A 57671-nucleotide genomic window follows, 5' to 3' on the forward strand; every position below is an offset into this window, starting at 1 on the left:
AAATCACTTATCACAAATCACAAGTGATTAATCACAAATCACTTGTGATTTGTGATTCTTAATGATACAATATTACTATACAAAAAAAGAATGGGGCGTAGTTATGGAGAAGGAAAAACTAAAAATACTTGAAGAATTAAGACGTATTTTTATCTAAATAACGAGCTGTTATAACCCATGTAATTTGTCCGATAGCAATAACTCCTGCTATCGAAAAAAACACAACTTTACTCATATATCCCATAAAGACAAGAGCAAATAATACAAGAACCAATAATGTAAGTGTTACTTTATAAGCATTCGCAAGAGAAGCATTAGTAATTGCGATATTTCTTTCATCATTTTCTAATATTTGCATTTCTTTTGTTGGCTTACTGAATATATCACAACCCATAAAAATCAATATTATTCCAATAAGCGTTGTACCATAGACAACCAAATCTGGACGAGGTACGGGCAATAGTTGGTGTACGCCTAAACCATAAGTTAGTAAACCACCTAAAAAGATTATTACACCGATAAATAATTCAACTTTTTGTATCTTATGTTTCATTTGCTTTCCTCCTCATAAATAAATATTTCTTCAATACTCATTTGAAAGTACCTTGCAATTTTAAAAGCTAAGATAATAGAGGGATTGTAGCGTCCATTTTCTAAAGAGCCTATTGTTTGACGAGATACTTCAAGAGCAGTCGCTAAATCTTCTTGTTTAATACCTCTTTGTTTTCGTAATTCTTCTAAACGATTTTTCACAACATACCCCTTTCTTGAACAAATGGAAAGTTTGCTTTCCTTTTCTAATCTTATGATACTCCTGCAAGTAAAGAATGTCAAGCAAACTTTCCATATTTTATTATCCTACAATCTTCCAGTTGCTATCCTTATGTAGCACAAGTTCATACTGCGATATTTGTGTAGCCTTTGTCTGATTATCAAGGAATTTCACAGCAACTTTGACTTTCACATTGTCCCCGTCCTTTGTAAAGATAGGGTTTACCAGTTCAGCATAAATGTAGTCCCTGCCGATAGGCTCAAGCACATTTCCCGATACATAGTAGGCAAGCTCTTTTTCTGTGGCTGTCGGGTACAGCTTAAAGAATGTTTCAAGAAATGCAGTAGCGTCATTGACGGTATCAGCGTCTACACTTGCATTTGCTTCTGGTGTCTTAGGCTCATAATCTGATTTCTCGATTGCTGGTGCAAGGGTAGGGTTCTGAACGATTACCATATCCCCGTCAGCGTCTACATGGACTTTTACGGTATAGGTTGCTTTCACATTGCTTGTCTGTTCTCCCTCTTTTATCTGCTGATCCACTTCGTAGGTAGCAGAAAAAGTGTCCGTTCCCGACTGTTCAATACTCCATACAATCACATCTGTAACTGTGGAGCTGGTCGGTATATCGGTTCTAATGGTATCCACATTCAAGTCCTGCAATTCCTTTGTCAGATAACCGCTGATTGCCTGCGTCCTTGCTTCAATCGCTTCTTTGCTGTTACTCCATGTGTAGTAGGGCTTTGCAAAGTTCTTCACAAAATTTTCTATCCCGTTGGTGTCCTGCAAGCGAAGCTCTATGATTTCTTTTTCATGGGTCGTGTGCTGGTCGATAGCCGTAAAATTCTTATACGCCCCAAAGCTCACGCTTGCGATAAGCACCACCCACAATGCAATCACGGATTTTTTATGTGTGCCTACCTTGAAAGTACGCACCTTTTTTTCTTTGGGTTCTTTGATAGTTTCTGTCTGTTTCTTATTCTTTCTAAACATGATGAAATCCTCACTTTCTATTGTTTTACTCGTCCTGCACCGATTAAGTGCTGTTGCCAGTAACTACTACTTAGGTCTGCATATCCTATCGGGTCGCCTGCGTGGTACATCTGTGTCGGCGAAACAAGAATACCGACGTGTGTTACATAACTTCCAGCGTTATAGGTAGAATGGAAAAATACCAAGTCCCCAGCCTTTGCCTGCGAAAGTGGAAGATGTTGGGTTGCGTCATACTGTGCTTGTGCGGTTCTCGGTAAGGAGATACCAGCTTTTCCATAGCACCATTGCGTCAGTCCCGAACAGTCAAAAGAAGTGTTGGGATTGCTACCGCCATACACATATTTCCAGCCTTGATATTTTAACGCTTCATTCATGACCTTTTGTGCCAGCTCTCCCGATACCTGCGGAACAGTTAAATACTGATTGACTAATTCGACGTAAAATTGATTGCCATACTGATACCGCCAACCCCCGTTCTTCGCAACGGCTATCGGGTTGGTGTAGGTTACTTTCTTTCCACCCGATTTCTCACGGGCGAAGCTCTCTGCAAGGTTAAAGGTGTGTTTCTTTCCTTTTCCTGCCACATATCCCACATAACCACCGCCATAGTTATAGGACTGTATCGCTACATTCAAATCGTCGATACCTTGATTTTTACAGGAAGAAAGCAGGGACGCAAAATACTTACACCCCTGCTTGATTGAGCTTTCCGTATCTAAAGAGTTGGGCGGTAAACCAAGACTTTCTGAACTCTGCATAACATCTTCTGCCGTACCGCCACTTTCTACTTGAATGATAGCCAGTAGCACGTTGACATACTCGGAGATACCGTTTTCTCTGGCGTATTTTTCCACCATAGGCTGATGTTTCAAGACTTCTGCGGATAAATTCATACCCGTAATGCCAGAAGAAAAGTTGCTGTTCTCGTCGTCGCTGTCCGCACTAATGAGGACACCAAAGAAAAGGACTATGGAAAAGAGGATAGGAAACAGACTGCCAATAAGAGCGATATGTTTCAGTTTCATTTTTTCTTCTGTCCTTTCTTCGTTACAAGGTTACGGTTCTTTTCGGTATGTTCCGTTGTACGCTTTGATTGTTCAAAGGTCTGTTTCTTTGTAGTACGCTCTGCTTTGTAATTCTGGCGTGTTTCCTGCGATACTACTTTTTCTACATTCTGCCTATGTACTGGCTGTGCAGGCTGGGTCGCTTTCTTATCAGAAGCACCAGAAGATAACGGACGCTCTTTCACAACATTTGTCTTGACTGGTTCACTTGCTTTTGAAGTGGTCGCTGTGGCAGGACGTTTCACTTCCTGCATTTTTTCCGCACTCGGCTTTGGAATGGTTGAAGCTGTGGCTGGTCGCTCATGGGGACGGGTAGCTCCCGTTGTCGCTGATCCGTCCGTCTTTCTTTGTCTTGCTTCTTGTGCCTTTTGAAGCTCCATACGTTTGTCAGCGATATTCTGTCTATGCTGTTCCTGCTTTTCCAAGCGTCCCGTCTGTCTGGACTGCTGTTCCTGCACCATGCCACGCTTGAAGTCTGATACGCTGGACTTTGCCTTTTCCTTTGCGGAATACACCGCATAAGCGGTCTGTGTCGGCATATCCTTGATATTCTCTTTGACAGCGTTAGCCTTGTCTTTCACTTTATTTTTCGTATCTAAGACAGCACCCACCTTTGAGCCTGCACGCTGTCCCATGCTGGAAGTGGTATTGCCCCGATTTTCTTTAGAAGCCGTATTTTTTCTTTCGGCTCTCTTGCCAGCAACGGCACTTCCAGCTACCGCACCAGCCACACCACCCGAAATACCGCCAGCACTTACCGCCCTTGCAATACGGTGTTCCATACGCCTAGCCCTATGTCGCATAAACAGATACGGTCTGCGGAAAATTCTTCGTCCCATGTTTTGACTGTCGCCAGCATTAAGTGAGAACATACTCATTAAGTCGCCCAGTTTCATATAGATACCAGCAAAACACACTATCTGCAAGAACGCCACCATAAAGAACGGGTAGTCTGTGGAGATGTTATAAAACATACTGGAAATGCTGAACGCCACCGTTACAATGAGCGTTATTCCTGCCCGTGTCATTATGGTATTAAATACCCTCACGATTGCCTGCTTTGCCATGCTTTCATAGCTCGGTATCATGGAAAGTAGAAAGCTGATAGGTAAAAACATTGCAAAGATAATAAAGAGTATCTGGCTGAACAACATCATACCCGTAAGCAAGAATACAAATATCGTGATACCTAAGTTAAAGAATAGCAGGAAGAACACCATACCTAAACGGTTTACGACCTGCGGTATCGTCAGATTGTTGTTGTCATTGTCCTCGATTTCTGTTTTCACGACTTCCTCTCTGGTCTTGCCGTCCTCGTCCTCTGGACTTACTGATACCAGAGCTTCTACACGGTCTGTCCCGATTTCCTCTGCGTTGCTGTTACCAAATTGAAGCAAGAGCCACGGCTGTTCCACTTGAATGGAAAACAAGCTGTCCCGTATCAAGTCCACGCTGTCCTTGCCCTCGCTGTCAGAGTTGGGGAGCATGATTTTTGTTCCCAAGTCCAAAGAAGCGGTACTGATGTCTGATGAAAATTCATTTATCTTCTTGATGTAATCGGGAGCGTAGGCAATAAAGGAAGCGGACAACACGAACACCACCACAAAGTTAATAACAGCGTGAAGTGCCTTGCTGGTTTCGCGTTTGATAAGTCCCGTATAGGCAACATAAAGTCCCACTATTAAGATAATGAGAAGCAGGAAACCGACATAGAAGCCCGTAGAAGAAAAGCCGTTCTCGGTAACGCCTGCAAGGGTCTGTATGCTTTGTCCGATACTGTCTGCCATATCGTTAATAAAATCAAGTTTGTATGCTTCCTGCACCACATAGCCCGTAGCATTGCTTAAATAAAGGCTTATCGTCCAGACAAAATTGGTAATGCAGTAAAGTCCGTACTGCACCGATTTTCCGATACCGTCCAGCCAGTTCCATGGCAACCACGACCAGCTATTATCCACATAAAAATCAAGCTGGTAATTCGACAGCGGATATTTTGAGTAAAGATTTTCTGCGTTTATGGTATCGTCCACAAGCCCCGTCGCATGAGCCACCGTCCCCAGAAGTGAGAGCAGGATAAGGGAGAGTGCCACGACAAACAGAGCCATTTTGAGAAAGTGAAGTATCTTCCTTTTTGTGAACGCACCTTTTATCCTTTCTTTCATCACTCCACCTCATTTCTCTGTACGGGCGGTCTGGTATCAAAGGCGTGTAGCAGTTCTTCAAAGACTGGGTGTATCTGCACCACACCGACACGCCCGTATAAGTCCTGCAATAAGCATTGTCCGTTCTCCAAATCACGCAAGCGTTTCTGGTTGTTCTCGTCGTCCTTGTCGATACCGAAAAATTCTAAGGTCTGCTTTATCTCGTTGATGTCAGTAGAACGAAAGGCAAACTTCAAGCCGATATTGTTTTTCAGACTTTCCTTTGACACGTCGCCAGAAGATTGTGTAACAAAATAGACGCCTGCCTGCATAGCTCGTCCAGCACGCACCAGCTTATTTGATAAAGTTTCGCCTTGTGCCACATTTAAGAACGCCCACGCTTCGTCAAGGTCTACAATCTTAAAAATGCTTCTGTCTGAATGGATAAAATCAAGGGCAAAGGTACTAATCACAATCAGCATAGACACCGACAATAATTCAATGGTCGTGTATTCCTCAAATGTTGTATCCTTATCTGGTAATACTAAGTCCGCTACTTGAATGATATTGAGTTGGTTATCCAGACTGATTGCATTTTCCACCGTACCGTCTGAAAACAGCAGGTGTGCAAAGTCGTAGTCCGTGAAGCTGTCGATATGTTCTGCGATATTTCTTGATATGGGTGTATCTTCACGGCGTAGCTCGTCTATCACATGGAGCAAGCCCCGACTGTCGCTCTGGGTAACGGAGCGTACCGCCTTACGAAGTACAGGGAATTTTTCGCCGTCCCTAGAGGAAATACCCGTAAGGAATGTTAAGATGTCGATTGCCAGACTTTCAGCGTCTTTTACATTCTTCATAATCACGAACGGGTCAAGAAGTCCTGCATTGTCCTTGTCGCTGGTAAGGTTTACGATATTGATTTCATGGGCGATTTCTGGGAGCGTTTCTTTCCAGTTGCCCCTCTCAGCTTTGGGGTCTAAAATGACTGCTTGACCGCCAAACAGCACCGCATAATATACCAGAAGATTGTTGCAGAATGACTTTCCACCGCCAAGCGAACCGACAAAAGCAGAAGCAAGAGCGTTTGTTACTGTACCTTTTACACCCTGCGAAGCTAACGACGGTTGCAGGTACACATTTCTTCCCGTATCAACGGAATAGCCCATATAGATACCCGTAGTTTCCCCTAACTGCTGGGTCGCACCAAAACCAAGACCTGCCAAGAAATCTGATTTTACATACTGCACGTAGTCATTGATATATCGCTTGCTGGCAGGAAGAAATTCAGAATGAAGCCCCAGCATATCCCCAGCAGGACGCACCAGCTTTACATTGAGGTCGTCGTAAAAATCTTTGACTTCATCACAACGGCGTTTTAATTCGTCCAAATCATCAGCCGATACACGCACTACATAAGAGAGCTTATACATACTTTCTTTTGTCTGGTCTAAGTCCGTTTCCAGCTCATCCACGCTGTCTAATGCGTCCACCACATTTGAGCTTGTTTCACTTCCTGCTTGATAAGCGTGATTGTCAAGGTCTTTCAATTCCTTTTTCTTGTTGCGGACGGTTGTTAATGCTTTACGGTTCTCCACGATTTCTACATTCATAGAAGTATCAACGGGGAATGTGAATTGCTGTTGCTGGAAATAGAAGATTTCAGACGACGGAAAATCAAGCTCGCCAACAATCGCATTGACGGTAAAGTAGGACACATAGCTTTCCCTGTCCTCATGTTCCAATCGCAAATACCGCTGGCTTTCCTCAATCACACACCTTGTCGGACGGATAAGGTCGTAGTATTTTATCAGCGTTTCTTTCTGTAATTTCTTCTTTGGTAGCTGGTACTCATAATCTTCATAGGCGATACCGTCCCTGCCGTAAAGATGTTCCATGAGATACCCAAAATCATGGATTTCCAAGCGACGCACCTTAAAGCGACGGGAGATTTTATTTTCCAGCAACTTTTCCATTTTCATATAACGGTTGATTTCATCATTCGGCATGGAAACAAAGTCATTCATCAGCGTGTGGTTCACTTCATGGAGAAATTCCTTGAATGTCAGCCACGCCGATTTTTTGATGTTCTTCAGATTGAGCTGTTCTTCCGTAACCATGAGCTTAAAGCCAAGAAAAAAGCGGTAGTCCACTTGATTGTCCCCAATCATTGATACTAACGCTTCGGTCTGTTCGTCTATCTTCTGGCAGGCAACTTCCTTTAATTTCCCCGTAACCAGCTTCTTTGACTGCTCCTGCATACTTCGTATTGAGCTTTCCGTTGCAATCTGCAACGCATGAATTTTTCCCTCACGGGACTGTGCGATAAGCTGTCGGAAACTGTCATGCACGATAAATTTCTGCTCTGCGGATAGGAAAGAATAGTTGTATGGTATCAGCTCATAATAAGCAAACACCTCATTGTCCTTATTCCAGACAAGGTTATTGTCAATATATTTTATCGGGAACATAGTTCACACTCCTTACTGCCGTGATTGTTTCATTGAGTATCTGCTTATGCAGTTTTACGGCTTTTCCTGCATAAGTGATTTTCGGTCGCAGGGCATAGGTTATCTGTGATTTCAAAAAGCTGTACGGCTTCTTTCCGTCAAAGGTTTTCTGCGACATAAACCATGTGAGAGCAACGGGAATACCAAAGTATTTGAGAAATGCTCCCTCAATCATGGAAAGTGGGGGAATATCCCCAAACAGAATAATGAGAAATTCCGTAATCACAAACCATGTAATCTGTGTAAAGGTAACGGGAAAGGGTAAGTTAAAGTCATTGATTGCATACAAGACTTTTTCCACGTTCCAGATACCCGTATAAGATTTAATCTTTTTCAAGTTCTTTCAGCTCCTTTCGTAAGTTTCTAAATAGAAAAGGACAGCCATTTTCAGACTGTCCCTTAAAGAGAAATACGCTGTCAGTAACAACAATGCTTGTCGCTGATCTTCCAGCGTTAATATGGTATCTCGCACATACCTCGGCTTGTTTCAATAAAGCAACCGCCCATATCCAAATCTCGCCCGTAGGCTTCATAGTCAATGTAATTCTGTAAGCTGGGTGGAATGTCCCCAAGTGCCTGCAATTCGTCTATGTAGTAATAGGCAACGTCTGTCATAGTTTCACAGTCGGGATAATAATAAATATCGTCCTTGTGTTCCACGACTTCTTCCAGCGTCCCGTAGTGGCTGATAAATTCGTCCAGACACTCTACAATATAGTCGGGAAGTTCCTCTATCATTTCATACATCTCATTGAGTTCTTCAATGGAAACATACTCGCCAATCGCAATGGGGAAGTTGTCGGTATCATGGATAGCGTATTCCTCATACTGTTCATTCAAGCCGATTTTTTCTTTCACATCTTCCTCGTCAATGGGGAACGTGAACCAAGCACCGACTAAATAGCCCTCATTGTATTTGCCAAGATTAGCAATGTAAACCGCCATATCATCAATCATAAGCACCACCTCATTTCCTACTCTGGCAGTTCAAAGATACCGTGTTCTGTTACTAAAAATTTCCCGTGTTCCTGCAAGTGAGAAGCGTAGGCTTCAAAGTCAAAGTAATATTCTTGACAGTCCTCGGATAAATGCTTAAATGTCGGGTCGTTCATCAGCTTTTGCCTTGCAACATCTATCATGCTTTTGCAGTCGGGATAAACCGTAATCACGTTCCTGCAAATATAAAGTGCTTCTAAATTTTCATACACGGTAAGAAGTGATACATATTCTTCCTGCATATCGCTTGAAAGCTGGCGGTACATAAAATCTAATTCGTTGAGCTGGTACACGCTTGTATGTTCGTGGACTTCATCAGCAAAGGGCAGTACCTTTTCGATAATGCGGTAATCCCCACTTTCTGCACCGACACCTAACTTTTCTTCAAACTCTGCAACATCTATCGGCAGGTCAAACCAGTATGATGTTGTTTCTTCGCCAGTTGTTCCTTTCGTTTCCACCAGCACCCTTGTTTCCTGCATTGTTCCTCACGTCCTTTCTGTTGTTTCATCACATCTTGTAAGGTCTGGTACGACATACCAAACACATATTTAGAAAAATCTTCTAACTGTCTTTCTTCATAATCGGCAGGGTTCAGTCGTTTCATTTCCTGCCACACCTTACGCTTGTAAGAGGGCAGGTCGGAAATATAATCACAGCCGACTTTCGTCTGCATATCCTTAAAAATATCGCTCATTTCATCACTCCAATCTAAAATTTAGGTAAGAAAAAAGCAGTCAATCCTAAGACTAACTGCTTTGTGTGTATGGATATGAAATTGTCAAACTGGGATTTATCAATATAAACTACCATGGAAAAATATAATAAAATACCAAAGTACTTAATACAATTCCGACAATATACATTTTTCTATAGTTTACTTTTTTGAAAAATATTATGGTAAACACAACAGCTCCTATAATATCCATTAACAACTGAAATAGGAATGTTTGATGTTCCAAAAAATAAATAAAAACTGCTATTGTTTCAGCAAATAATGCTCCTACTGGTAAAGAATATAATACTGAACTAAAAATATGTTCCCTATTCCAATAGTACAGAATAAATGCTGCTATTGCACAAGCGATTGACCAAACAGTAAACAATATGAATAGCCCAAAGCGGAATCCGCCGGAAAACATAGGTATAAACATTCCTAATATTGCTTGTAAAGCATAAAAACTTAATGTCATTCCAAACATATACAAGAACGAACTAATTCCTGCACAAATATTTGAGGTGCTTAACATAACGATGATAGTATTGGTAATAATCCAAAAACCAAACAATGTTTGAGGTGATGAAAAACTCCATAGTGTATCTGCGGGAAAATAATCTAACAGTCTACATATACACCCTACTAATATACCAATTACAAATATCGCTGTATAAGACTTATATGTATTTCTTAGTTTTATATTTGACACAATAGTTTTCCTCCTAAGTTCAAATTCATATTTGTCGTTTTCTTCATATCCATATTATATCACTCACATATTAGCACTACAATAAAATTTTATGCACCGATAATCTTGTTGAACAGCTCTAACAGTACATCTTTCACACCGCCGGCATTGAATACCAAGCCGACAGCAATCAAGGCAACTACCAAGAAGCCAATGAGCTTTGAAAACTCACGCTTGAACCCTAAGTAGATACCGATAACCACAATCGCCATAAGCACTAAGCTCTGTGCGTTTGATAAAAACCATTGATATATGGATAGGTAAGTTCCTGATATTATAAATATCTCAAACTTTTCCCCCCATTCACACGGAGCGTGCGACTTTCACCGCACTCCGCGTTCCATCGTGTTTATATTGAAAAGTATTTATGTAGTAGACCTATATCAAGTTTAATTCTTGATTGCCAGCTAATACTCTATATTTATTTAGTCTTATGAGCTGGACTTTATTTAGCTTCAATAGAGCTATATATTTTTGTATTGTTTCTTCTGTTTTAGCGTGTATTAGACGGTGTACCGCCTCTTTTACCAAAATAAGATTTTTATAATCGTCATTTCCACCAGCTCCAGTTGGTACAATATGATGACAGTGTATTTCATTAGCTTGTTGAAATTCTTCCAGAGTTATAGCACATTTTCCATGTTGAGCAGAAAATAGCGAAATTCGATTGTCTGCGTATTCTATTGTGCGATTTTCCAAAGATAATTTCATTAACTGGTACATCAGTAATTTATCAACACTTAGATTGGTGTGGATAAATTTTCTTCCCTCTAGAGTGTAGCAATTCGCTAAATACACCTTTGCCATTGGTTTTCTGTGTTGGATATATCCAACAGGGAAAATAGGTTCGCCCTCGCCAGCAACATACCGGAGCATTTTAGATTTACCATATCTTGTTGCCTCCTTTGTCGTAAGTTGTCTGCCTGTTTTTCTCAATCTGCCCCTTTTGTTTGTACCTAATCTGTTAGTGAAGATAGCCATTACAGCTCTATTCAGTTTCATACAATCCAGATTTACATTCGTTGCAATCTGATAATAATTTTGCATACCTAATACCATTGAATTATAAAGTCTTGTTTCTTCTAATTCCGTTTTCCCTTTTGAGGGAGAAGCAATTTTCTTTGCCTGTGATACCAGCTTGTCTTTTTGGTTTTTGAATTGTTTATCACTTATATGTGATTTAACAACTAACTTCTTTCTTCTCGGTATCATTTTAATCTTGAAACCAAGAAAGTCGGAGTATCTTTTTCTAACATTTACAATTCTTGTTTTTTCTTGTGATACTTCCAATTTTAATCGTTGTTCAATCCATTGAGTGATTGCTATTTTGGCTTTTTCAGCACTTTCCTTGTAGCGGCAGAAAACTCTAAAATCATCTGCATAACGAACCATATACATTTCCTTTAACTTTGTTTTCTTCATTTCTTTGTAAGCGTTGCTTTTACATGGGCTACCGCTTTTATTGATATGAACCACATAGTTTTTTGTAACAGGATTTTCCTGCCATTGGCTTTCTACCCAATGGTCTAACTCATTAAGAACAATGTTTGCTAGTAGTGGGGATATTATTCCCCCTTGCGGAGTTCCTTTCTCTGGATATGTTATTGTACCGTTAGTCATTTTGATTGGAGCTTTTAATATCCTTTTTAAAATGAATATCAAGTGCTTGTCCCGTATTCCCATAGCCCATATCTGTTTTATCAGCTTGGAATGGTTCACGTTGTCAAAGAAACCCTTAATATCAAATTCAATCACATAATGTAGCTGGCTGATTTGTAGGCGGTTATAGGTTGCTTTTATTGCATTTTCAACTGACCTATTAGGTCTGAAACCATAGCTGTTTTCACTAAATTTAGCTTCGCAGATTGGTTCTAATACTTGTTTTATACATTGTTGTATAAGCCTGTCCCACATACAAGGAATACCTAGAGGTCTGGTTTTCCCATTTGGTTTTGGTATTTCTTTTCGCCTCACTGGCTTAGGTCGATACCCATGTGGACTGCCTGCAACAATGTATCTTACTTTTTTGACAACTGTTTCTGCTGGCAATTTGCCAATATCTTTAATTATTGTACCGTCTGTTCCTGCTGTTTTACTGCCTGCATTTGCTTTGATATTTCGATATGCCAGTAATATATTTTCTCTCGATAGGATAATATCCATAAGATGAGTGAAAATATCTCCATTCTTACTTTTGGCATATAAATCATCAAAGGTGTTTTGCATTTCGTAATATTCAGCGTGTCTTAAATCTTCTACACACAATGTTTCATTTTTATTTTTAGGCATAAGGCTTCACTCCTTTGCTTGAAATTGAGTGAGCTTTTTTATCTTACTCGTAATCCTTATTGAAACAACATAATACTTTTCTAATATATACACGACTTGAGGGCATTCCTCCATTCTCATTACAAGAATTTCTTAGGTTCGCCCTCTGCTTTTCAGCATTAGTTCAACTGCTTATTGTTCTTCGTCAGTTTATTCTCTTGATGAGAACCCAATACCTTTCCTCGTTCCGATAATCTTATCTATACATATATATCCTTAGGTCACTAGCTATAAGCCTGCTGGCTTGATACCGCCTGTAACGTTATATGGCATTTCATAACCTATATTCTTACTTTGCCACACCAGCTACGATTTCTCGTACCTTTGCATTTCTACAAAGTTCAAATTTAGACCCGTACATTCGCTGTTTCGTCAGTTCCTTATAGAACATTCTAACCATAGATATTTTATAGACCCCCGACCTGTTGGATACGCTACCCGCCTCTGGATAGTTTTCGATAGAAGATATATGTTCATCAACTATTACGGTATCTTTCAGCCGTCTTTACCGAGCTTCAAACATTCTGAGTTTCCTCATACAATGCTTGTCGGAGGCTCAGGGCAGGCGTTTCAGAGCGTTACTTCATCATTCCACCTGTCAGATTATCAGTTCTCCTAATAATCAAACTTTTTCGTTCTTTTATTAGTGCCTTAGCTTTTCACTAAGGAACGAGTCGCACATAAATTTTGTCCGAAATTCATTTAATTGTCCTCGCTTTCTTTTAATTGTTCCATTTCATAGTCAGCTTCTTTGCCGACATTCAAAATACACATCAAGACTACGCCGATACCCATTCCCATAGATACCAGCAGGAAGTCTTTTAATAATACCCACATTTTTTATCACTCCTAACTTTCTACTAAATCTTTTGCAGGGGTCGTCTGCTGTTTGATTATCATTTCATGCTTTTCTGTGAGCTTTGCCTGCTGTTCGATTGTTTCCATGTAGTCTGTACCGTTTCCCTTATCAATCTTTTTCAGCATTTTTAAGGTCGGTGCTACCTGCCGTTGTACCCACCGCAATGTGCGGTCTAAGGTGTAAGGCTCTGGTTTTGTCGTCAGCTTCAAGCTCTGTCTGTTATCGCCGATAAACCAAGCCCAGCGGTCATTGAGCTTCCAGTCATTTTTTCGCTTGTCGGGTTCTTCATCAACAAACCGCACATACTGATTGATGATAGAAAAAGCGGTCTGTTCTGCGTCATAATAGGTCAGTAAATCTCGTACCGCATAATAGGCTCGTTCATTGCGAAGCCGTATTTCAAAACGGTTGATAATGTCGGCTTCTTCCAGAGGTGTCCCTAACTTGACGTACTGCTCATAGTCCTTTTCATAGATACAGAAATACACATCTGATTTCAGCGACCCAAGATAAAGGGTACGCCCCATATATTCTCTGTCGTCCTCTCTGTGCTTGATAAGCTCGCCCGACTGGTAAAACTTATAGCTTCTGGACTTTCCGATATATTCCCGTTTCCTGCATTTTTCCGCAAGCTCTGGAATATCCAAAATGCCCGTATGGTCGTTGATAGCAAGGTCGATACGCTTCATCACGCCACCGTCTATAAGTGCGTCCATAAGAAAGTCATACCAGCTTCTTTGCTGTGCCAGCAGGTAACTTTCAAACTGCCTGCAACCACGCCCCTTTAACTCTAAAAGGACACCTTTTTCTTCGTCAGCCGACGTATAGATAAAGATGTCCCCTAAAGAGTAATGCTCCGTATAACTGTAACGCCCGTAATTTTCATGGAGCATATAGTTGATATTCAGTTTTAATATATCTTTGATGATGTGCTGTATATCCAGCGTGGGAAAACGAATTTTCACATAATCAAACAGCATGGTAAGCGGTGCTTCTGGATTGAACTTTGCCAGTTCTTTATGCAGAGTATTCAGAAGTTCCTTTGACGGCTTCATTTTTCCGCTTTCTATCTTGTTGAGATATTCTCTTGTGATACCAGACGCCACCGCCAGCCTGCCTTGTGAGATACCGTAAGCAATCCGTTTTTCCCGTAATTCTTTTATCCATTGTTCTTCATTCAGAACCATACCCCCAATCTGTCAAGTGTGAAGTTTTTTAAGGCGACTTCACAGCCGATTTTTGCTAGGAAACCATGCGATAAGCCTTATGTTTCCTGTGTTTTTCGTCTATTGTCTATTTGCAAACGTACCCCTCTGTTAGATACCGAGGGGTTTTACCTGCTGGCGTGGCTGACGCCACACCAGCAACGGCTAGTCCGTGCCGTCGCCTTTCGCTTCGCACGTCGCCGTCCCGTCCTGCCTTGCCTGTGAAAGAGAGCCGATAGTCTGCAAAAAATCATGTCCTTTCGGCACTAACGGCGTGTAAAATTCACTTATGACGCTTGTTCCTACATCACAATAGCCACGCCCCTTGATACGCTTCTGGAAAAACTGTTTTTTCACATCTGAACCAAACAGCATACCGTAACCCAATTCGCTGATACGCCCCAATCCCACACGGAAATTGAAGTTATCTCTGATACCGTCCGAGAAATACTTTGCGTCTGGACGCTGGCAGGCAACGATAAGGAAATAACCTGCTTGTCGTCCTAACATAACGATTTTCTTTAACTGGCTAAGTAGGCTCACGCTTTCTTTCGTCCCCAGCATTTCAAAAAATGCTACATATTCATCAAAGATAAGAAAGCAGGGTGGCAGTCCAAGATAGGCGTAGTTTTCGCCCGTCTTATAGTTCGGATGTTGCTTCATTTCCTCACTTCGCTGTAGCATACCCTCATAAAAGGCATTGACGCAATCTATCATTTCTTCTTTGGTGTGATATACATTTCCCATAACTGTCCCTAAGTCTGCAAGGTCAGCGTTCTTCGGGTCTAAGATGTAAAGGACAGCGTTAGTATGCAGTAAGGCTTCAATGAGCGTCAGCAGAAAATAGGTTTTACCGCCACCAGTCCCACCAGCGATAAGAGCGTGAGGGAGTGCGTCATATTCCCAGACAAGATTTTTCATCAGCCTAAGACAACCGTTTTCTGCCCGTACTTCATCAATGGTAATGCGGTTCGCTATCATATCATAAAGCAAGGTGTATTCTATATAGCCGTCATGCAGGGTCTTGTCGGTCAGTTCACAATATAAGCCACTTTCCAATTTATCCTCTAACCGTAAAAGCTGGTCTTGATATTTTCCTAATGTGATTTCACAGCGGATATGAAGCAGTCCCTTTTCCATTTGATAATAAATCTTTGGAAACCAGACGATTTTTTCCCTTGATCTGCTTTGCAGGTCAGTAAAAAAACCGCTGTCTTGTACGGTATCAGCTTCATACCATTTATTTTCCAGTACCATTCTTGCCAGCTTTTGACGGTGCAGGAGCTTCTTGAAACTGTCGTAACAGAAGCGGTAGTACAGAAAAGCGACCAATGCACAAACACCAGTCGCTATCAGTATGGTTATGAAGTTGTAAGGGGAAAGTGTCAAGCCATTCTCTAACAAGCTGAAATGCTCCCAGTCGGTACGCATGAGCTGTTTGATATTCAGTAGTAGGAGAACCGCCACGAATACAAACAGAAGCGTCCCTATGGAAAAATGGTAGACAAGGTGCTTGTCGCTGGCTCTGATACGGTGTCCTTTGTTCCAAATCATACACATAAATCAATCACTCCTTTCTGGGTACGAAAAAAGCAGTCAATCCTAAGACTAACTGCTTATATCATTATTCGTACTTCTTTCCAACAATATAGGTTACTACTAACAGTCCTATCACTAGAATAATGATAGTTGGATATTTTACACTATTCCACGCTGAAATACCACCAACTAAAAAACTGATATAACAGATAATAGGGTATAGAATAGCAGTCCCTAATGTAAATACTCTAAATACTGTTAATACATATCCCCAGTTTGCATTATTAAAAGATAGTCCTGCCATGTGTATTCTAAAAATTCCTTGTGATACAAAATTAACTTTATTTGTATCATAATATGTCGGTAATAATTCTTTTGCAAAAACACAAAACCAACTTGCAAACAAAAGCATTAGCAAAGATATATACAAACTATCGCCCATTTGTTTTATGGAAATTCCAGAAACAGTTAATAATATTGCTTCTACAATCACCACACCGATTGAGATAAGAAATGCAAATATCCAATTCTTTTTTCGTTGGCGTATTGTGTCACGTAATGACAAGTCTAACGAGTTTACTACAAGAGTTTCTACCACATCACTATTTAGTGTCTTGTTCTCTTTTAATTTTTCTCCTTGTAAAAGTTCTGTTACTGTAATACCGAGTACATCAGCAATAGGGATAAGTAATGTAACATTTGGCATACTGTTTCCACGTTCCCATTTACTAACTGTTTTATCCGACACAAACAACTTATCTGCTAAGTCCTTTTGTGTCATTTGTTTTTCTTTTCGCACTTCGGCTAAAAATTGTCCGAATTTTTCATTGTTGATTTGATACATTTGTGCCACCTCCTATCGTTATTTTAACCATTTACGATAAGGTAGGCAATCTACTAACGGGAGAGTAGCGCTATTTTTCTAGCCTATGAGGAGAATTTTTATTTTTTTGGCTGTCCTTGCGGTGTATGGTTCTGTGGATTGCCTGTGTTCTGGCTCGGCTTATTCTTCAATACAATATCCTCTGCCTTAACATACCAATCCACCTCTGCACCGCCAAAAATCTTTCTTGATACTGTATTTGCTTCTGGATTGACAAGCTCCACAACTGCATTGTACGGAAATTCTCTTAACGGTATTTCTGGCGGTACGGACACGGGGATAATTCCACCATGCAAACTGCACTTTAAATCATAGATACGCTTTTTAAGCTGGGTACTCGGTGTCCCGTCCTCATTCTGCAAGAACACATCACGCACCGCTGTAAATTTTAATTCTCCAAATGTTTTCTCTTTGTCAATGACAAACCCGTTTGATAATCTCATAAATTCTTCACTCCTTTACTTTTCTTCAACTGCTACAATATCATCAGCAAGCAACACATAATCGGTATGTCCCATATCCCCGATTGCATAACCTCTGCCATATAACTTCGGATTGACAAGTTTTACGTTCTGCTCATACTTGAAATGCTTTTCGCCAGCCTGCACGGGAATTTCCACCACAACATTTTCGCCTTTCTGTACGTCAGAATAAAGGTTATAGCTTCGTCTGGCTAAAAATTTGCGATTATTTTTATCCTTTTCAAAGATAGGCTCGCTTTCGCCTGCAAATTCAAGAGTTCCAAAAGACTGTGCCATATCTGGCACGACATATTTCATTTCCATATTGTTTTACCTCGTTTCTTTCTATTTTTGATAAATTGATTGTGATTTCTTATTCTGGCAATTCGGGAAGTACCAGCAATCCCACCGATAGTAAAGGGTAAAATAAATGCTTACGCACCCTTGACTATCCGTGTTCTTGCAGGTGGTTGGCAGACAAGCCAGAATAAGAGGAAGTCTGCCGTTTGACAGCTTCGGCGGAGAGCGTGATTTTTCTTTTCTCATACCGTTACCGCCTTATGATTTCTTCATTTTACGACGTTTGCAGAAGAAGATACCTGCCAGTCCAGCACCAGAAGTTAGTAATAATGCAAGCAGTCCGTAAAGGTTCGTGTTATCGCCAGTTTTTGGACTGTCTGTTTTATGCGGTGTATCTGGTGTCTGCGGTGTTTCGGGTTTCTCTGGTTCTTCTGGGACTTTGGGTTTTTCCTTAAAGGTAATCGTCTGTCCCTCGTCGTCAATGTCTTTATGCTCGGTAACTTTCTTCGGCTCGTCTGGATTGCTCAAATCGTACAATTCTTCAAAAGTTACTAGCTGTTTTCCGTCAAGAGAAGTAGCGTCAAAAGTAAAGGCAACTTCCACTTTCATAGTTTCGCTGTCTGCGGTAAAGGTGTAATCACTTTCCACACGTTTTCCATTGATAAGAAGCTCTGCATTTTCTTCTTTCAACATCTGCCAGCCTACAAGTTTGTACTGTGTGCCGACTTCTAAGCCCTCTAAGGTTACGGTATCAATGATTGTAACGTCTTTTCCAGCTTCAATTTCTTTGTTGCCGTCCTTATCGGTAGCAGTCGTATGTATTTTGATGATACGCTCTGTGATAAGTACCGTCTGTCCGTCGTCCTCAATGTCTTTATGTTCCGCAACTTTTACGGGTTCTTCTGGATTGCTTAAATCATACAATTCTTCAAAGGTAACAAGATTTTTGCCACCTAAAGCAGACGCATTGAATGTATAGGAAATTTCCACTTTCATTTCTTCATCATCAGCGACAAAGGTATAGTCATTTTCTACACGCTTTCCGTCAATTATAAGTTCGGCGTTTTCTTCTTTCAGCATTTGCCAGCCTTTCAACTGATACTTTGTGCCTTTCTTCAAACCGTCCAATTTTACAGTATCTACAATCGTGATTTCTTTTCCTGCAAGGATAGTTTTTTCGCCGTCCTTGCTGGTCGCTGTGGTATGGATAGAGATTTCTTTTTCGTATTCATCAGTCAGCGTTCCTAAATCAATCACAAGGTTATTTCTTGATACCACGATTTCAAAAGGTGGGATAAGTTCAAAGCCTTTGTTGCTGTCAGAGCGTAATTCCTCAATGATATAAGTATCATAAGGCAACGCCCCTTTGCTGTCGTCTGGTTCAGAAGTTCCAAACCATACACCGTCCTCGCTGGTCTTTCCTGCGTTGGTATTGTGCTTATGAGAAGCCCAGTCAGCAGAAGTAGAGAACTGCCCGTTATCATCAGTTACCACGACATGACTTTCTCCCGTTGTCTTGCTTGTGATCCTAAAGGGAACATCAGCAAGACGCTTGTGTGTGACTGCACCGATTTTCACGCCCTCAATATCTCCACGCTTAATCTGATTGTAGATAGAGTGGGCTTTGTCGGTTAAGTCCACGATTTTTCCATTCTCTGTGATTGTAAAATCAATCGGTTTTGCACCGTCTGTCAAATATCCGTTTGGAGCTTCACTCTCAACGATACGGAATTTTCCATAAGGTAAAAGGTCGGCAGAAGTAGAAGCGACACCCTCAATGTCTGTATGGATTGTCTTTACCACTTCATTTTTCTTGTATAATTTGCCCTCAACCAAAACAGAATTGTCATTTAAGGAAATGATGTCAAAGGCAGTATCTTTCAAGGTAGCACTTCCTTGTGGCTTTGTATCGCCCGTTTCTAAATCTCGTTTCTGAATTTTCACACCGCCACGGATAACCTTGTCTGATACGGAAAACTGGTTACTTCCAAATAATACGGCAAGGTCGCCGTCCTCTGTAATCTGTGTAAGGTATAAGCCCTTAATCTGTTCCGACTTATCGCCAGCCTGCATATATGCACCGTCTAACAAATAACCGTTTGGAGCTTTTGTTTCCTCAACGGTTAGTGTTCCTAAAGGAAGAACGGCTTTTCCGTCCTGCATATAGAAACTGTCGCCAGACACCTTGTATGCGTCCGCTAATTTTGTGATGTAATGGGTTGTCCCGTCGCTGTCAGTTTCAGCGATTGTCTTTGTAACCCATGTACGAGTAGCTTCTGCAGGGAGATTGTCTTTCGTATAGAAGCCTGCATAATATTTCCATGTAAATTCCGCACCTGCTAGAGAAGCGTTCCCCTGCGGATTGTCTTTCTGTGTTTCCATATCAATCTTAAAAAGCTCAATCAAAGTGTCTGTTACCTTTGGTGTATCAGATACGTTCAAGGTCGCTGTCTTTCCAGCTTCAACCTTTAAGGAATATACAGTTTTATCTACTTTATATCCTGCTGGTGCGGATAATTCCTTGATATAGACTGTGCCAGCCGTTACCTCTACAACATCTGTATTTCCGTTTTTATCAGTCGTAAGGGTGGCAAGCTGTTTCGTGCAGTCCTTATCAGCAAAGACACCGTATGTTGCACCAGCGATAGAGTAATTTTCGTTACCGTCTGTGATGCTGGTATTACTGGAAGTCTTTTGCAATTTCGCATTTCCGACATTTAATTTCGCCCAGAATTGTCCCAACTCCTGCCCCTCGCCAGAGTAGATATAACCGCCACATTCATAGCGTCCTTTATTCTCTTTGACAAAGGCTTTTGCACCAGCGAAAACTTCGTCCTGCGTAGCTTTTGGAATTTCATTATAAGAAGCTCGCACGTTATCACATTGCCAGCCAAGATGTACGCTTAATCTCTGCCAGACAACAAGCTGTCTTAAAAGGTAAGCGTGATTTTTGCTTATTCCGCTGTGGCTGTCTGTGTACTGTTTTACATATTCGATAGATAAGGCAACGTCGCTTATCTGGTCGGCACTCATACGGGTGCTAGCGTCAGCTCTGGTCTTGTAACCATTCTTAAAATCTGTGTTAATGTCGATACAGTAAGCGTCCTCGCCCTCAACGGTCAAATGTCCCTCATTAAAGGTAGAACCAATCGAACCGTCATTCATTACTTTTTCAACGATACCGACACGTTCTTTTGACTCCGTCCAGTATTGCTTACTTTCTGCATGAACGGGTGTAGTCGGTAAAGCAGTAACGACAGTTGCAAGAGCTAAGAAGCCCGTACACAATCGTTTTAACATCTTTTTCATAAATCTAATGCTCCTTTCATTTTGGGTAATAAAATAGCCGTCCATAATGAACGGCTGGAAATAGAAAAGGAACGTCATGTTAGGCGTTCCATAGTCTATGAGTTATTCAATTTTTTCTTGTTTCAATACTGATGTGCTGTACCATATCTTTGCATATCTAGGAAAACTTGCGTATCAAGGCTCATTCAATGGTAGTAAATAAGTAGTAAATTGATGTATTTGTTTCCTTGAAAATGCTGATAGATACTGTGTTTTAGCGGATAATCAGATTTTTATTGTGTTTTTATAATAAAAAAGAAAGCAAATTGGCAGAAGAAGAGAAGCGAGAGCCGGAGTTGATGCCTCCTATTTCATCGCATACCCTTCGTCATACGGGATGTACCAGATTGGGTGAGAACAATGTCAATCCCAAAGTTATGCAGTATGTGATGGGCCATTCAGATGCACAGATCACAATGAATGTCTATAATCATATTTCAGATAAGTCTCATGTGGAGAATGAGATGTCTAAAATGAACCTGCCAGAAACCGTACCTGCTGTGGTATAAACCATAAGTTGTTGTCGTAAAATGTGGTAAGAAAATCAGACGAATATATTTTTCCAAGAATTTGTGGTAAAAATGTGGTCAAATCAAGAAAATCGAGTGCGAAAGTAAGTGAAAAATCCCTGTGAAGTAGTGGCATACGCCATGCACAGCTCGGGAAAGACTTCCCTCGCTGTAGGGCTGTCGCCCTATACATTTCCATGAAAGAGCCATCTTTATCAAGCAAGCTTGAAAGATGGCTCTTTCACGTAAATGTGCATGGCTCGTAGCGTTCACAAATTCTTCACAAAAAAATTAGCACTCGCCTCTTGACAGTGCTAATAAGAAGTGCTATAACATAGCCAGAACGAAGGAAGAGGAAGAAAAGAAAAGTTCCCAGACCGTCCCGGTTCCGAAAATGTTGGTAAATAAACATAATGAAATGAAGTTAGAAAAGGAGAGATGACTTATGTTAATGCCGAGTATTTTTGGAGAAAATTTGTTTGATGATTTCTTTAATGATTTTCCGTTTTATGATGATAACGCCGGACAGAAGATAGAGAAAAAGCTGTATGGACGCCATGGACAGAACCTGATGAAGACCGATATCAAGGAAATGGAAGATGGCTATGAGCTGGAGATGGATCTGCCGGGATTTAAGAAAGAAGAGATTTCGATTTCCCTGGAAGATGGTAATCTGACGATTCAGGCTGCGAAGGGACTGGATGAGGACGAGAAGGAGAAAAAGTCCGGTCGTTACATCCGCAGAGAGCGTTACGCAGGTTCCAGTGCGAGAAGCTTCTATGTCGGTGATGATATAACAGAGGAAGATATCAAGGCGGAATTTAAGCATGGTATTTTGAAGATTTTTGTTCCGAAGAAAGAAGCAAAACCGGAAGTCGAGCAGAAAAAATATATTGCGATTGAAGGATAATGTAGAAGAAGCAGTCAGCCGGATTGATGGATGCAGTTGTCTGGCTGTAACGTAGAAAAGAGCGCTGCGGCACTCATGGAGCGGTTTTACCAGAAATGGAAAGCCGGTTTGTGAGTGTTGCGGCGCTCTTTTTCACTATTTTATATCTGATTAGTAGTTAATACCTGTGATACCGATAGATCCCTCTTTGTCCAGACCAAAGGTAACTGCCGGTTTACCGGATGGATCGCCTACGATGAAACCTGCCTTGGTCAGTTCGGTGGAAGAAACATCGGCTGTCTTGACTGCCTCAATCAGCGCGTCGGTAAATACCTTGTCTGCGTCGAGAGCCATAAATTCAGTTCTGTTATTTACGACAATCCCGTCATCGATGCCGATGTAGGACGGATAGACAAGCAGCTCGGCTAAATCGTTCATATTTTTATTGGCGATGATGCTTTGAAGGGATCTGGCAAAACCACGGTAAAGTTCTGTGATTTCTTTTTCGCTCAGAGTCTCGTCTTCTGCATAATCTGCATCCGTTGTCTGGGCGGTTTCTTTTTCTCCGGCAGTAGTTGTTTCGCTGGCATCGCTGCTTTCTGCTGATGTATCGTTTTCCTGTGTGGATTCAGCGGCAGTTGTTTCAGCCGTGGTTGTTTCAGACGGCTGGCTGGAGCAGGCGGTCATGCTGGCGGCTGCGATGAGAGTGGAAACCATCAAGGTATAAATTGATTTTCTCATAATTTCCTCCATTTGCAATCAATGGACTCCCGGAAGCTTTCTGTGCTTAATGTTGTGAGATGATTTGCAGGAAAGACTCCGAGAGTACCTATCAATAAGGTATGGACAGTAGGTGTCCTCTGTCTGTATGTTTGGCTGATATGATTATCATATCATAAGGCGATGGGAATGTATATGAGGTTTAATGTAATGCGTTTAAATCCGCCTTTTTTAGCCTTTTATTTTTTATAGAAACAATTCCCACCAACCACCTGATAGCTGGAGTAGCTGTCGTAGTTTGCTGATTTGGTCGAGGTAAAATAAAGGTAGTCGCCTATCTGATTTTCCCCGGCGAGCGCTGCCTTTGCCGCCTTGGTGGCAGTAGAGGACGGTCCTCTATCGAGATATTTGTCAAGCAGGCCGGAGGTCGCGCCTGGGAACTGTCCGTCCGCGTAGATGACGCTGGAGATGGATTTGCCCCATTTGCCAGATTTGACGCGGTTGACGATCAGACTTCCGACTGCCAGATAGCTTTCATAGGATCCGCCGTTGGCTTCCATCGTGAGGCAGGCGGAGAGCAGATAAACGTCGCTCTCGGAGGCGGAGATCACGTAGGATGATTTAGCGGCTGGTGCAGCCGTGCTCTTTTTCGAAGAGCTTCCAGAATTTCCAGATTTTCCCGAAGTCTGGGAGGAACCTTTAGCCGCGTTTGCTTCTGCCTGCGATTTTGCGGCTGCAATCTGGGCCTCCTCGGCGGCTCTGGATGCCTGCTCAGCTTCTTCAGCAGCCTGCCGTGCCGCCTCCAGCGCTGCCATCTCAGCCTCAATGCTGATTGCGCGTCCTGGCTTGACGCTGATTGTGACATAATCAGAAGAAACGTAACCGGAGGTGTCAACGGAAAGCTGGATTTTGACCCATCCAGTTTCCTGACTCAGTACAGGATAGTAGTCTTCCGCGGCAGCCAGACCGACGATGGCAGAATCCGTGCTGGCTTCCTCACGTACATGGAGTGTCTGTGTGCTGACGGTAGCGATATAGAGACCGAGCTCTTTGGCGAGCGGCTTGATATCATCGCCAAATACAAGATAATCGTCCTTGAGCCATCCCTCCAGCCCACCGGAGCGGATTTTTGTCCAGCCATTTTTGCGTTTTAAAATGGTACCGCCGCCTCCGCGGAAGCAGGTGCCGAGTACCTTGGCATCTGTATCTGGTTTTTCTCTCAGGTTCAGCGCATCATCCACATTGGCGACCGCGAGATTTTCATACGGATCGACCGGCTTTTCTTCTTTGATTTTGGCTTTCGCTGTACTTTTAGCATCGGTGCCGGTCTGATGACTGTTTTTTAAGGTGCTGGAAGAAGCGATGGAAGGATCAGAGCCTGCTTTGTTCTTCTTATCAGAAGGTTTAGAGAGGCATAGAAATACCAGCAGAGCCGCCCCGGCCACAATAAAAAGGATCAGGAAATAGATCGCCATCATTGTTTTATCCATTTTTTTGCGCCTGGAAGAAGCCGGTTTCAAAGGGGAATCGTTCATATCGTATATCCTTTCTGATATAAAAACATCTTGGAAATATTACAAAGATATTACAAAATTCTTCATTTACTATAGCAAATGGGGAAATCCTTGTCAACAAAGGCGGATTTTACGATTAGAAGAGGAGATGAAGCTGAGTAAAAATGATGTTTTTGGAAACACTATTCCATCAGTGACAGCAATCGTTTCGCCGGAATTCACACGAAACAATCAATCAAAAACAATCATAAAAAATCAAAATTGTGCAATATAACCCAAAAAGAGGCAGCATGTTTGTGAATAAGTTTGATTGATTTTGAATGAAAATGATTTTATAATACAGTCAGAATCAATCAAGATAAGAAAGGAATGAAGGCTTATGATTTATACGGTAACCTTTAATCCATCGTTAGATTATATTGTGTCAGTGAGCGATTTTAAGCTCGGACTGACCAACCGGACGGATTCGGAGCTTTTGCTTCCGGGCGGAAAGGGAATCAATGTTTCGACGGTCCTTCAAAACCTTGGAATTGCCAATACGGCGTTTGGCTTTACTGCCGGGTTTGTCGGCGAGGAGGTTCGGAAGGAAGTGGAGCAGCTGGGCGTGAAAGCCGAGTTTATTTCCCTGGATGAGGGAGTCTCCCGCATCAACCTGAAGCTGAAATCCATCGACGGGACTGAGATCAACGGTCGGGGACCGAAGATTCCGCGGGAAGCGGTGGATGCGCTGATGACCCAGCTTGACCGACTGGGGGCGGATGATACGTTGGTGCTGGCTGGAAGTATTCCAGCGTCGATGCCGGATGATATTTATCAGAAGATTATGGAGCGCCTGGATGGCAGAGACGTCCGGATTGTTGTGGACGCGACCAAGGATCTGCTGCTCAATGTGCTGGGACACCATCCATTTTTAATCAAACCGAACAATCATGAACTGGGAGACATTTTCGGCGTGAAGCTCTCGGAGCGGGAGGAAGTTGTTCCGTATGCGAAGAAGCTGCAGGAAAAAGGTGCGGTCAACGTGCTGGTTTCGATGGCAGGCAAGGGCGCGGTTCTTCTGGCGGAGGATGGAAGCGTCTATGCGGCGGAAGCACCGAAGGGAACCTTGAAAAATGGTGTCGGAGCCGGAGATTCGATGGTAGCCGGTTTCCTGGCCGGATACGGGGAGAGCGGAGATTATGAACACGCCTTCCGCTTGGGACTGGCAGCTGGAAGCGCGAGCGCCTTTTCGGAGCAGCTGGCGACGAAGGATGAGATAAAGAAAGTGTATGAGAACTGTAAAATCACAAAAATCGGATGAGGTTGTATGCAGACATTTTTGAAGCTGGCAAAATGTACTGCCGGATATGCAATGCATACCTGACATTCGGGCATAAATAGGGAGGCAACAGATATGAAGATTACTGATTTACTGGATCCGAGAAGTATATCGCTGGATGCGGCACCCACCAGCAAATCGGAGACACTGGACAAGGCGGTAGAGCTGATGGCGGCGAGCGGAAAGCTGTCGGATGTCGAGGCATTCCGCAAGCAGGTTTATGCGAGAGAAGAAGAGAGCACGACCGGTATCGGCGAGGGGATTGCAATTCCTCATGGAAAATGTGATGCGGTCAAAAAGCCGGGGCTGGCGGCGATGGTCATCAAAAATGGCGTGGATTTCGACTCCCTGGACGGCGAACCTGTCACTCTGCTGTTTCTGATTGCAGCGCCAAATACAAAAGATAACGTACATCTGGATGTGTTGAGCAAGCTTTCCGTTCTCATGATGGACGAGCATTTCTCAGATTCCCTGCGAAATGCCTCTTCGGTGGAAGACTTTCTTTCCATTATTGATAAGGCAGATGCAGAACAGGCAGGCATCGATGAGAGACTGGCGGCTGATTCCGGCGAAGAAGCGGCAGATACAAATGGAGAGAATGCCGCACAAGCAGGTGGTCAGGAGATTCAGGCGCAAAAAGCGGGTGCAGAGACGGAACAGACAGCCGGACCGAAGATCTTAGCGGTTACTTCCTGTCCGACCGGTATCGCGCACACCTACATGGCTGCCGAAGGCCTGGAAAAAGCGGCACGCGCGAAGGGATGGAAGATCAAAGTTGAGACGCGCGGTTCAGCCGGAGCAAAAAATGTGCTGACGGCACAGGAGATCGAGGCGGCGGACTGCATCATCGTGGCAGCGGACGCACAGGTGCCGATGGATCGGTTTGACGGAAAACGAGTGATCGAATGTCAGGTTTCGGACGGTATCAGCAAGGCACCGGAGCTTTTGAAGCGCGCGGCGTCCGGGGAGGTACCGGTTTACCACGCAGCATCATCTGGAAACAGCAGCCCGGCAAAGGCAGCCTCTGGCGGCAAATCGGGCAGTGTCGGACACCAGATTTACACACAGCTGATGAATGGTGTCTCCCACATGCTTCCGTTTGTAGTCGGCGGCGGCATCCTGATTGCGATTGCGTTTCTGATTGATGGTTTCAGTGTGGATATGAATGCACTTCCGCTCGACCAGCGTGTAAACTTTGGTACGATTACCCCGCTGGCGGCATGGTTTAAAAATGTCGGCGGTGTGGCATTTGGCTTTATGCTCCCGATTCTGGCTGGTTTCATCGCGATGGCGATCGGAGACCGCCCGGCGCTGGCAGTCGGTTTTGTCGGCGGCATGATTGCTTCTCAGGGAAAATCAGGTTTCCTTGGCGCCCTGGCGGCAGGTTTTATTGCCGGATATCTGATTCTGGCGCTTCGGAAAGCGTGCGAGAATCTTCCAGAGGCACTGGAAAAGATTGCTCCGGTCCTGATTTACCCGGTTGTGGGCGTCCTGCTCATCGGACTGGTTATGAGCTTCGTCGTAGAGCCGGTCATGGGCGCGATCAATATGGCGTTAAACAATGGTCTGAGCAGCATGGGTGGTTCGAGTAAGTTGATTCTTGGTTTTGTGCTGGCGGCGATGATGGCGATCGACATGGGCGGTCCATTCAACAAGGCGGCATATGTATTTGGTACGGCGGCAATCGCCTCCGGCAACTACGATGTGATGGCAGCTGTTATGATTGGCGGTATGACACCGCCGTGTGCGATTGCGCTGGCAACAATGCTGTTTAAGAAGAAATTTACAAAGGAAGAGCGCGAGGCAGGACCGACCAACTTCATCATGGGTCTGGCATTCATCACGGAGGGCGCGATTCCATTTGCAGCGTCCGATCCGGTACACGTGCTTCCAGCCTGCATCGTCGGTTCGGGTGTTGCGGGAGCGATGAGCATGTTATTTAACTGTACGCTGATGGCGCCGCATGGCGGAATCTTCGTATTCCCAGTCATGGGAAATCCGCTGTTCTATCTGCTGGCACTGGTGGTTGGCATGGCGATCTCGACGGTACTCTTAGGAGTTCTCAAGAAGAATGTAGAAGAATAGATAAATAATTTTTTTTGACGGAATGTGAATCTTTATTAGAAATTTTTTGGTCAAATCAATCAAAATAGGTTATAATGAGAAGGAGAACATCATCATGAAAGAGTTTAAATATACCATTACAGACCCGGAAGGAATCCACGCACGCCCGGCAGGTGAACTGGTAAAGGCGGCAAAACAGTTTACGAGTACGATCAAGCTGGCGAAAGATGGAAAGAGCGGCGACTGCAAAAAGATTTTCGGTATCATGGGACTGGCGGTAAAGAACGGACAGGAAGTAACCCTGACCTTTGAGGGCGAGGACGAAGAAGCAGCTTATGAGGCAGTCAGCCAGTTTATGAAGGAAAATATGTAGTTTAACAAAGATGCCGCGATGTAAGGGATTATTACATGGCGGCATTTTTCGATAATGGATCAATGGAAAGGGGAATGGTCATGCAGACGTATCGTGGAAAAAGTGTATTTGGCGGTGTCGCAGTTGGAAAAATATGTGTGTATCAGAAAGGCGAGCAGACCGTAAAACGGACGAAAATAGAGAATGCAGAGCAGGAAAAAGCGCGGTTTAATGCGGCAGTTCAGGAGTCCATCCGCCAGCTCGGCGAGTTGTATGAAAAGGCGGTAAAAGAAGTTGGCGAGGCGAATGCGGCGATTTTTGAGATTCACCAGATCATGCTGGAGGACGAGGACTATCTGGACGCGGTTCAGAATATCATCGATACGCAGAAGGTCAATGCCGAGTATGCGGTTGCGGTGACCGGTGACAATTTCGCCCAGATGTTTGCGGCGATGGAGGACGAATATATGCGCGGGCGCGCGGCGGATGTCAAAGATATTTCGGAGCGGATTGTGCGCGTTCTGTCCGGAGGCGCAGGTCAGGGCATCCATACGGACGAGCCGGTGATTATTCTGGCAGATGATTTAGCACCGTCAGAGACGGTACAGCTTGAAAAGGACAAGGTGCTATCCTTTGTGACGGTACACGGTTCCGTCAATTCCCACACGGCGATCCTGGCGCGTACGATGAGCATTCCGGCGCTGATCGGAACGGACGTGGCGCTCGATGAGACGGTAGATGGGAAATTTGCGGTTGTGGATGGTACGAACGGAGTCCTGTATGTGGAACCGGATGAGGAAACATTGGAAACAATGCGCCGCCGGCAGCGGGAGGAACAGGAGAAGAAAGAACTGCTGCAAACACTGAAAGGGCGCGAAACAGTCACTCTGGATGGCAAGGAGATCCGCCTGTATGCGAACATTGGCAATAGCAAGGATCTGGCATCGGTCATTCAGAACGATGCGGCGGGCATCGGACTGTTCCGCAGCGAATTTTTGTATCTGGAAAAAGAAACATTTCCGACGGAGGAGGAGCAGTTCCAGGTATATAAACAGGTAGCGGAAACGATGGCGGGCAAACCGGTCATTATCCGCACGCTGGACATCGGCGCGGACAAGCAGTGCGATTATTTTGAACTGAAAAAAGAGGAAAATCCGTCGATGGGCTGCCGGGCGATCCGTATCTGCCTGACAAGACCGGAGATTTTCAAGACACAGCTTCGCGCGCTGTTTCGGGCAAGTGCCTATGGCAATCTCCAGATCATGTATCCGATGATCACAAGTGTCTGGGAGGTCGAGGCGATCGCGAAGATTGTCGAGGAGGTCAAGACGGAGCTGACCGCACAGAATCTCCAGTTTGGCGACCCGAAGCAGGGCATTATGATTGAAACCCCGGCGGCAGTCATGGTAAGCCGGGATCTGGCGAAAAAAGTGGACTTTTTCAGCATCGGAACGAACGACCTGACCCAGTATACGCTGGCAGTTGACCGTCAGAACCCGGAGCTGGATGCATTTTACGATCCGCACCATCCGGCGGTGCTGGCGATGATCCGCATGGTTGTCGAAAATGCGCACGCCGAGGGCATCTGGGCAGGTATTTGCGGCGAATTGGGCGCGGATCTGAGTTTGACAAAAGAATTCCTGAAAATGGGTGTGGATGAGCTTTCCGTATCGCCGGGGCGTGTGCTGCCGATTCGGAAGGTCATTGTCGAAAGCAGCTGCAGTTGATAAGAATATTAAGACAGAGAGAAGTGAAAAATTGAGCTAAAAAAAGTTCAACCACAGCAGAAGATGAAAGGAAAAGAGTCATGCTGACAGAAAAAAGATACGAACTGATTTTGGAACTTCTGGATAAAAAGAGGAGTGTGACAGTTCCTGAGATTAAAGAGGTGCTGGGAGTTTCGGAATCGACGATCCGGCGGGATCTGAATGCGCTTGACAAGGCGGGGCGCCTGACCAAGGTGTTTGGCGGCGCGGTGTCCTCGGACGGGACATTTACGGGAACCGAGCCGTCAGTGGCACAGAAGATGGAATTGCAGCAGGAGGAGAAAAGGAGAATCGCCCAGTTTGCGGCGGGACTTATCCAGCCGGATGATTTTGTCTATCTGGACGCGGGCACGACGACCGGGTATATCTTAGACTATCTTCCGGCGCGCAGCGCCACGTTTGTGACGAATGCGGTATCACATGCCAAACGGCTGGCAGCCGCCGGAAACCGCGTAATTCTGATTGGCGGTGAGTTAAAGGGCACGACGGAGGCGGTCATCGGAAGTCAGGCGATCCTGACGATCCAGAGCTATCATTTTACAAAGGGATTTTTTGGAACCAACGGCGTCAGCAAGCGCCACGGTTTCACGACGCCGGATCCGAATGAGGCATTAGTCAAGCAAGAGGCGATGCGCCAGACAGAGCGCTGCTATGTGCTGGCGGACAGCCAGAAATTCGGCATGGTAAGTTCGGTGACGTTCGGGGGGTTTGAAGAAGCGACGATCCTCACGGAGACAGAGCCGCCGGAAGGATTTAGCGGCAGCAAGAATATCCGGGTGGCAAAGTAGAATAGTGAGCAGTAACAATCGTGTTTTTCTAATGAAAGCCTAACATATATACGATTTGACAAACTATTAGAATATTGCTATATTATGATGATACCAGGGTCAAAAGGTCAGAAGTTCGACGCAAGCTTGCTTGCAGAAGAATTTTTGACCTTGGGACCCGCCAAAAACATGAGTAAGTAGCCATTTTTCAAAGAAAAATGAGCGAATTACGAATGGTTTTGAAGATTGCGGGAGCATATAGTGCGGAGCAATCTGGTATCGCAAATCAATAGGGTGGCAAACGGGCAGGATTATGTATGACGATCGGGAGGAACGATGGATCCGAACCGATCGCAGTCAGCATGGATCCTGAATCGTTATGCTGCCCTTGTTAGTGTTTACAGTTATGTAAAAGGAGAACTTTCTAAAAGGAGAATTTACCATGCAGCAATTTCACGGCAGTGACGAATACATCGCTTCGGATGAACTGATCCGCAGCGTTAACATTGCGGCGGCGCTCAAAAAGCCGCTCTTAATCAAGGGAGAACCGGGCACTGGAAAGACGATGCTCGCGGAGGCGATTGCCAGATCCCTCGATATGGAACTTTTGATCTGGAATATTAAATCGACGACCCGCGCACAAGACGGTCTTTACGTGTACGATACGGTACAGCGTCTTTACGACAGCCAGTTTGGTGCGGATGGCGTTGATGATATTGCCAGATATATCCGCCTCGGAAAGATGGGAGAGGCATTTGAGAAGGAAAAGCAGACGGTTCTTTTGATCGATGAGATCGATAAAGCGGATCTGGAATTCCCGAACGACCTGCTCTGGGAACTTGACAAGATGGAATTTTACATTCCGGAGACGGGAAAGACTGTCAAAGCGAAGCATCGTCCGATTGTGATTATTACCTCCAATGCGGAGAAGGAGCTGCCGGATGCGTTTCTGCGTCGCTGTATCTTCCATTATATTGCATTCCCGGAGCAGCCGATGATGGAGAAGATCATCAAGGCACATTACCTGGATCTCGACCAGAAGCTGATCGACGGCGTGCTGGACGCCTTCTACCGGGTGCGCGATCTGCGCGGCCTGCAGAAGAAGCCGAGTACCTCCGAGGTGTTGGACTGGATTCAGGCGCTTGTGATCGGCGGCGTGCCGGTGGAGAAGCTGGAAAAGGAGATCCCGTTTGCGGGGGTACTCTTAAAAAAGACAGAGGATTTAAAGCTGGTGGAGAATAACCGATATGTTTACTGATTTTCTGTATCTACTCCGTTCTTACGGGATGAAGACGAGCCTCAATGAGTGGAACAGCCTGATGGATGCGCTGGAAATGAACCTGAACGACGCGAGCCTGACGGAGTTTTACTATATGGCGAGGGCGGTTTTGGTCAAAAAAGAGTCCGAATATGACAAATTTGACCAGGCATTTCTGGCATATTTTAAAAATGTGCAGACGTTTGAGGAACTTCCGAAGGAGGTCTTAGACTGGCTTGCCAAGGCGCACGCGCAGACGCCGTATGATAAGGATGAGGTCGATGCGCGGTTTGCGGGACTTGATCTGGACGATATCCGTAAAATGATGGCGGAACGACTAAAAGAGCAGCATGAGCAGCACCACGGCGGCAATAAGTGGATTGGAACCGGCGGTACGTCGGCATTTGGACATTCCGGTTACAGCCCGAAGGGCATCCGCGTGGGCGGACCGGGCAAAAACCGGAGCGCGCTGCAGGTGGCGGAACAGCGGAATTACCGCGATTTCCGCGACGATGCGGTTATCCAGATCCGGCAGTTCCAGGTGGCGCTCAAAAAGCTGCGTCTTTTATCCTGCCGTGAGGATGGACCGAAAACGGAACTCAATGTGGAGAAAACGATCGAGAAGACCTGTGACGAAGGCGGACGTCTGGAGCTCGTCATGGAGCGCCCGAGAAAGAACCAGACGAAGCTTCTGCTTCTGATGGACAGCGGCGGGTCGATGTGGGCATATGCGGATCTGTGCAACCGGCTGTTCCAGGCGGTCAATCAGTCGTCCCATTTTAAGGATTTGAAGATTTATTATTTCCACAACTGTTTCTACGATCAGCTGTTTACGACGCCGTCCTGCTCCTGGAGGGATAAGATCTCGACCGAGTGGGTCTTTCACAACCTAAAACCGGAATACAAGGTAATCCTGGTTGGGGATGCGTCGATGGCGCCGTCGGAACTTCTGTACCGCGGCGGCAGTCTCGACTATTTCCACAGCAACGAGCGGACGGGCATTTACTGGCTGCAGGAGATGCACCGGCGTTTTCCGTCGGCGATCTGGCTGAACCCGATGCGGGAAAATAACTGGGCATATGCCTACGGTGCGTACACGATCAGCCTGATCCGAGATGAGATCCCGATGTTTCCGCTGACGGCGGCAGGGCTTGAGGCTGGGATTAAGGAATTGAAGAAATAAATTATGGAAGAAAGGGCGTTTCCCGATATTGACAACTAAGTAAACTTGTGCTATTATTCATCATAAACTCTTTGCACTGCATATCAAACTACAGTACAAACTGAGCAGACCGTGAATATCATGGGGTCGGGTCGCAGAAGCGACAGTGGAAGTTAGTTTCATCCACGGGACAGTAGTTACTCATACTGGTTCGTGGGTGTTTTTTTATACTTTTTTACGGGTTAAACCGCAGCACCCACCTATCGTTAGTGCCATGAGATATTTTTTGGAGGTAACGAATATGAAACAGAACGATTTTCAGAAGGTGGCAAATCAGGTGTCTTTTGTAACGATAGTAGTGAACATCCTTTTGTCGTTTATGAAGCTGTTAGCGGGTGTGTTCGCACATTCGAATGCGATGATCAGTGACAGTATCCATTCGGCGTCCGATGTGTTCAGCACGATGATCGTGGTGATTGGAATTAGGCTGTCGTCCAAACAGCCGGACAAGGAGCACCCGTATGGACATGAGCGGATGGAGTGTGTGGCTGCGATTGTCCTCTCGATGGTTCTCTTTATGACAGGTCTGGGGATTGGCGTGGAGGCGCTTACGGACGTGCTCAAGGGAGAATACAGTCACCTGCAGGTTCCGGGAATGCTGGCGCTGGCAGCGGCTGTTATATCCATTGTCAGTAAAGAAGCGATGTACTGGTACACCCGATATTATGCGAAAAAGATTGATTCCAGCGCACTGATGGCAGATGCATGGCATCACCGTTCCGATGCGTTTTCCTCGATCGGTGCGCTGGTCGGAATCGTGGGCGCAAGAATGGGATTTCCGGTCATGGATCCGATCGCGAGCCTGGTTATTTTCGTCTTTATCGTGAAAGCGGCGTATGAGATTTTTAAAGATGCGATGGATAAAATGGTCGATCATTCCTGTGATGAGAAGACTGAAGAACAGCTGCGCGCCTGCGTTCTTCAGAATCCAGATGTGGCGCGGATTGACCTGCTTCAGACGCGGATCTTTGGCAATAAAATTTATGCGGACATTGAGATTGAGGTAGATGGTTCCATGCCGCTGCGGGAGGCGCACAAGATTGCCGAGGTGGTGCATAACAGCATTGAAAAGACATTTCCGAAGGTAAAACACATTATGGTGCATGTCAATCCGGAAATTGACCGGAAATAGAAAGAAGGACTGCCGCAGACTGGCATATTTCCTTTTAAGCAGACCAAGATAACAATAAAAATCTTGTTTACTTAGAAGAGGGCATGCCAGATGCGGCGGTCCTTTTGGCGCTTTTGGGAACATGAAAATTTTAAACATTTTTAAGGACGTTCTGAAAGTTATACTTCCCATTTGCAATGAATACCATCATACTGCAAAATGGAAAAACTGCAATCATGAATATGGAAAAAATGAAAGAAAAAGGAAAGAAAAAAGGAACCGTTAAGAAATTCTTACGAATCGGATCTTTTGACGATCTTTTTTAGAATCGGTCTGGACTTTTTTTCCGACTCTGCTATAATAAGGATTCAGAATCCATATATACAGGCCGCAGCCATGTGGCGCGGCAGAGAGGTTTGTGAAAAAATGAAAAATAAAAGTATGAGTATACTTAAAATGACTGGTGCAGCAGCTGCACTGGTGCTGATGTTTGCACAGCCAGTACTGGCAGATGGCAGTTTTGCAAATGGAACAAGTGTAAATGGCGTCGCAGTCGGCGGAATGAGCAATGAGGAAGCGAAGGCAAAGCTGGAGCAGAATTACGGTTCTTATAAATTAACGATTAAAGAACGTGGAGGCAAGACAGAAGAGATCACCGCAGCGGAGATCGGCTATAAAGTAGTGATTACAAATGAGCTGCAGGCAGCGATTGACCAGCAGGCAGCAGGGGCAGCTGGAGCAGGAGCGCTGACGATCGCGATGCCGCTTTCCTGCGATCAGACGATGCTTGCAAACCGCATTGCTTCCTTAAATTGTATGTCAGATAGTGTAGCACCGACGGTAGATGCCCATATATCCGCCTGGGAAGAAGGAAAAAATTTCACGATTGTTCCGGAAGTAAAGGGAGAATCTGTGGATAAGGCAAAGGTACAGACGGCGATCAATGCGGCGATCGCCTCCGGCATGACAGAGATCGATCTGGAAGCATTGGGATGTTACACACCGATCCAGGTGACTTCCGGCGATGCATCCTTAAAAGCACTCTGCGCCCAGATGAACCAGGCTAAAAATGCGACCATCACCTTCCATATCGGTGATGCGACCGAGACACTGTCCGGTACTGAATATGTCAGCTGGTATACAGGCGGCGAGAATGGTGTCATTACTGTAGACCGCGATAAGGCAGCTGCTTACATCAAGGCGCTGGCAGCGAAATACGACACAGCTGGAACTACCCGTACTTTCCATACCACTTCCGGAAAAGAGGTAGCCTTGACAGGCCCTTATGGATGGAAGATTGACCAGACTGCAGAGACAGACAACCTGGTTCTGATGGCGCAGACAGGTATCAATCAGGAACGTGAAGTCCAGTTCTCCCAGCAGGCAGCCAGCCATTCAGACGCAGACTGGGGCAATACCTACGCAGAAGTTGATTTCGGCGCCCAGCATGTATATATGTATGAAAACGGCGCCCTGACTTGGGATGCTCCGTGCGTAACCGGAAACGTATCCAAAAACTACACAACCCCGGAAGGTATTTACAGCCTGACCTACAAGCAGGCCGACCGCGTTCTGCGCGGCGCCAAACGGGCAGACGGCACATATGAATATGAAAGTCACGTAGACTATTGGATGCCATTCAACGGCGGCATCGGTTTCCATGACGCAAGCTGGAGAAGTAAATTCGGCGGAACCATCTACCAGTATTCCGGCAGCCACGGCTGCATCAATCTGCCGGTTGATAAAGCAAAACTTCTCTACGAGAAAGTATACAAGGGAATGCCAGTTCTCTGCCATAACTAAACATTTCTTCTAAGCGCACATTCAGTATTTAGAAGAAAGACATGGGGGACTTTCTTGAATATAGTTAGATAAGAAAGTAGATGGTGGACAAAGTAATTTATCATACGGAACGAAAAAAGATCCTACGCCGTCATCCAGCCGCATTCATGCGCTGGATGACACCAGGATCTTAAATTTTACCAAGTTATCATCCAATAAACAGGAGAAAAAGCCGCCAGAGCAAAAATGGAATTTTCGAGACTGTGGATTTACTTGGCAGATTCGGATTTGATGTTGAAAGAAACCGCAACAAACTTGCTTTGTGAGGATTTCTTTCTGTTTTTAATCAAACCGAAGATGCCTAGAAAATCCCAGTCTTCGAAACCTGATCATTTTTGCCCGGGCGGCTTTTTCTCTGTCCCTCTCACGAAAACCAAACTAATTATCTATTTTCCTTCCCCAATAATCAATTCTTCCCCATACGGCAAAGTCTTGATCCAGTCACAGAATGTATGCCACTCCGCCAGCTTATGATCCTTTCTGGCATAATAAATATTAATCAGTGTCTCATAATTAAACGAACAAGTCCGCATCTGATTATAACTGCTCGGCAGCAGCTGGATCATATCATACCAGTCATCCTTATTCTTTGTCTCCAGATAACGCAGGCGGATTTCCTCCAGCTTGGCGACAACTGTTTCCATAAATGCGCGTGTTCCGGCTGTCATGTGGTCGCAGCTGAAATCGTCCATCGAAAACGGTTTGCTGGCGATTTTGTGCATCGTGCTGGTTGAATTGGCGACGGTCGCTACTTTATAAGTATCATATTCTTTCCACCAGTAGAGAGGTGCGGTCACATCGACTGAGACAAATACCTGGCGCAGAAACTTGCGGTGGTCGCTGCCTGCTTTGCGGAGACGTTTCGCAAGGTCGAGATCGTTCGGTCCCAGTTTATATTCGCCATTCTCATCATAAAAGCTGTCCATCCGTCCCCAGCTGTTCATCGGATTGCGGGCACCGCGCATGGCATTTTCCAGATTCATGACGCTGGTACGTTCTAATTTAAGCATAATCAAACTCCTTTTTTCATATAAGTGAATTATTTTCAGGATAAACTCACTTTTGTGAGTTGTTTCAGGCGGGATCAGTATACCACAAAAACCATGTCCCGTAAACAAAGCATAAAAAAACATACAGAATTACAAGAATCGATAGTTACTGTTCCCGGGTGGGCACTTTTGGAAGCAGAAGTACCGTAAGAAAACGTGGTGGCAGCAGGAATTTACCGTATTTAAATGCGAAGCCACGGCAAATTCCGTTACTGGGCACGTATGCGTGAACAGTAAGATCGATAAAAATTACAATCCAAAACAGAATACAGGAAAAAGCAAAGATATTATGCGATATGCACAGAAAAATATAATGAAAATATGTATTTTTAAATATGAAATAGTATTGACACAAAATGAAAAACGTGCTAATATTTAGCCATAGAAATTCATTGATATGAAAAATAACAAGAAAGAGTTAGATTTCATGAAAATAAAGCGAGAAAAGTTTTTATATCATAATCACAAATGAGACAAAATGTCAAAAAGGAGAGATGAGCAATGAGCAATGGATATTTCAAAGTAGAGATGCCGAAAAATGAGCCGGTAAAAGCATATCTTCCGGGAAGCCCGGAGAGAGCCAGCTTAAAGAAAGAGCTGGAGCGCCAGTCCGCACAGGTTGTTCAGGTTCCGATGATCATCGGTGGTAAGGAAGTTTGGACAGAGAGAAAGACCAAAGCAGTTATGCCGCATGACCATGCTCATGTAATCGCAGAAGCAGCTTCCGGCGGTGAGAAAGAGTTAAAGGATGCAATTGCAGCAGCTCTGGCAGCTAGAAAAGCATGGACCGAGATGCCGATGGAACACCGCGTATCTATCTTCTTAAAAGCAGCTGATTTAATCGCTGGTCCGATGAGAGATAAAGTAAATGCAGCTACCATGTTAGGACAGAGCAAGACCGCATATCAGGCTGAGATTGATACCTGCGAGCTGATTGATTTCCTTCGTTTCAACGTATACTACTTACAGCAGATTTATGACAGACAGCCGAACAACACACCGAATGTTTGGAACCGCATCGAGTACCGTCCGCTGGAAGGTTTCGTAACCGCGATTTCCCCATTCAACTTCACATCCATCGGTGCTAACCTTCCGACCGCTCCGGCGATCGCAGGTAACGTAGTTCTCTGGAAACCGGCTACCACAGCAGTTCTTTCCAACTACTATGTAATGCAGACCCTGATGGCTGCAGGACTTCCGGCAGGTGTTATCAACTTTGTACCGAGCCGTGGTTCTGACATGAGCAAGTACGTATTAAGCGATCCGAACCTGGCAGGATTCCATTTCACAGGTTCTACCGAAGTGTTCAGCGGTGTTTACTCCTTAGTAGGCGAGAACATCAAGAAATACAAAACATATCCGCGTCTGGTTGGCGAGACTGGTGGAAAGGACTTCATCTTTGCTCACAATTCCGCAGACGTACCGGGTCTGGTAGCAGCTCTGACAAGAGCATCCTACGAGTATCAGGGACAGAAGTGCTCCGCAGCTTCCCGTGCATTTGTTCCGGCAAGCATCTGGCCGCAGGTTAAAGAGGGTATGCTGGCAGAGATTGAGAAGATTAAAATTGGCGATATAACCGATTTCAGAAACCTGATGGGTGCTGTTATCGATGCATCCGCATTCAAGACCAACAAAGAGTACATCGACTATGCAAAAGCATCCGAGGATGCAGAAGTTATCTGCGGCGGATACGATGATTCCAAGGGATATTTCATATATCCGACCCTGATTGAGGCTAAGAAGCCAGATTTCAAGACTATGGTAGAGGAAATTTTTGGACCGGTTATGACCGTATATGTATATCCGGATGACAAACTGGATGAGACTCTGGCAAGCTGCGATACCGCAACGTCCTATGGTCTGTCCGGAGCAATCTTTGCAGATGACCGCGAAGCTATCGTTAAGATGGAAGATGCACTTAAAGGAACAGCCGGAAACTTCTACATCAACGACAAGCCGACCGGTGCAGTTATCGGCCAGCAGCCGTTCGGTGGTGCAAGAGCATCCGGAACCAACGACAAAGCCGGCAGCGAGATCAACATGTATCGCTGGTTAAGCCCGAGAACCATCAAAGAACTCAGAGTACCGTGCCTGGATGTAACATATCCGTACATGGTTGAGGCATAAGCAGTGCAAAGCAGGGCAGTAAGACAGGAACGTTGTGCTTGCACATAAGGAACTGTCTTGCTGGACTGATTTATAGGGCGCAGCCCGTCCAGCGAAGAAAAGCGCAGCTTTTTTGAGCTGGGGCACTGAGCACGCTGAAGCCACTGAGCATGCTGGGGTGCAGCTCTTCCCCATAATTTACTAAATTAAAACCAACCACCCAGAGGATCGGCGCTGATCCGGAATCTGTGTAACGAAACACACGATTTCATATCGGTGCCGATCCTTTTTATAATTTAGAAAATCTGTCCGAGTATCCCAGCCACACCCGCTCAGATATTGTTCCGTTTGTTTGGAATGAAATTGCGGCATTCTGTTATTAAAAATCCCATTATGTTACTGCTCACACATGTGTGCCCAGCAACGGGATTTTGCCGATGCTGCGCATTCCAAATCGGCAAAATCTGCTGTGAGAACTGTATCGTACAGAATTTTCAGTTCAGAAAATTCCTATTTGTGAACAGTTACCCTATTATTCCTTACATTCATCTGATTTGAACCAGTCCTTGTATTTTTCATAAAGATCCAGTAAAATCAAATACGAAATATGGATTTGAGGATTTGTTTTTGTTCAAATTTTCTCGGTTCGATTTTAAATTCAAACAAAAAGGATGAGAAAGCAATGACGGTGATCGATGTATCTGGCTGCGGAAGCGGTGCGGTGTTTTTGATAAAGGGAAAAGCCAATCTCCTGTTCGAGGCGGGGATGGCGTATGCTGCCGATCAGATGGTGGAAAATATAAAAAGAGAACTGGGCGATGCAGAGTTAGACGCGGTTCTTTTATCCCATTCCCATTATGATCATGTAGCGGGGCTTCCGGCGGTGCGGAAAGCATGGCCGGGGGTGAAAACATATGCTTCCGAGCGCGCAAAAGAAATTTTAGTGAAACCGGGCGCTTTGAAGACGATCCGGCGTCTAAGCGGCGAGGCGGCAGAAGCGGCGGGGCTTCCATGGGATTCGGAATATGACGATGCAGATTTACAGATTGATGTATCGCTGGAGGACGGCGAGACGATCGAACTGGGCGACCATACGATCTACGCGTTTGCGACGATCGGCCACACGAAATGTTCCATGTCTTACCTGATTGATGATGAGTTGATGCTGTGCAGTGAGACGGTAGGCGTCATGGGGCATGATGGGAGTTATATGCCGTCGTTTCTGGTAGACTATAAGGCGGCAGAAGAATCGATAGAGTATTCATCGGAATTGGATGCAAAAGAGATTATTTTAAACCACTATGGCTTTGTCAGTGAAGCGGATAAGGCGGCGATCTGGGATGTCCTGATGCAGAAGCTTCGTGACAGCCGTGATGTCATGATTGATATTATGAACCGGTTCCCGGAAGAAGAGGCGGCGCTTCGGGAGATGGAGCGCGTGTTCCATTCTCATGTAGATAAGAAAGAACAGCCAGACGAGGCATTCTATATCAATGCGGCGAGCATGATGAAGACACTCAAAAGACAGTTTCCGGAACGGTTTCCGAGACATTTTCAGCTGATTGCGGCAGTGGATCGGAACTGGGGTATCGGCAATAAAGGGCAGATGCTGACGGTGATCCCGTCGGATCAGAAATTGTTCCGGCAGGAAACGATGGGAAAAATCATCGTGATGGGCTATAAAACGTTTCTGACCTTCCCGGCTCAGCGACCGCTGGATGGCAGAATCAACCTGATTTTGACAAAAAAGAAGGCTCTGAGCGTAAAGGGGGCAGAGATCTGCCATAGTGTCGAGGAGGCGCTGGTGCGGATTGACGAGCTGAAACAGGAAAAACATCTGACAGATGTAGATGTCGTCATCATCGGCGGCGAGTCGGTTTACCGGCAGTTCCTTCCGTTCTGCGACACAGCGCAGATCACCTGGATTGATTTTTCCTATGTGGCAGACACACACATGGTTGATCTGGAGAAAGAAGGCTGGGAACTGGTAAGACGAAGCGGCGAGCAGACATTTTTCAATTTATGCTATGAATTCAGGGAATATCGGAAGCTGGAAAAGGAATCGCTCTAAGGTTGTCAAAAATAGGACAAAGTGGTAAAATAATCGAGAATTCTGAAAAGTCAAACAATAAAATGTTCATATAACAGTAAGGAGGAATAGAATGTACCCGATTTTAAAAGCTGAAAAACTGGCAGATAAGATTTATCTGATGGTTGTAGAAGCACCGCGTGTAGCGCGTGCATGTGAGCCGGGCGAATTTGTCATCGTCAAGATGGGCGAAGAGGGCGAGAGAATCCCGCTGACTATCTGTGATTTTGACCGTCAGGCAGGAACGATCACGATCGTATTCCAGACCGTGGGAGCTTCTACCGAGAAGATGAGCACCCTCAAGGCTGGGGATGCATTCCATGATTTCGTAGGACCGCTTGGAAATCCGTCCGAGTTTATCCATGAGGATGTAGAAGAGCTGAAAAAGAAGAAATACCTCTTCGTAGCCGGCGGTGTCGGTGCGGCTCCGGTTTATCCGCAGGTAAAATGGATGCATGAGCACGGCATTGATGTAGATGTTATCGTAGGTTCTAAGACCAAAGATCTGCTGATCCTGACCGAGGAGATGGAGAAGGCAGCCGGAAACCTTTACATCACAACCGATGATGGCAGCTTTGGCATTAAAGGTATGGTTACAGGTGTCATCGAGGATTTAGTTGAAAAACAGGGACGCAAGTACGATGTCTGTGTTGCAATCGGACCGATGATCATGATGAAATTTGTCTGCCTGCTGACGAAAAAACTGGAGATTCCGACGATTGTCAGCCTGAACCCGATCATGGTAGATGGAACCGGTATGTGTGGTGCCTGTCGTGTCACCGTAGGCGACCAGGTCAAATTTGCCTGCGTAGACGGACCGGAGTTTGATGGACATCTTGTTAATTTTGACGAGGCGATGGAACGTCAGAGAATTTATAAGACTCAGGAAGGCAGAGCGATGCTGCGCCTGAAAGAGGGCGATACTCATCACGGCGGATGCGGACAGTGCGGAGGTGACAAATAATGGAAGCAAAGAGAGATATGATGAAAAAGGTGCCGGTCAGAGAGCAGGATCCGAAGGTACGTGCGACTAATTTTAAAGAGGTATGTCTCGGCTATAATATGGAAGAAGCAGTTGCGGAGTCTGAGAGATGTCTGAACTGTAAAAATGCAAAATGTATCGCTGGATGCCCGGTTTCCATCAATATTCCGGCGTTTATCCAGGAAGTAAAAGCGGGAAATATTGAGGAGGCAGCGAAAGTCATCGCACTTTCTTCGGCACTTCCGGCAGTCTGTGGACGTGTCTGCCCACAGGAATCCCAGTGTGAGGGACAGTGTGTGCGCGGTATCAAGGGCGAGGCGGTTTCCATTGGTAAACTTGAGCGCTTCGTGGCAGACTGGTCCCGTGAGCATGGTTTTGTACCGGCAGCGCCGGAGAAGACAAACGGAAAGAAAGTAGCAGTCATCGGTTCCGGTCCTGCAGGTCTGACCTGTGCAGGCGATCTGGCAAAACTGGGCTATGCAGTAACCATTTTCGAGGCACTTCATGAGCCGGGCGGAGTATTGACCTACGGCATTCCGGAGTTCCGTCTTCCGAAGAGCGGCGTTGTACAGCCGGAGATCGAGAATGTCCGCAAGCTGGGCGTTAAGATTGAGACAAACGTAGTTATCGGAAAATCTATCACAATCGACGAACTGATGGATGAAGAAGGTTTCCAGGCAGTCTTCATCGGTTCTGGTGCCGGACTTCCGAAGTTCATGGGTATTCCGGGTGAAAATGCCAACGGCGTATTTTCTGCAAATGAGTACCTGACCAGAAATAACCTGATGAAGGCATTCCGCGATGATTATGACACACCGATCATGGAATCGAAGAAGGTAGTTGTAGTCGGCGGCGGAAACGTAGCGATGGATGCGGCAAGAACGGCTCTGCGTCTCGGTGCAGAAGTTCATATTGTATATAGAAGAAGTGAGAAAGAGCTTCCGGCACGTGTGGAGGAAGTACATCACGCAAAAGAGGAGGGCATCCATTTTGACCTTCTGACCAACCCGGTTGAGATTCTCGAGGATGAGAACGGATGGGTCAAAGGCATCGTATGCCGCCGTATGGAGCTTGGCGAGCCGGATGAATCTGGAAGAAGACGTCCGGTTGAGGTGGTCGGTTCCGATTTCACGATCGATGCAGATACCGTTATCATGGCGCTGGGTACTTCCCCGAACCCGCTGATTTCCAATACGACCAAAGGTCTTGAGATCAACCGCTGGAGATGTATCGTGGCGGATGAGAGCAATGGAAAGACAACGAAAGAGGGCGTTTACGCCGGAGGCGACGCAGTGACTGGCGCGGCTACGGTTATTCTCGCGATGGAAGCCGGACGAGCAGGTGCAAGAGGCATCGACGAGTATCTTTCTGCAAAATAATGAAATCTCATCATGTAGATTTGCTGAATGAAGCAATCGCCCCGGCACTGACCCGGCTGGCGCTTCCGATCATGGCGACCTCTCTGGTTCAGATGCTTTACAATCTGACTGATATGGCGTGGATCGGACGCCTCGGGGCAGGCGCCGTCACGGCGGTGGGATCGGCAGGTATGTATACCTGGTTTTCACAGGGATTTGCGATTTTGGCGAGGACGGGCGGTCAGGTAAAGACCGCCCATTGTCTTGGTGCGGGAGAAAATGACAGTGCGGCGCAGTATGCGAGAGGTGCGCTGCAGTTGGGAATTTTGTTTGCCGTGCTGTATGGGCTGGTTTCGCTCTTTGGAGCCAGTCGGTTAATTGGATTTTTTAAATTAAACAGCCCGGAGGTGATTGCACAGGCAGAATGGTATGTGCGGATCGCCTGTGGGCTTGTGATCTTTTCTTATCTAAATGCGATCTTGACAGGACTTTTGACGGCGGCGGGAAATAGCCGGACACCGTTTATCGTCAATGTGGCGGGGCTTGTCTTCAATGTTGTGCTGGATCCGGTGCTGATCTTTGGAATCGGACCATTTCCGGAACTGGGAGTCAGCGGAGCAGCGGCTGCGACGGTCACGGCACAGGCGCTCGTAAGCCTCCTGTTTTTCAAGGCAGTCCTGCGGGAAAAGGTGCTGTTTCCGCATCTGCGTATCTGGGTGCTGGTTCCAGTGAAGGTTTGGAGGGAGATCGTGCGGATCGGTGTGCCGTCGGCGGTGCAGAACCTGATTTACGCAGGAATTTCGATGATTCTGACCCGCCTTATCACCGGATGGGGTGATCTGGCAGTGGCGGCACAGCGTGTTGGCAGTCAGATTGAATCCGTTTCCTGGATGGTCGGAGATGGCTTTTCGGCGGCAGTCAATGCATTCCTCGGACAGAATTATGGGGCGAAGCGGTATGACCGTGTGCGCCGCGGCTATTTCTGTGCGATCGCGATGACGGCGGCGTGGGGACTCTGCACGACATTTTTGCTGATCGGAATGGCGCGTCCGCTGTTCTCGATCTTTTTGCAGGAAGAAGAGGTCATGGCGCTCGGCGTCAATTACCTGCGGATCGTGGGACTGAGCCAGATGTTTATGATGGTGGAACAGACCTCGATCGGTGCGTTTTCCGGTCTGGGGCGGACGCTGTATCCGTCGATCGTCAGCGTGACCTTTACCTCCGCGCGCATCCCAGTGGCGGTGTTGTTGTCCTCTGTGATGGGACTTAGCGGTATCTGGTGGGCGTTAAGTATTTCCAGCATGGTAAAGGGATGTATTCTGTTCGTTAGTTTTGTCGTGTTTTTGTATGTTTTTTTGGAGAGAAAGAAAGATGAGAAAACCGTCTGAAAAGTTACAAAAAACATATGGACGAATTGAGAATTTCGTGAGATAATAGGGACAGGATTGATGTGATAAAATTAACAAAGTACAAAATCCAATCATTTCGAAAGGAGTCTTACAATGATTTATTCACAAGAAGTAGAAAATATGTGTCCAGTAGCCCAGGGCGTAAATCACGGCGCTGCTCCGATCCCGGAGGAGGCAAAGTGGGTTAAGTCCAAAGAAGTAAAGGATATTTCCGGTTTAACACACGGTGTTGGCTGGTGTGCGCCGCAGCAGGGTGCTTGTAAGCTGACCCTGAATGTTAAGGAAGGTATCATTCAGGAGGCTCTGGTAGAGACGATCGGATGTTCTGGTATGACCCATTCTGCAGCGATGGCAGCAGAGATTCTTCCGGGAAGAACCGTACTGGAAGCATTAAATACAGACCTTGTCTGTGATGCAATCAACACCGCCATGCGTGAGCTGTTCCTCCAGATCGCATATGGCAGAACGCAGAGTGCGTTTTCTGAAGAGGGGCTTCCGATTGGTGCCGGCCTTGAAGACCTTGGAAAAGGACTCCGCTCTCAGGTAGGTACGATGTACGGAACTCTGAAAAAAGGTCCGCGTTACCTTGAGATGGCAGAAGGCTATGTAACAGGAATTGCACTGGATGAAGAAGATCAGATCATTGGTTACCAGTTTGTAAACTTAGGTAAGATGACTGACTTCATCAAGAAGGGCGACGATCCGACCACTGCATATGAGAAGGCAAAAGGTCAGTACGGCCGTGTAGACGATGCAGTTAAGATTATCGATCCGAGACAGGAATAATCACAGGGTACATAGTTAAGGAGGAACATCACAATGGCATTATTTGAATCATACGAGAGACGAATTGACAAGATCAATTCCGTATTAAATAGCTATGGCATTGCTTCGATCGAAGAAGCTGAGAAGATCACGAAGGATGCCGGACTGGATGTATACGATCAGGTAAAGAAGATCCAGCCAATCTGTTTTGAAAATGCGTGCTGGGCTTACACGGTAGGCGCGGCAATCGCAATCAAGAAAGGCTGCCGCAGAGCTGCCGATGCGGCGGCAGCGATCGGCGAGGGACTGCAGGCATTCTGTATTCCGGGTTCCGTAGCAGATCAGCGTAAAGTAGGTCTGGGACATGGAAACTTAGGTAAGATGCTTCTGGAAGAAGAGACCGACTGCTTCTGCTTCCTGGCAGGTCATGAGTCCTTTGCAGCCGCAGAGGGTGCGATCGGTATCGCAGAGAAAGCAAACAAAGTTCGTAAAAAACCGCTTCGCGTTATCTTAAACGGTCTTGGCAAAGATGCGGCTCAGATCATTTCCCGTATCAACGGCTTTACATATGTAGAGACAGAGATGGATTATTACACAGGCGAAGTGAAAGAACTGTGGAGAAAATCTTACTCCAAGGGACTTCGTGCGAAAGTAAACTGTTATGGTGCAAATGACGTTACCGAGGGTGTAGCGATCATGTGGAAAGAGGGCGTAGACGTTTCCATCACCGGTAACTCCACCAACCCGACCCGTTTCCAGCATCCGGTAGCAGGTACATATAAGAAGGAATGCGTAGAGAAAGGCAAGAAATACTTTTCCGTAGCATCCGGCGGCGGTACAGGACGTACCCTTCATCCAGATAACATGGCAGCAGGTCCGGCTTCCTACGGCATGACCGATACCATGGGACGTATGCACTCCGATGCACAGTTCGCAGGATCTTCCTCCGTACCGGCTCACGTAGAGATGATGGGTCTGATCGGTATGGGTAATAACCCGATGGTCGGAGCTACTGTGGCGGTTGCGGTAGGGATTGAGGAAGCTGCGAAGGCTGGGAAATTCTAAAAAATATTGATTTTTCAAAATCAGTCCGCAGCCATTCGGCATCCGTAAAAATAATGTGAGAGCGTTTGGTTTCTTCTGTTCCTTTTACGATGTATTGTAATCCTACATATTTTATATGGTTCCGAGGAAGCGTAGCTTGTACCTTTCCTAAGAACATGGTATCATAAAACCAGTATATGGATGAAACTGCTTTTATCAGGGCAGTTTCGAAGAAAAGGGGAAACGATATAATGTATAAGGATGATACGATTCTGGTTGTAGGTCAGGCGAAACCGAGCAAGGAGGACGCGATTTACAGCCTGCACGGCGAGTTTTATGTGAGTTTTGTAGTAGAACGGGCGACGGGAAAGATTCTTGATTTGGAGTGCAATACGATTTTGTCGGTGACGCGCAATTTTGTTGTGTCGATGCTGCTTGGAAAGAGTTTGAAAACGGATTTGGACGAGATGCAGCAGAGTATCCGGGAAAGGTATTTTGCACTGACTCAGAAGCCGCTCATTGCCTGTCTGAAGGACGCACATAACCGTTATATGATGGTGACAGGGCAGAAGTGATGTGGGTATTGGCGGTGTGCTTGTATAAACTATAAAGGCACGGTGCTGATAAAACGATTGGCAGAGAATTAACAGAATAAAGATGGCAGCTCATCAGCAGAAATTGATGAGCTGCCATTTTGGTTATCATAGAAACGTATTCTACAACATTATTCTTTTCCGTTCCAGCAATACGTACACAGCTTGCACGGTTCCAGGCCAATCGATTCGATTAAATCGTCGAGGCGGTGGAACTGCAGGGAGGTAAAGTTTAAGCGTTTACGGATTTCTTCGACCATTTCCTTATAATTCTGGCTGTCTGGGTTTGCATAATCATCCAGAAGCTCCGGGGAAACATTGTCGCCCTCACGGTCGCGGATGATGCGGCGTGTGATGAGATCCAGCTCGGAATTGGAGCGGGAGAAGTTCAGATATTTACATCCAAACAGCAGCGGCGGACAAGCCGGACGGATATGTACTGCTTTGGCACCGCTCTGATACAGGAATTCGGTTGTTTCGCCGAGCTGGGTGCCGCGGACGATGGAATCGTCGATTAAGAGCAGGCTCTTGTCGCGGATCAGGGCGTCTACCGGGATCAGCTTCATACGTGCGATCAGGTTTCTCTGGCTCTGGGTGGTCGGCATGAAGGAACGCGGCCAGGTTGGGGTATATTTAATGAATGGACGGGCAAATGGAATGCCGGATTCATTGGCGTAGCCGACTGCATGCGCGATACCGGAATCTGGGATTCCGGCTACCAGATCGGCGTCGGACTGATCGCGTTTGGCAAGCATACGACCGCAGTGGTACCGCATTTCCTCGACGTTGATTCCTTCGTAGCAGGAGGTCGGATAACCGTAGTAAACCCACAAGAAAGAACAGATTTTCATTTCCTTGCGAGCCGGGCTGAGTACCTCTACGCCGTCGGCGTTCATGCGGACGATCTCGCCCGGTCCCAGTTCTTTGTAGTCCGTGTATCCAAGGTTGATGTATGCAAAGCTTTCAAAGGAAACACAGAACGCACCATCTTTGCGTCCGATGATCGCCGGGGTACGTCCGAGGCGGTCACGGGAGATATAGATGCCCTCCGGGGTCAGCAGGAGAATGGTCATGGAACCCTTGATTTTTTCCTGTGCCAGTTTCAGACCTTCAACAAGGGAATCTGCCTGACTGATGATGGCGCCGACCAGCTCGGTTGCATTGATCTTGCCGCCGCTCATTTCCATGAAATGAATATGCCCTTTCTTAAATGCTTCCTGAATCAGCTCTTTTTCATTATTGATCTTGCCGACTGTGGTGATGGCATAGCTTCCTAAGTGCGACTGAATTAACAGAGGCTGCGGTTCCATATCTGAGATACAGCCGATGCCCATGTTACCCTGCATTTCATCGACATCGTGCTCAAATTTTGTACGGAACGGGGAATTCTCGATATTGTGGATAGAACGGCTGAAACCGTTTTCTCCATAAACCGCCATACCACCGCGTCGTGTTCCCAGATGGGAATGATAGTCCGTACCAAAAAAAAGATCCAGTGTACAGTTTGTTTTTGATGTGACACCAAAAAATCCGCCCATTTGTTACTTCCTTTCAACTCTTTTGTCAATAAACTCCATGTGTTACGTTGCACGCGTTGTGATGCGTAACGACATCATTTTTATCATATCATATATTAGGCGTATTACACAATATGAAATATTTATTAAAAATACTTATGAATATTCTTTGGAACTGTTTACAGGCACATTTGGGATCGAAAGCGTCATAAGAGAACGTGGCGGCAGCAGGAATTTGCCGTATTTAAATGCGAAGCCACGGCAAATTCCGTTACTGGGCACGTATGCGTGAACACTAACCTTGTCAGAAAAATGTAAGAAGTAAAATGGGACGAAGTGTTCTTAATAAAGGAAGAGTGTGATATAATAAAACCATTGTACGTGAGTATGTCACATGGTCGGCTGTTCCGGATTGCATCGGAATGGCAGAAGAAAAAGAAAACAATTTGGAGGTTTTGGAGCGGTATGAGAAAAACATGGAAAATGAGAGCAGCAGCACTGTTACTTACGGCGGTCTGTACGGTAGGGGCGTCGTTTGCGGCGTATGCGGATGATGTGCCGTCCGGACCGGCATCGGATATGGAGCTGATTCAGAGGCGGGAGCAGGCGTCCGGTTCCCAGAATGAGGCGGGGGATGCACAGACGGCTGCTGGCAGCGAGAATCATGCTGGCGCAGCGGAAGGACAGCAGACAACAGAGAACCAGGAGACAGGAAATAACGGACAGACTGCTTCTGAGACACAGGGAACGGAGCAGGGGGACAGCCAGGTTCCGGATGGAATGGTAGCCAGCGGCGGTCGTTATATCGATCCGAATGCACCGATGGTGGCACTGACCTTTGATGATGGTCCGTATGCCCCGGTTGGAAACCGCATCATGGACTGCGCGGAGCAGTACGGCGGCCGTGTGACCTTTTATGTGGTCGGAAACCGTGTGAATTCCTATAAGAGTGAGATTCAGCGGATGTATGCCAATGGGCATGAGATTGGAAATCACACGCAGGATCACAAGTATCTCCAGAAGTTAGGCGCACAGGAGATTCGTCAGCAGGTGGAGGCCTGCAATCAGGCGGTTGCCGCGATCACAGGCGAGGCACCGAAAACAGTCCGTCTTCCGGGCGGTGGAAAAAACAGCACTGTGCTTGCCAATATCAGCCAGCCGATCGTACTCTGGGATGTGGATACGCTGGACTGGAAGACGCGCAATGCGGCTTCATCGGTGCAGACCGTGTTAAACCAGGTAAAAGATGGCTCGGTGGTTCTGATGCATGAGCTTTACAATGCTTCCGGTGACGCGGCAGTCACGATCATTCCGGCGCTTGTGGAGCGCGGCTATCAGCTGGTGACGGTCAGTGAGCTGGCGCAGTTCCGTGGTGGACTGGCAGGCGGAACCGTCTATTACAGCTTCCACAAATAACAGGCTGCATTCACATACGGCGAAAGCCCCCATATTCTAACAGTAAGGGAAGAATATGGGGGCTTTTTCCTGTGAACCGGGCGAGAGAATGGATTCATTGCAATGAGGCGTACAGACGAGGACTGACAGGAAAAGGCGTCGGGGTGGCGATCCTGGACACAGGGGTATTTCTGCATCCGGATTTGGAAAATTGCGTTTACGGATTTCGGGATTTCCTTAAGAAAAAACAGCAGCCGTATGATGACAATGGGCATGGAACGCATGTGGCAGGGATGATTGCCGGCAGCGGCACGGCGTCGGCGGGACGCTATCAGGGTGTGGCGCCGGGGGCGCAGCTGGTCTGCCTGAAAGTGCTGGATCAGAGGGGAAATGGGTATGTATCGGATGTGCTGGCAGGGCTTCGCTGGGTGCGCCAGAATGGCAGCCAGTACGGGATCCGGATTATCAATATATCGGTTGGCTCCTTTACACCGAAGGGAATGAGCGAAGATTCGGCGTTGGTGCGCGGTGTCGATGCGGCGTGGGATGCCGGGTATGTGGTCGTGGTGGCAGCGGGAAATAATGGTCCAGCCGCGCACACGATCACAACACCGGGGATCAGCCGGAAGGTCATCACGGTGGGATGTGCGGATGATGACCGGGAGGTAGAGGTGGCAGGCAGCCGGATGGTGGACTATTCGGGGCGGGGTCCGACGGACGCCTGTATCTGCAAGCCGGACATTGTGGCGCCTGGATCACGGATTGTGAGCTGTAACCTGCGGCGGAACGGGTACCGTTTTAAAAGCGGGACGTCCATGTCTACGCCGCTTGTCGCGGGGGCGGCGGCGCTTCTGCTGGAGCAGAACCCGGACATGACGAACCGGGATGTGAAGCTTCGCTTTAAAGAGCGGGCAGTGGATCTGGGGCTGCCGCGCAACCAGCAGGGCTGGGGAGCACTGGATATCGGGCGGCTGTTAGAGTAGAAGCGGGGCGGTGCCAGATGACGTGTACAGGCAGGCATTTTTGCAACGGAAGGTTTTGTGTGAACAGTAATGGTGGCAGCGTAACTGTGTCGTACGGAATTTTCCGAACTGAAAATTCCGTACGACACAGTTCGGGTAGCAGCTTTTCTCGGCAAAATAATAGACAGAACCAGCCGGAAAATGATATAATTGTAGATACTTTGAATCGCAGAATCAGGTTATAGATCCGGCAGCATCCTGCAGTGCGTCCGGGGGAAAACCAAAAGAAAACAGTTGACATTTACAGCCGGATCCGCTATGATAGAACTAAATTTAGAACATTTGTTCGTGATTGGCCGCGGAGCGGCGTTTTGGAGGGAAAGATGAATAAAGAAGACAAGCTGAAAGCATTGGATGCTGCGTTGACACAGATTGAGAAAGCATACGGAAAAGGCTCAGTGATGAAGCTGGGTGATTCTGGTGCGAATATGAATATAGAGACGATTCCGACCGGCTCCCTGAGCCTGGATATTGCACTGGGACTGGGCGGTGTTCCGAAGGGACGAATCATCGAGGTATACGGACCTGAGTCCAGTGGTAAGACGACGGTTGCCCTGCATATGGTGGCAGAAGTACAGAAGAGAGGCGGTATCGCTGGATTTATCGATGCAGAGCACGCACTCGATCCGGCATATGCGAAGAAGATCGGTGTTGATATCGATAATCTGTATATCTCCCAGCCGGACAACGGCGAGCAGGCGCTTGAGATTACCGAGACAATGGTGCGCTCCGGTGCGATCGATATCGTGATTGTGGACTCGGTTGCCGCACTGGTTCCGAAGGCAGAGATTGACGGCGAGATGGGTGATTCCCACGTAGGTCTGCAGGCACGTCTGATGTCGCAGGCACTCAGAAAGCTGACCGCAGCAATCAGCCGTTCAAATTGTATCGTTATCTTTATCAACCAGCTGCGTGAGAAGGTTGGTATCATGTTCGGAAACCCGGAGGTTACGACCGGTGGACGGGCACTCAAGTTCTATTCTTCTGTCCGCATGGATGTCCGCCGAATTGAGTCTCTGAAGCAGGGTGGCGAAGTGATTGGAAACCGTGTCCGCATCAAGGTTGTGAAGAACAAGATTGCTCCGCCATTCCGTGAGGCAGAGTTTGATATCATGTTCGGAAAAGGTATTTCCCGTGAGGGCGATATCCTGGATCTGGCGGCGAAGGAGAACATCGTGGAGAAGAGCGGCGCCTGGTATGCTTATGAGGGCAGCAAGATCGGTCAGGGACGCGAGAACGCGAAGAATTTCCTGGCAGCAAATCCGGAAATCTGCCTTGAGATTGAGAACAAGGTACGTGTCAAATACGGACTTTCCGAAGACACGATGGTGCCGGAGGCGTCCAAGGAAGCACCGACGGAGCTTCCGCCGGTAGGAGTGGACGCAGAGGACGAAAAATAGAGCAAAATCCTGTTACAGGGTACATATGTGTGAACAGTGACAGGAAAAGTTACAGCTGGCAGCGTGTGAACTGTAGCTATGAAAAGGGGCTGTATATGCGGATTGAACGCGTAGAATCCCTGGATAAGAGAAAGTGCAAAGTTTTCACGGATGAGGACTTTGCCTTTCTTTTATATAATGGGGAATTAGAAAAATACGGTGTCTGTGAGGGCGCGGTTTTGGAAGAAAGAACGGAGAGGGAGCTTTTGGATCTTTTAAGCCGCCGGGCACATGAGCGGGCGCTGAATCTTTTGAAGGTGCAGGACCGGACGGAAGGAGAAATGTGCCGCCGCCTTTTCCAGGACGGGTATCCGGATTCGATCGTGCAGGAGACGATTGGATTTTTGCAGGAATATCATTTTGTGGACGATGCCAGATATGCGGCGAATTACCTGCAGGTTCATGGAAAGCGGAAAAGCCAGGCGGAATTGAAGCTTTACCTGCAGCGAAAAGGCATATCGCGCGAGATCATCCGGGAGCAGCTGGAAGAGACAGAACATGATTCGGGCGAGGCAATCCGCGTCTTGCTTGAGAAGAAGCATTACAGGGCGGGAGAGACAGCGCCGGAGGAGGAAAAAAAGATCATTGCCTATCTGATGAGGCGGGGATTTTCATGGGAAGATATCCGGAGAGAGATGAAGGAGCAGGAGGATGCACTTAGTTGACTTTCAGGCGCAGAGTCATTTACCAAAGATAATTTTGAATGGATTTTGTTTCATGACTGTGAACGTGCAAATGTATTATGAAACAGAACAGAATGCTGTCTGAAGGTGTCTCAGGAAGCTGGTTAGGAAGCGCTTATTCTGCTTGACATACTGTATAAAACCGTTTAAAATTATAGTATTGTATTTTCGTACAATGAAAACTAAATAAGGAGGTGCTCCTGTGTCACAAGTAATAATTGCGGTTATCGTTACAGGTGTTATTGTAGCAGCTATTACTTGGGTCGTTGCGAACCAGCATCGCCAGAAGACATATGAGGCGAAGATTGGAAGCGCAGAAGAACGATCCAGGGAAATAATAGATGAAGCATTGAAAATTGCTGAGACAAAGAAGCGAGAAGCTCTCCTTGAAGCGAAGGAAGAGTCGTTAAAGACAAAGAATGAGCTTGAGAAAGAAACAAAGGAAAGAAGAGCTGAGCTTCAGCGCTATGAAAGACGTGTACTGAGCAAAGAAGAAAACCTGGACAAAAAAGCAGAAGCGATGGAAAAGCGTGAAGCGGGTATGAATGTCAAGGAGGAGGCACTCAAGAGAAAGACTGCGGAGGCAGAGGCTCTCTATGAGAAAGGTATGCTGGAACTGGAGAAGATCTCCGGTTTAACCTCTGAACAGGCAAAGGAATATCTGCTGCGTTCCGTGGAAGAAGATGTAAAGCATGATACGGCGAAGCTGATCAAAGATCTCGAGGCGAAAGCGAAAGAGGAAGCAGAGAAGAAAGCCAAGGATTATGTGGTGACAGCGATTCAGCGCTGTGCTGCGGATCATGTGGCTGAGACAACCGTATCAGTCGTACAGCTTCCGAATGATGAGATGAAGGGACGAATTATCGGACGTGAGGGAAGAAATATTCGTACACTGGAGACTCTGACGGGCGTGGAACTGATCATCGACGATACGCCGGAGGCAGTTGTCCTGTCTGGCTTCGATCCAATCCGGAGAGAGGTAGCGCGTATTGCACTGGAACGTCTGATTGTGGATGGACGGATTCATCCAGCCAGAATCGAAGAGATGGTAGAGAAGGCACAGAAAGAAGTGGAAAACATGATGCGCGAAGAGGGCGAAGCGGCTCTTCTGGAAGTTGGCATTCATGGTATCCATCCGGAACTTGTCAAGCTGCTTGGTAAGATGAAATTCCGGACAAGTTACGGTCAGAATGCATTGAAGCATTCGATTGAGGTTGCACAGTTAGCCGGACTTCTGGCGGCTGAGGTGGGCGTCGATGTACGGACCGCCAAACGTGCAGGTTTATTACATGATATTGGAAAGGCAGTCGATCACGAGCAGGAGGGAACCCACGTAGAACTGGGTGTGGCGCTTTGTAAGAAGTACAAAGAGTCCGCAACCGTTATCAATGCAGTGGAAGCCCATCACGGCGATGTAGAGCCACAGAGCTTGATTGCATGTCTGGTACAGGCAGCTGATACGATTTCAGCGGCACGTCCAGGTGCGAGACGAGAGACTCTGGAAACATATACCAACCGTCTGAAACAGCTGGAGGATATCACGAACTCCTATAAGGGTGTTGATAAATCCTACGCAATTCAGGCAGGTCGTGAGGTGCGTATCATGGTTGTACCGGAACAGGTCAGCGACGATGATATGGTTCTGATGGCGAGAGAGATTTCAAAGCGGATTCAGGAAGAGTTACAGTATCCGGGACAGATCAAGGTCAATGTAATCCGTGAATCGAGAGTTACCGAGTACGCCAAATAAAACCCGGCAGCAGGGCTGCATGGAGTAAACTTGAGCATGAAAATAAAAGTCTTATGGATGAAGATACATTACATTCATAAGACTTTTTTGTTTCATGGGAAATTGCGTCCTATGAAACAAAAAAACGCTCCGCGAGGATGCGCACTCGCGCGAAGAAGAAACATGTCGCAAGCGACCGCGCGAGACGCCCGAATGTGCCAAGGCACATTCTTTACATCTTTTTTGAGAGAGAAAGAAAAACAGAAAAATACAGGTTTTTTTCATGAAGCGGAAAACGGAAACTCTGTTTTTCGGACAGACTGAAAATTTGCATGAGCAGGGTAAAATAAAGGATCGTGAGCGTGAAGGCAGGCGGAGAAATTTTGCTTGCAAACTGTCCAAAAGACGAGTATTATAGCATGATAGAGTTGAAAAATAGTGATTATTTAGCAGCTTCATGCATTTATTGTGGCGTAATGGTAAGAAGATTGAACCGTTATCAAGATGCTGAATAGAAAGCCAGATGTGGCTGTTGGAAAGAGCAGCTGCAGTCAGACAACAAATGGAGGCTCATCCGGCAGGGAAGTGCCGGATGGCATATGGAGGGAGACAAAGATTATGGCGAAAATTGGTTTTATCGGAATGGGAAATATCGGCTATGCGATCATGCGAAGCCTGCTGAACAAATATAAAACGGAAGACATCACTTTTACGGATCTGAACCGCCGGAGAGTGGCACAGATAGAGAAAGAGACAGGTGTCAAGGCGGTTGACACAAACCAGGATTGTGCGGAAAATGCAAAATATATCGTATTAGCTATAAAACCGCAGTTTTATGACAATGTACTGGCAGATATCAAGGACCATGTAACGAAAGAAAATATTATTATTTCGATTGCACCGGGTATCACGATTGACAGTGTCAACGAGAAGCTGGGCGGTGACCGCCGTATCGTGCGTGCGATGCCGAACACGCCGGCGCTGATCGGCGAGGGTATGACAGGTGTCTGCTACGACAAGAAGCTGTTTGAAGAGACAGAAAAGCAGATGATCAGCAATTTCTTTGAATCTTTTGGTATGATGGAGATCGTTCCGGAATATATGATGAATGCGGTTGTATGTATCAGTTCCAGTGCACCGGCATACATCTATATGTTCATCGAGGCGCTGGCAGATGCGGGCGTTAAGTACGGCATGCCGCGAGATGTGGCTTACCGGATGGCGGCGCAGGGCGTTGTCGGCAGTGCGAAGATGGTACTCGAGACCGGCAAGCATCCGGGCGCACTCAAAGATGATGTCTGCTCGCCGGGCGGCACGACGATCTATGCGGTCAGCGTCCTGGAGGAGTATGGTTTGCGGAATGCGGTTATCAAGGCATGTGACGCATGCTATGAGAAGTGCATCGACCTGAAATAGTGAAAAAATGTTGAAAAAGAACCCAGAAGGAACCTGGATATAAGGGTGAGAAAATATGGAACAGAAAGTAGAAAAGCAGGCATCGCTGGAGTCCGTGCCGGTCAAACGCCTGAAACGAGAGTTAAAATATCAGGGAACCATCTTGAAAATGTACGAAGATACCGTCGAGGTAAACGGACATCAGGCAAAATGGGATTTTATCCATCATGACGGCGCGGCAGCGGTGCTTCCGGTTACGGAGGATGGAAAGATTCTCATGGTGCGTCAGTACCGCAATGCGCTGGACCGCTATACACTGGAGATTCCGGCTGGTAAGCTGGATTCGCTGGATGAGGCGAAGATTGACTGCGCGTACCGCGAGCTGGAGGAGGAGACGGGCTACCGTTGTGATCATCTGGAATATCTGATGAGCGTCAACACAACGATCGCGTTCTGTGATGAGGCGCTGGATATTTTTCTGGCACGCGATCTCAAGAAAACCCATCAGCATCTTGACCCGGACGAGGAGATTGAGGTAGAGGCGTGGGAACTTTCCGACCTTTTGAAACGGATCTACGCAGGAGAGCTGACGGATGGAAAGACTGTGTCCGCGATTCTGGCGTATGCCTGCAAAGCAGGACAGAAGTAAAAATAAGGATCAGCGAAGCACTGTGAGCATCTGTGATGAAATAAATATATGGATTAAACGCTGAAAGACGCATGAAGCTAACAGCATATAGAGGCAGATATAAAGGCATATTATAAAAAACACTGAATACAGATAAGGTAACAAAGGAATAGGCAGGGATTGCATGTGAAAAGGAGATTCCGGCTTCCGGCTTTAAGTACCTGGGATGTATCAGTGTTTTTTTGGATCCTTGGGATTGTATTGGGGACGA

General features: G+C 46.1%; 51 protein-coding genes and 1 riboswitch (1 of these 52 only partly in view). Of the genes, 27 read left to right on the top strand and 24 right to left on the bottom strand.

Annotation, left to right across the window (positions count from 1 at the left end):
- Positions 1–136: 136 nt before the first annotated feature.
- The 20 genes from DXB70_RS02570 to DXB70_RS02675 form a co-directional block, all read right to left on the bottom strand.
- Entirely contained in the window at positions 137–553 is a 417-nt protein-coding gene (locus DXB70_RS02570; protein WP_008787625.1) for a hypothetical protein, read from the bottom strand.
- On the bottom strand, positions 550–753 hold the full coding sequence (locus DXB70_RS02575) for a helix-turn-helix transcriptional regulator (RefSeq protein WP_008787624.1): 204 nt from the start codon (positions 751–753) through the stop codon (positions 550–552). Before DXB70_RS02575 ends, DXB70_RS02570 begins: the two co-directional genes overlap by 4 nt.
- Before the next feature lie 100 nt (positions 754–853).
- Positions 854–1765, bottom strand: coding sequence for a conjugal transfer protein (locus DXB70_RS02580; protein ID WP_008787623.1), 912 nt, complete (start codon positions 1763–1765; stop codon positions 854–856).
- Positions 1766–1782: 17 nt separating this feature from the next.
- The gene (locus tag DXB70_RS02585) at positions 1783–2790 is read right to left on the bottom strand and encodes a bifunctional lysozyme/C40 family peptidase (protein WP_008787622.1); all 1008 of its coding nucleotides are present in this window, start codon (positions 2788–2790) and stop codon (positions 1783–1785) included.
- Positions 2787–4991 carry an MFS transporter gene (locus DXB70_RS02590; protein WP_008787621.1) on the bottom strand — a complete coding sequence of 735 codons (2205 nt, stop codon included), beginning with the start codon at positions 4989–4991 and terminating at the stop codon, positions 2787–2789. Before DXB70_RS02590 ends, DXB70_RS02585 begins: the two co-directional genes overlap by 4 nt.
- Positions 4991–7441: an ATP-binding protein gene (locus tag DXB70_RS02595; RefSeq protein ID WP_008787620.1), complete on the bottom strand. Its 2451-nt coding sequence runs from the start codon at positions 7439–7441 to the stop codon at positions 4991–4993. The genes DXB70_RS02590 and DXB70_RS02595 overlap by 1 nt, the downstream gene beginning before the upstream one ends.
- Positions 7419–7817, bottom strand: coding sequence for a conjugal transfer protein (locus DXB70_RS02600; protein ID WP_009243016.1), 399 nt, complete (start codon positions 7815–7817; stop codon positions 7419–7421). Before DXB70_RS02600 ends, DXB70_RS02595 begins: the two co-directional genes overlap by 23 nt.
- 116 nt (positions 7818–7933) lie before the next feature.
- Positions 7934–8437 (bottom strand): antirestriction protein ArdA, encoded by a 504-nt coding sequence (locus DXB70_RS02605; RefSeq protein WP_002323345.1) that lies wholly within the window; start codon positions 8435–8437, stop codon positions 7934–7936.
- Between the two features lie 17 nt (positions 8438–8454).
- Positions 8455–8958 (bottom strand): antirestriction protein ArdA, encoded by a 504-nt coding sequence (locus DXB70_RS02610; protein WP_008787619.1) that lies wholly within the window; start codon positions 8956–8958, stop codon positions 8455–8457.
- Entirely contained in the window at positions 8877–9173 is a 297-nt protein-coding gene (locus DXB70_RS02615) for a hypothetical protein (RefSeq protein ID WP_008787618.1), read from the bottom strand. The genes DXB70_RS02610 and DXB70_RS02615 overlap by 82 nt, the downstream gene beginning before the upstream one ends.
- Positions 9174–9282: 109 nt before the next feature.
- The gene (locus DXB70_RS02620) at positions 9283–9903 is read right to left on the bottom strand and encodes a hypothetical protein (protein ID WP_008787617.1); all 621 of its coding nucleotides are present in this window, start codon (positions 9901–9903) and stop codon (positions 9283–9285) included.
- Between the two features lie 89 nt (positions 9904–9992).
- Complete coding sequence (locus DXB70_RS02625; protein WP_032548346.1) at positions 9993–10217, bottom strand: hypothetical protein; 225 nt, start codon at positions 10215–10217, stop codon at positions 9993–9995.
- A gap of 103 nt (positions 10218–10320) precedes the next feature.
- Positions 10321–12231, bottom strand: coding sequence for a group II intron reverse transcriptase/maturase (gene ltrA, locus DXB70_RS02630; RefSeq protein ID WP_002286940.1), 1911 nt, complete (start codon positions 12229–12231; stop codon positions 10321–10323).
- A 741-nt stretch (positions 12232–12972) separates the two neighbouring features.
- On the bottom strand, positions 12973–13107 hold the full coding sequence (locus DXB70_RS02635) for a DUF3789 domain-containing protein (RefSeq protein WP_017143882.1): 135 nt from the start codon (positions 13105–13107) through the stop codon (positions 12973–12975).
- A 12-nt stretch (positions 13108–13119) separates the two neighbouring features.
- Positions 13120–14316 (bottom strand): MobT family relaxase, encoded by a 1197-nt coding sequence (mobT, locus tag DXB70_RS02640; RefSeq protein WP_008787615.1) that lies wholly within the window; start codon positions 14314–14316, stop codon positions 13120–13122.
- 183 nt (positions 14317–14499) lie between these two features.
- A complete protein-coding gene (locus tag DXB70_RS02650) occupies positions 14500–15894 on the bottom strand; it encodes an FtsK/SpoIIIE domain-containing protein (protein WP_021402858.1) in 1395 nt (464 codons plus the stop codon).
- 64 nt (positions 15895–15958) lie between these two features.
- Complete coding sequence (locus tag DXB70_RS02655; RefSeq protein WP_004613604.1) at positions 15959–16717, bottom strand: helix-turn-helix transcriptional regulator; 759 nt, start codon at positions 16715–16717, stop codon at positions 15959–15961.
- A gap of 98 nt (positions 16718–16815) precedes the next feature.
- Positions 16816–17199: a YdcP family protein gene (locus DXB70_RS02660; RefSeq protein ID WP_032544356.1), complete on the bottom strand. Its 384-nt coding sequence runs from the start codon at positions 17197–17199 to the stop codon at positions 16816–16818.
- A gap of 15 nt (positions 17200–17214) precedes the next feature.
- Positions 17215–17541, bottom strand: a complete 327-nt coding sequence (locus DXB70_RS02665; RefSeq protein WP_021402862.1) for a YdcP family protein — start codon at positions 17539–17541, stop codon at positions 17215–17217.
- A 234-nt stretch (positions 17542–17775) separates the two neighbouring features.
- On the bottom strand, positions 17776–20826 hold the full coding sequence (locus DXB70_RS02675) for an SrtB-anchored collagen-binding adhesin (protein ID WP_058692487.1): 3051 nt from the start codon (positions 20824–20826) through the stop codon (positions 17776–17778).
- 305 nt (positions 20827–21131) lie between these two features.
- Between DXB70_RS02675 and DXB70_RS02680 the strand changes: the two genes are divergently transcribed.
- Together DXB70_RS02680 and DXB70_RS02685 are read left to right on the top strand one after the other, a co-directional pair.
- A complete protein-coding gene (locus DXB70_RS02680) occupies positions 21132–21374 on the top strand; it encodes a tyrosine-type recombinase/integrase (protein WP_243099892.1) in 243 nt (80 codons plus the stop codon).
- 445 nt (positions 21375–21819) lie between these two features.
- A complete protein-coding gene (locus DXB70_RS02685) occupies positions 21820–22284 on the top strand; it encodes an Hsp20/alpha crystallin family protein (protein WP_118293600.1) in 465 nt (154 codons plus the stop codon).
- 150 nt (positions 22285–22434) lie between these two features.
- Here the strand turns inward: DXB70_RS02685 and DXB70_RS02690 are convergent, their stop codons facing one another.
- Positions 22435–23004 carry a hypothetical protein gene (locus tag DXB70_RS02690; RefSeq protein WP_118293599.1) on the bottom strand — a complete coding sequence of 190 codons (570 nt, stop codon included), beginning with the start codon at positions 23002–23004 and terminating at the stop codon, positions 22435–22437.
- A gap of 218 nt (positions 23005–23222) precedes the next feature.
- Positions 23223–24473: a cell wall hydrolase gene (locus DXB70_RS02695; protein WP_243033946.1), complete on the bottom strand. Its 1251-nt coding sequence runs from the start codon at positions 24471–24473 to the stop codon at positions 23223–23225.
- A 403-nt stretch (positions 24474–24876) separates the two neighbouring features.
- Between DXB70_RS02695 and pfkB the strand changes: the two genes are divergently transcribed.
- The 9 genes from pfkB to DXB70_RS02740 all read left to right on the top strand — a co-directional run bounded on the left by pfkB (position 24877) and on the right by DXB70_RS02740 (position 36158).
- Entirely contained in the window at positions 24877–25797 is a 921-nt protein-coding gene (pfkB, locus tag DXB70_RS02700; protein WP_118672611.1) for a 1-phosphofructokinase, read from the top strand.
- A 93-nt stretch (positions 25798–25890) separates the two neighbouring features.
- Positions 25891–27900: a PTS fructose transporter subunit IIABC gene (locus DXB70_RS02705; RefSeq protein WP_118672612.1), complete on the top strand. Its 2010-nt coding sequence runs from the start codon at positions 25891–25893 to the stop codon at positions 27898–27900.
- Positions 27901–27994: 94 nt separating this feature from the next.
- Entirely contained in the window at positions 27995–28252 is a 258-nt protein-coding gene (locus tag DXB70_RS02710) for an HPr family phosphocarrier protein (RefSeq protein WP_022359198.1), read from the top strand.
- Between the two features lie 80 nt (positions 28253–28332).
- Positions 28333–29958: a phosphoenolpyruvate--protein phosphotransferase gene (ptsP, locus tag DXB70_RS02715; RefSeq protein ID WP_118468087.1), complete on the top strand. Its 1626-nt coding sequence runs from the start codon at positions 28333–28335 to the stop codon at positions 29956–29958.
- Positions 29959–30038: 80 nt separating this feature from the next.
- Positions 30039–30785, top strand: coding sequence for a DeoR/GlpR family DNA-binding transcription regulator (locus DXB70_RS02720; RefSeq protein ID WP_118467835.1), 747 nt, complete (start codon positions 30039–30041; stop codon positions 30783–30785).
- Positions 30786–31206: 421 nt separating this feature from the next.
- Entirely contained in the window at positions 31207–32022 is an 816-nt protein-coding gene (locus tag DXB70_RS02725) for a MoxR family ATPase (protein WP_118672613.1), read from the top strand.
- Positions 32012–33205, top strand: a complete 1194-nt coding sequence (locus DXB70_RS02730) for a VWA domain-containing protein (protein ID WP_117796347.1) — start codon at positions 32012–32014, stop codon at positions 33203–33205. The genes DXB70_RS02725 and DXB70_RS02730 overlap by 11 nt, the downstream gene beginning before the upstream one ends.
- Positions 33206–33295: 90 nt before the next feature.
- A riboswitch (NiCo riboswitch) is annotated at positions 33296–33380 on the top strand.
- Positions 33381–33485: 105 nt separating this feature from the next.
- Entirely contained in the window at positions 33486–34376 is an 891-nt protein-coding gene (locus DXB70_RS02735) for a cation diffusion facilitator family transporter (RefSeq protein WP_118672614.1), read from the top strand.
- 420 nt (positions 34377–34796) lie between these two features.
- A complete protein-coding gene (locus DXB70_RS02740) occupies positions 34797–36158 on the top strand; it encodes a L,D-transpeptidase family protein (protein ID WP_227589627.1) in 1362 nt (453 codons plus the stop codon).
- A gap of 425 nt (positions 36159–36583) precedes the next feature.
- Here the strand turns inward: DXB70_RS02740 and DXB70_RS02745 are convergent, their stop codons facing one another.
- Positions 36584–37207, bottom strand: coding sequence for a hypothetical protein (locus DXB70_RS02745; protein WP_117796349.1), 624 nt, complete (start codon positions 37205–37207; stop codon positions 36584–36586).
- A 540-nt stretch (positions 37208–37747) separates the two neighbouring features.
- Between DXB70_RS02745 and pruA the strand changes: the two genes are divergently transcribed.
- The 8 genes from pruA to DXB70_RS02785 all read left to right on the top strand — a co-directional run bounded on the left by pruA (position 37748) and on the right by DXB70_RS02785 (position 47574).
- Complete coding sequence (gene pruA, locus DXB70_RS02750; RefSeq protein ID WP_118672615.1) at positions 37748–39373, top strand: L-glutamate gamma-semialdehyde dehydrogenase; 1626 nt, start codon at positions 37748–37750, stop codon at positions 39371–39373.
- 661 nt (positions 39374–40034) lie between these two features.
- A complete protein-coding gene (locus DXB70_RS14605; protein WP_338126567.1) occupies positions 40035–41423 on the top strand; it encodes a dihydrofolate reductase in 1389 nt (462 codons plus the stop codon).
- A gap of 91 nt (positions 41424–41514) precedes the next feature.
- Positions 41515–42405 (top strand): sulfide/dihydroorotate dehydrogenase-like FAD/NAD-binding protein, encoded by an 891-nt coding sequence (locus DXB70_RS02760; protein ID WP_022359686.1) that lies wholly within the window; start codon positions 41515–41517, stop codon positions 42403–42405.
- The gene (gene gltA / locus DXB70_RS02765; RefSeq protein WP_118467845.1) at positions 42405–43802 is read left to right on the top strand and encodes an NADPH-dependent glutamate synthase; all 1398 of its coding nucleotides are present in this window, start codon (positions 42405–42407) and stop codon (positions 43800–43802) included. The genes DXB70_RS02760 and gltA overlap by 1 nt, the downstream gene beginning before the upstream one ends.
- A 20-nt stretch (positions 43803–43822) precedes the next feature.
- The gene (locus DXB70_RS02770; RefSeq protein ID WP_347475157.1) at positions 43823–45169 is read left to right on the top strand and encodes an MATE family efflux transporter; all 1347 of its coding nucleotides are present in this window, start codon (positions 43823–43825) and stop codon (positions 45167–45169) included.
- A 114-nt stretch (positions 45170–45283) separates the two neighbouring features.
- Positions 45284–45976 (top strand): hypothetical protein, encoded by a 693-nt coding sequence (locus DXB70_RS02775; RefSeq protein WP_022359683.1) that lies wholly within the window; start codon positions 45284–45286, stop codon positions 45974–45976.
- A gap of 33 nt (positions 45977–46009) precedes the next feature.
- Positions 46010–47020, top strand: coding sequence for a GGGtGRT protein (locus DXB70_RS02780; RefSeq protein ID WP_022359682.1), 1011 nt, complete (start codon positions 46010–46012; stop codon positions 47018–47020).
- A gap of 230 nt (positions 47021–47250) precedes the next feature.
- Positions 47251–47574, top strand: a complete 324-nt coding sequence (locus DXB70_RS02785) for a DUF3870 domain-containing protein (protein ID WP_022359681.1) — start codon at positions 47251–47253, stop codon at positions 47572–47574.
- Between the two features lie 149 nt (positions 47575–47723).
- Here the strand turns inward: DXB70_RS02785 and DXB70_RS02790 are convergent, their stop codons facing one another.
- Entirely contained in the window at positions 47724–49130 is a 1407-nt protein-coding gene (locus DXB70_RS02790; RefSeq protein WP_107000345.1) for an amidophosphoribosyltransferase, read from the bottom strand.
- Between the two features lie 444 nt (positions 49131–49574).
- Here DXB70_RS02790 and DXB70_RS02795 point away from each other — a divergent pair, with 444 nt between their 5' ends.
- The 8 genes from DXB70_RS02795 to DXB70_RS02835 form a co-directional block, all read left to right on the top strand.
- On the top strand, positions 49575–50525 hold the full coding sequence (locus DXB70_RS02795) for a polysaccharide deacetylase family protein (RefSeq protein WP_117796355.1): 951 nt from the start codon (positions 49575–49577) through the stop codon (positions 50523–50525).
- A gap of 71 nt (positions 50526–50596) precedes the next feature.
- Complete coding sequence (locus tag DXB70_RS02800; RefSeq protein WP_022359678.1) at positions 50597–51487, top strand: S8 family peptidase; 891 nt, start codon at positions 50597–50599, stop codon at positions 51485–51487.
- Between the two features lie 362 nt (positions 51488–51849).
- Positions 51850–52926, top strand: coding sequence for a recombinase RecA (gene recA / locus DXB70_RS02805; RefSeq protein ID WP_107000342.1), 1077 nt, complete (start codon positions 51850–51852; stop codon positions 52924–52926).
- Between the two features lie 95 nt (positions 52927–53021).
- A complete protein-coding gene (locus DXB70_RS02810; protein ID WP_107000341.1) occupies positions 53022–53630 on the top strand; it encodes a regulatory protein RecX in 609 nt (202 codons plus the stop codon).
- A gap of 220 nt (positions 53631–53850) precedes the next feature.
- On the top strand, positions 53851–55398 hold the full coding sequence (gene rny, locus DXB70_RS02815) for a ribonuclease Y (protein ID WP_107000340.1): 1548 nt from the start codon (positions 53851–53853) through the stop codon (positions 55396–55398).
- 597 nt (positions 55399–55995) lie between these two features.
- Positions 55996–56793: a pyrroline-5-carboxylate reductase gene (gene proC, locus DXB70_RS02825; RefSeq protein WP_022359673.1), complete on the top strand. Its 798-nt coding sequence runs from the start codon at positions 55996–55998 to the stop codon at positions 56791–56793.
- Between the two features lie 55 nt (positions 56794–56848).
- Positions 56849–57421: an NUDIX hydrolase gene (locus tag DXB70_RS02830; RefSeq protein WP_107000338.1), complete on the top strand. Its 573-nt coding sequence runs from the start codon at positions 56849–56851 to the stop codon at positions 57419–57421.
- A gap of 165 nt (positions 57422–57586) precedes the next feature.
- On the top strand, positions 57587–57671 hold the start of the coding sequence (locus DXB70_RS02835) for a hypothetical protein (protein WP_147354034.1). The gene runs 524 nt beyond the window's last position; only the first 85 of its 609 coding nucleotides appear in the window; it begins with the start codon at positions 57587–57589; its stop codon lies beyond the right edge, outside the window.

The sequence above is a fragment of the Clostridium sp. OM05-5BH genome (assembly GCF_003481505.1).
Lineage (GTDB): Bacteria > Bacillota > Clostridia > Lachnospirales > Lachnospiraceae > Otoolea > Otoolea fessa.

Coding starts and splice junctions, on each gene's coding strand:
- DXB70_RS02590 (WP_008787621.1), bottom strand. CDS start 4,991: ATGAAAGAAAGGATAAAAGGTGCGTTCACAAAAAGGAAGATACTTCAC.
- DXB70_RS02810 (WP_107000341.1), top strand. CDS start 53,022: ATGCGGATTGAACGCGTAGAATCCCTGGATAAGAGAAAGTGCAAAGTT.
- DXB70_RS02685 (WP_118293600.1), top strand. CDS start 21,820: ATGTTAATGCCGAGTATTTTTGGAGAAAATTTGTTTGATGATTTCTTT.
- DXB70_RS02585 (WP_008787622.1), bottom strand. CDS start 2,790: ATGAAACTGAAACATATCGCTCTTATTGGCAGTCTGTTTCCTATCCTC.
- DXB70_RS02745 (WP_117796349.1), bottom strand. CDS start 37,207: ATGCTTAAATTAGAACGTACCAGCGTCATGAATCTGGAAAATGCCATG.
- ptsP (WP_118468087.1), top strand. CDS start 28,333: ATGCAGACGTATCGTGGAAAAAGTGTATTTGGCGGTGTCGCAGTTGGA.
- DXB70_RS02615 (WP_008787618.1), bottom strand. CDS start 9,173: ATGAGCGATATTTTTAAGGATATGCAGACGAAAGTCGGCTGTGATTAT.
- gltA (WP_118467845.1), top strand. CDS start 42,405: ATGGAAGCAAAGAGAGATATGATGAAAAAGGTGCCGGTCAGAGAGCAG.
- DXB70_RS02775 (WP_022359683.1), top strand. CDS start 45,284: ATGATTTATTCACAAGAAGTAGAAAATATGTGTCCAGTAGCCCAGGGC.
- DXB70_RS02760 (WP_022359686.1), top strand. CDS start 41,515: ATGTACCCGATTTTAAAAGCTGAAAAACTGGCAGATAAGATTTATCTG.
- DXB70_RS02795 (WP_117796355.1), top strand. CDS start 49,575: ATGAGAAAAACATGGAAAATGAGAGCAGCAGCACTGTTACTTACGGCG.
- DXB70_RS02740 (WP_227589627.1), top strand. CDS start 34,797: ATGAGTATACTTAAAATGACTGGTGCAGCAGCTGCACTGGTGCTGATG.
- DXB70_RS02690 (WP_118293599.1), bottom strand. CDS start 23,004: ATGAGAAAATCAATTTATACCTTGATGGTTTCCACTCTCATCGCAGCC.
- proC (WP_022359673.1), top strand. CDS start 55,996: ATGGCGAAAATTGGTTTTATCGGAATGGGAAATATCGGCTATGCGATC.
- DXB70_RS02660 (WP_032544356.1), bottom strand. CDS start 17,199: ATGAGATTATCAAACGGGTTTGTCATTGACAAAGAGAAAACATTTGGA.
- DXB70_RS02730 (WP_117796347.1), top strand. CDS start 32,012: ATGTTTACTGATTTTCTGTATCTACTCCGTTCTTACGGGATGAAGACG.
- DXB70_RS02635 (WP_017143882.1), bottom strand. CDS start 13,107: ATGTGGGTATTATTAAAAGACTTCCTGCTGGTATCTATGGGAATGGGT.
- DXB70_RS02675 (WP_058692487.1), bottom strand. CDS start 20,826: ATGAAAAAGATGTTAAAACGATTGTGTACGGGCTTCTTAGCTCTTGCA.
- DXB70_RS02705 (WP_118672612.1), top strand. CDS start 25,891: ATGAAGATTACTGATTTACTGGATCCGAGAAGTATATCGCTGGATGCG.
- DXB70_RS02655 (WP_004613604.1), bottom strand. CDS start 16,717: ATGTATCAAATCAACAATGAAAAATTCGGACAATTTTTAGCCGAAGTG.
- DXB70_RS02695 (WP_243033946.1), bottom strand. CDS start 24,473: ATGGATAAAACAATGATGGCGATCTATTTCCTGATCCTTTTTATTGTG.
- pfkB (WP_118672611.1), top strand. CDS start 24,877: ATGATTTATACGGTAACCTTTAATCCATCGTTAGATTATATTGTGTCA.
- DXB70_RS02725 (WP_118672613.1), top strand. CDS start 31,207: ATGCAGCAATTTCACGGCAGTGACGAATACATCGCTTCGGATGAACTG.
- DXB70_RS02595 (WP_008787620.1), bottom strand. CDS start 7,441: ATGTTCCCGATAAAATATATTGACAATAACCTTGTCTGGAATAAGGAC.
- pruA (WP_118672615.1), top strand. CDS start 37,748: ATGAGCAATGGATATTTCAAAGTAGAGATGCCGAAAAATGAGCCGGTA.
- DXB70_RS02790 (WP_107000345.1), bottom strand. CDS start 49,130: ATGGGCGGATTTTTTGGTGTCACATCAAAAACAAACTGTACACTGGAT.
- DXB70_RS14605 (WP_338126567.1), top strand. CDS start 40,035: ATGACGGTGATCGATGTATCTGGCTGCGGAAGCGGTGCGGTGTTTTTG.
- DXB70_RS02785 (WP_022359681.1), top strand. CDS start 47,251: ATGTATAAGGATGATACGATTCTGGTTGTAGGTCAGGCGAAACCGAGC.
- DXB70_RS02665 (WP_021402862.1), bottom strand. CDS start 17,541: ATGGAAATGAAATATGTCGTGCCAGATATGGCACAGTCTTTTGGAACT.
- DXB70_RS02830 (WP_107000338.1), top strand. CDS start 56,849: ATGGAACAGAAAGTAGAAAAGCAGGCATCGCTGGAGTCCGTGCCGGTC.
- ltrA (WP_002286940.1), bottom strand. CDS start 12,231: ATGCCTAAAAATAAAAATGAAACATTGTGTGTAGAAGATTTAAGACAC.
- DXB70_RS02720 (WP_118467835.1), top strand. CDS start 30,039: ATGCTGACAGAAAAAAGATACGAACTGATTTTGGAACTTCTGGATAAA.
- DXB70_RS02650 (WP_021402858.1), bottom strand. CDS start 15,894: ATGTGTATGATTTGGAACAAAGGACACCGTATCAGAGCCAGCGACAAG.
- DXB70_RS02580 (WP_008787623.1), bottom strand. CDS start 1,765: ATGTTTAGAAAGAATAAGAAACAGACAGAAACTATCAAAGAACCCAAA.
- DXB70_RS02570 (WP_008787625.1), bottom strand. CDS start 553: ATGAAACATAAGATACAAAAAGTTGAATTATTTATCGGTGTAATAATC.
- DXB70_RS02710 (WP_022359198.1), top strand. CDS start 27,995: ATGAAAGAGTTTAAATATACCATTACAGACCCGGAAGGAATCCACGCA.
- DXB70_RS02735 (WP_118672614.1), top strand. CDS start 33,486: ATGAAACAGAACGATTTTCAGAAGGTGGCAAATCAGGTGTCTTTTGTA.
- DXB70_RS02610 (WP_008787619.1), bottom strand. CDS start 8,958: ATGCAGGAAACAAGGGTGCTGGTGGAAACGAAAGGAACAACTGGCGAA.
- DXB70_RS02780 (WP_022359682.1), top strand. CDS start 46,010: ATGGCATTATTTGAATCATACGAGAGACGAATTGACAAGATCAATTCC.
- recA (WP_107000342.1), top strand. CDS start 51,850: ATGAATAAAGAAGACAAGCTGAAAGCATTGGATGCTGCGTTGACACAG.
- DXB70_RS02605 (WP_002323345.1), bottom strand. CDS start 8,437: ATGATTGATGATATGGCGGTTTACATTGCTAATCTTGGCAAATACAAT.
- mobT (WP_008787615.1), bottom strand. CDS start 14,316: ATGGTTCTGAATGAAGAACAATGGATAAAAGAATTACGGGAAAAACGG.